Consider the following 57,671-nt stretch of genomic DNA (forward strand, 5'->3'; position numbering starts at 1 on the left):
CAAAACAAGGTGAAAAAAGGTTGATTTCTGTTGTCATGGGAACTAGCGAAGATACTATGAGATTTATAGAAACAAAAAAATTATTTTCATATGGATTTAATAAAATTAGCTCAATTTTTTGAATGAGTTGTATAAATCTTTAAATTATAATAAATGATTAATATGAAATTATATAGAAATGTAAAGGAAAGTCATTAGTTAGCTTCATCACAAAACGATGTAAATTATAAAATGGATCACTATTAGGAGTAGATAAAATGATTAGAAAATTAATAGGTCGCTTAGTAGGGGGAGCTGTTCTTCTCTTCCTATGCATATATATTTTTTTCCCTAGCATCACTGATATTGTAAAAGGTAAGGACGATATACAAAATAATGATGGATCTGTAACTATTGCATCCCCAGATACTGTAGATGTAATAGTTAATAAAAATAGAAAGCTTCCAAGTAATTATAGACCTGACGATTTAGTTGTACCTAATGTTAAGTTTGCATTTGATGGGATTCAAGAGAAAAGTCATTTACGAAAAGAAGCTGCTATCGCTTTGGAAAAATTATTTGCCTTAGCGAAGCAAGATGGAATAGTATTACATGCTATATCCGGATTTCGTTCTGAAGAATATCAACAAACTGTTTATAGACGAAATGTAGAGAGACAAGGTCAGATCCAAGCTGATAAAGTTTCTGCAAAGCCAGGTCATAGTGAACATCAAACAGGATTAACGATGGATGTTTCTGCGAATAGTGTCAATAATACACTAGAAACTCAATTCGCGAATACAGTTGAAGGAAAATGGCTTAAAAACAATGCTCATCGTGCTGGATTTATTATACGTTATTTAAAAGGAAAAGAGGACATTACAGGTTATTCATATGAACCATGGCATATTCGATATGTAGGTGACATTGCAACAGAAATATATGAGAAAGGTATCACTTTAGAAGAATATCAAAATGAAAAATAACCCATTACATTGCTAAAACTACATTAGGGGTTATAAAATGCATCATTTACTTCTGTACCTATATTTACTCAATTTGAATTATCAGGTAATAAAAACAGTGCAGTGAAATTTCTTCGTAAATTAACTCAAATAGTTTCCAAATTAAACGACTTTATTATTGGGAGAGATAAACCTAAAACTGAAAAGTACTGTTTAAACGAAAGGCTAAAGGATATACCTTTAGCCTTTTTATATTATATTAATCTATACCCGTTCCTATTTTAAATTTATAATTATTCAGAAACGCGGTCTCGTTTATACTGTCTATTTTAATTCCTATTGGAGAATGTGTAGCAGAGATTACTATGCATGTATTTGATCATTACATACAAACTGGCATCTAATTGTTGGAGGTCAGTTTTATATAGGACTACAATTATTAAAGGGAAACTTTTTATTGTAATTGCATGTATCTCGAGGGTTTAAATTAGAGATTGATACGGCAATGAATTTGTCATTAAGTAAATAAAAGGATTGGGTACAAAAGTTTGTTTTTGCCTTTCTATGTTCTTGTCTCGTACACTTTTAAGCTAGTGGACATACTTTACTAATAGAAAGGTTTAGGGGGTGAGGTTTTGGGTTCTCGATTTAATAATTGTAAAAAGAAGTGTACATGTAAAAAAGATGATTGTTGGGACGCTTTTGAAGAGTGTAAAAAAGAACAAGAAGAACAGAATAAAAAATGTGATTGTTGCTGTGTTCAAGGAATTAGAGACGAGCTTAAAAAATTAGTAAACAAAGCAGTGCGCATTACTACAACAGGAAATAATTATGAAGGAACTGTTTCTTCAGTCACTTGTGATGTTGTAAAGCTTGCTAATAGTGCTGGGGTAGTTACAGTAATTATATCTGTTTGTAAAATTGAAGCGATTGAACTATTGTTGACATAGGAAAAAAGCATAATTATGCTTTTTTTGTAAAGCCATTCTTATGAATGGCTTTATTTTAATTTCGTATAAAAGGAGAATATATTCTTTATATAGAAATATGTTTGAGTCTATAAAGAATGATATACGAAAGGAGAATGAGAGTGATTAAATTAGAGCCCTTTAAAAAATCCAATTTCAAACAATTAATAAATTGGATTGATTCCAATGAGTTTTTAATACAATGGTCAGGAAATGCATTTACATATCCTTTAGATGAACAGCAATTAGAGAAATATATAGAAAGTGCAAATACACTCGCATTCAAAATAATAGATGATGAGACTGAAGAAGTTATAGGTCATATTTCACTTGGACAAATAGACAATATAAATAAGTCTGCGAGGATTGGAAAAGTGTTAGTTGGTGATACGAAAATGAGAGGACGTTCTATAGGGAAATATATGATGAAAGCAGTACTTCATATTGCTTTTGAAGAATTGAAACTGCATAGAGTTACTCTTGGTGTTTATGATTTTAATACGTCAGCTATTTCATGTTATGAAAAAATAGGGTTTGTAAAAGAAGGTTTATTAAGAGATTCCAAAAAAGTAGGAGATACGTATTGGAATTTATGGGAAATGAGTATGTTAGAATATGAATGGAATAATAAATAACGTTAGAGATTTATAATCATATTATGTTAACAAAAGGGGTTTGGTGGGAATCGTGGATAAAAAAACAAAAATAATTTCAATTGCAGCTGTTTCAGGTGGAGGGAAAACTACAATTACAGAACGATTAACTGATGAATTGGCAAATTCCAAAGCTTTATACTTTGATAGCTATAAATTTAATGATTGTCCTTCAGATATTTGTAAATGGATTGATGATGGAGCGAATTATGACGAGTGGGTATTAACGCCATTAATTACTGATATTCAGTATCTACTACAAAATAGTAATTTAGACTATCTTATTATAGATTATCCTTTTGCATACTTAAATAGTGAAATGCGAAAATTTATTGATGTAACTATATTTATCGATACACCTTTAGATATTGCGATGGCTAGAAGAATTTTGCGAGATTTTAAGGAAGATACAATGAGTGAAATACATAATGATTTGAAACACTACATGACACATGCGAGAAAAGCTTATTTAGAGGCAATTCATACTGTTAAACCAAATTCAGATATTGTCTTGGATGGATCTTTATCTGTAAAGGAAATAATTGATCGTACACTAGAGGAACTTAATCGAAGAAAACTAATTATGAATGGTTAAATGTATAGAGGAATATGTACAAAAGGATGAGCCACATTATATTATAGATGCTGTTAAGTGGATAATAGGATTAGAGGAGAGATAAATGTGTACACTTTATTTCAATATAATTGGCAAGTAAGAGATGATTGGTTTAAGTGGTGTGAGCAACTTTCTGAGGTAGAATTACTTCGCAAACGTGTTGGTGGTGTTGGGAGTATTTTAGAAACACTATTTCATATTGTAGATGTTGAGTATAGCTGGATTTGTGATTTGAAAGGAAAGGAAGTAGATGAGCAGCAATTTAAGGATTATCAATCAATTCAAAAAGTGAAAGCGTTATCTGATTTGTATAACAAGGATTTAGCAGAATTTGTACAATCATGGACAAAAGACTTAGAGAATAAAATATTGAAAGTTTCATGGACGGATAAAGAGTATAGGTACGGTGAAGTGTTGCGCCACGTTATTGTACATGAAATTCATCATATAGGTCAGCTGTCAATATGGGCAAGAGAGTTAAACCTTCAGCCTGTTTCAGCGAATTTAATTGGAAGAGGATTATAGACTTAAAAACCGACTCGCGCTGCAAAGGCAAGTCGGTTTTTATATGTAAGAAGATTTCTTAGTTGAAATCCTCAGATTTTTTTTGACGTATATGTAAAAACATTAAAATTGTAATGATGAAAAAGATCATCATCGTTTGTATGATTAAATTTTTAAATTGTAGTAATATTGTCCAAGATGTAAGTGCATCTTTAAAAGCTTGGAGTGCAGAGTATGAGGAAGGATCAAAACCGTACTGTAGTAATTTTTTTGTTTCGATAAAAGCACTGTTTTCTTCATCGGCTTCTAATATTACTGAAATAAGTCGTGTATCCCCTAGTTTAGCTGTACCGACGAAACTATAATTACCGTTGGTCGGAAAACTAGTTTGTAAACCATCAACGCCATCAAGTTTAATGTTTTCATTAAGGGAATAAATCATTTTATTTGTGTTGAAAACTTGAAAATCTTTGAAGGTAAATTGGTAAGAGGTTTGTTTCGTAATATTCAGTACATCTGGAAAATCTTTTACTAATTGTGTTGCTAGTTTAGCTGCGTCTTCCGCTGTTGTAGTCGATTGTTTATTTGTATTGTTATCAACTCCAGTAGAGTTGATAAATGGAGATGGATGTGATAACTGTAGTTGTTTTGCTTTTTCATTCATTAACATTGTAAAGCTATCTTCATTTCCAGCAACATGTTCTGCTAGTGCGAGTGCAGAACGATTATTTCCTGTTAAAAGCAATGTATGCAGTAAATCGCGAACCGTCGTTTTATCCTTTGATGTTACTTGTATAGGACTCGTTTCCACTCGGAAAACTTCGTTACTTATTTTTACTGATTCATCTAACTGTATTTTGCCGTCATTCAGTTGTTCCAATACGATATATTCTGTCATTAATTTAGATAAAGTAGCTGATTGTATAGGAGTGTCTTCATTTTTTTTATAAATAACTTCGCCTGAATTAGTATCTATTAATATAGCTGATTTAGCTTGGATAATTGGACCATTTACATAAAGGTAAGAATATAAAACGATAAGTGCAGTAATGAGAAAAGATAATAATAAAACTGTTATTTTTTTTAGGAATTGCATAAGCGATCCTCCTACTATGACATCAATAATATTATTGTAAAAAGGAATGCTTAATTAGGAAGAAAGAAAAGGTAAAGAATTTCTAAAGAATTATAAAGAATTATTAAGTTTCGGATGTTTGTGGAAAATAAAAGGTTCAACTTCTTATTAGATAAGAGATTGAACCTGAAATTTTTGTTGTATTAACATTTATACGGGAGTAGTTTTACAGTGAAAGTTGTTTTTTTATCATCACTATATACTTCAATCGTTCCTTTATGCAGTTCGACAATACTTTTGGCAATTGCTAATCCAAGGCCAGATCCACCAGTGTTTGTTGAGCGTGATTTCTCAACGCGATAAAAGCGTTCAAAAATATGAGGTAAATCTGTACTAGGAATAGGTTGGCCGTAATTTGTTATATCGATTGTAATCATATTATTGCTTTCATAAGCAGTAAGGTCAATATAGCCACCATCGTTTCCATAAGCGATAGCGTTTATTATAAGATTTTCAAATACACGCACTAATTTGTCTCCATCAGCTAATACCATGAGTTTTTGAGACGGGAAAGAAGGCCGACATTCTATATTAGCTTCTTGAACCTGTATTCGGAATTGAACAGTTAATTGTCCAAGTAGCTCTACAATATCAATGGGAGCAGAATATAAACTTAACTCTTTATTTTGAACACGTGTATATTCAAACAAGTCATTCATTAATGCATTTAGACGTGTTACTTTATCGTAAATGACTTGTATATAATAACGCAATTCCACTTCATCTCTATAATTATCATGATGGATTAAATTCACATATCCAACTATAGATGTAAGGGGAGTACGTAAATCATGTGATACATTTGTAATTAGCTCGCTTTTTGCTTGTTCCGCCTGTCTTTCTTCATCAATCGAGACTTTTAATTGTTCAACAATTTCATTGACCCCAGTTGCTAACTCTTCTAGATAATTATGATTTGCGATGGAAACTTTATGATTGAAATTTCCACTTGCAATATAACGAATCTCTTCAATCATTTTTTCTATACAAGTTTTATAGTAAAGCTTTCTTTCATGACGATAAAAAATGTATAGATAGGATGAGAATATAGAGAATAGAAACAAATAAGATATAATCATCATCCAGAGAGATTCCATGAGTCCTTTATATTTTTCATAGCCGAAAATTCTAATGAATTCTTTACCGAGTTCGCTTAAAGTAAGTGAACTCTCAATTACACTCGTAATGAGGCGATATATAATTAATTCAGTAATTGGAGTAAGAATAATAGATAATAAGAGCCAAAAAATAATTTTCCATTTTGGAATATCTTTTAATATATCAAATGCTTCATTTCTCAATTTTATAGCCTACTCCCCAAACAGTATGAATAAACTTTTCTCCATTCATTACGGTTTCAAGTTTATCACGCAAATTACTAATATGGACCATTACAGTTTTATTTGAACCATAACCATCTTCATTCCAAACACGTTCAAATATTTCTTCGGAACTAAATACTCTTCCTGTATTGCTTGCAAGTAAATATAAAATATCAAATTCAATTGATGTAAGCTTAATATATTCATTGTTTACTTTAACAGTATGATTATGCTTATGGATTTCAGCCGTTCGTATACGAATAATACCATCTTCTTTCTTTTGAGTAGCTGTGTTTTGGAAAGAGGATCTTCGTAGCAAAGCTTTCACTCTAGCCACTAGTTCTAGTGGATTGAATGGCTTAATCATATAATCGTCTGCCCCTGTCATAAGTCCTAATATTTTATCCATATCTTCAGCTTTGGCACTAAGCATAAGAATAGGTAGAGTATTATTTTCACGCACTTCTTGGCAAACCTCTAATCCATTTCGTTTTGGCATCATAATATCCAAAATCATAAGATCTACTTCATATGTACATACCATTTGCAAGGCTTCATCGCCATCATAAGCTTTATAAATGTTATAACCCTCATTTCGCAAATAAACAGCAAGTAATTCAACAATTTCTTTATCATCATCAATAATTAATATATTTTTATTCATTTTATAATTCCTTTCCTTACAAATCATCAACATTACTATAATATCAAACATTTATATACTTTGTAGCAATGATTCCATATAAAATTTCATGTAACGTATTAAAAAGGAATTAAAACATTCATAACGAATTTAAAATAGAGGGATTATTTAAATTTCATATTATATTGAATAATAGTAATCAGGAGGAGATTAGCGTGTCATACAATGAAACATATTCATTTACTCCAACCGGAAAAATAGAACAGGATATACAAGCCTTTTTATTAAGATACATTAAAGAAAATTGTAGAGTGGAAAGGATATGATATGAAAATGCAATTAAAAGAATATATGAATCAAACATTTCCAGGTGTTACATTAGTACCGTACATATACTCTCAGTGGGAAAATCATCTGCATTTTGATTTTGGGAAAAATAAATGTCAATTTAAAGAGGGAACAAATGAATATAATATGGATTATTTTAATCAGTTATATCAGTACAATAAAGAAGTATTTCATGATATATTCTCGAAAAAAGATACAGTGTTTTTAGTAACAAATGTTTATCGATTTAAAAAGGGAAAAATGAAAAATCCGCAGAAAATAAATATATATAATCGATTTATTAAAAAGAGCGCTTTGAAGTTTCATATAAGACAAGAAACGCTACGATTTTTATTTGAAGATGAGGAATCAGATTTGTTTTGTACATATCAATTTTCATTAAAATGTCTTGCTGGCGATATTAAGCATGAGCCACTTATTCAAGCTGCTAATCATGAAGATTTTCCAGAGTTGTACCCACGTTTTGGGAGCAAGAAAGAAATTTCTTATCCTGATGTATTTCTCATAAATGCAACGAAAGATATTATCATGTTTATTTATGATGATAGAGGATGTGAAGTAATTGCGAAGAATAAAGAAATAATCCGAGGTTTATATGAGAAATACAAAGAGTGGATTCCAGATTATGAACGAGAAAGTATAGATGACTTATTTAAATGAGAATAGGGGAAGTGAAACGTGTAATGAAACGTATCGCAATTGTATCTGCATGGGAACCAGAACTTACGTATTTACATCAACATTATCCAAGTGTGCGCGTTGAAAAAAGAGCAGCTTGGGAATTTCATTTTCACACTATTAATGAGTTGGAAATTATATCAGTTGTAACTGGTGTCGGTAAAGTAAGTTGCGCTAGCTGTGTACAATTGTTAATAAGTGAGTTTCAGCCAGATGAATTATGTATGACTGGGATTTGCGGGAGTCTATCAAATAAGGTGAAAAATGGTCATATTGTAGTGGCACTCAATGCAATACAACACGATGTGACTGCTGCTGGTTCAGGTGAAGACGTTTTTAATTTATATGATGGTAGAACAGCACCTATTGAAACAACAAAATCACTTGTAAGAAAAATAAAAAAAATACGTTCTTATGATCCTGTGCATTTCGGTACGTTCTTATCTGGAGATCAGCGTATTCGTAGTTCGGAAATGAGATATTTACTGCATACTGTATACGGAGCATTGGCTGTTGATCAAGAAGTGGCAGCGTTTGCTTATGTGTGTCATATAAATAATAAACCTTTTTTATGTTTAAAAGCTACTTCAGATCAAGCGAATGATAAAACGAAAGAAGAACAAAAAATCTTTAAAATGTTAGCATGTGAAAGAGCATGTGAACATTTAATTGCTTTTTTACGTGTTTATGAGATTACTTTAGTAAATAATAGATAGAAGGACTTATGTAGGAAAATGTCCATTCATTTCAAATTAAGGGGTGAAATAATATTGCTTAAGTATTATGGTGAACTTTGCACAAAAGTATATGAAAGTGATAAATCAATTGCGGCCGGAAAAGAATTAGATTTCTATCTTTCTTTTGTAAAAGACAAAAACATGAAAATTTTAGAACCGATGTGTGGGAATGGTAGAATGCTAATTCCTTTTATGCAAAATGGTGTGGATATAGAAGGATTCGATGTTTCTGAAGATATGCTGAAAGTATGTAAAGAGAAGGCTAAGAAATTAAATTTAAACCCGGTTGTTTCACTAGAGAGAATAGAAGAATACCGTAGTGATAAAAAATACGATCTTATTATGATTCCTTTTGGTTCATTTTCACTTTTACCAGATAATTTAGTAGATATTAGTCTTCAAAATATGAAAAATAACTTAAAAGAAAATGGGAAATTCCTTCTTACAGTTGTATTAGGGGGAAACGAAACGGAAGAGATTCTAGACTGGATAGAAACAAATAGAAAAGAAATTAACAATGAATGCATTGTTGAAAATAGAAAAGTATCATATGATGACTCGCAAAGGCTTTTAAATATTAAACTAAAATATGAAGTCATCCAAAATGAGAAAATAGTAGAAACTGAGATTATGGATTTTCCTATAAGGCTATATTCTTTAAAAGAATTTGAAAATATACTTATTGCGAAGGGATTTAGTCAAATTGTAGTTCATGAAATAAAAGATGGATATGGTGAAGGGGATTCATTTCATGTGTTTGAGTGTAGTATATAACTAGTCATAGCGGAGGATTATACTTATATGATTCAATACAAAAGATGTAGTGACGTAAGTATAGATTTAGTGTATGAAGCTTTTAAGGATGGATTTTCAGATTACATTATTAAAATGGAGGTTTCAAAAGAAGATTTTATAAAAAGATTTTTTGGAGCAGAAGGGAATTCGCTAGAACATTCGTTTCTTGCTTTAGACGGTGACAAATCTGTTGGTTTAATACTTGGTGGAATTAAAGTATATGAAACTATAAACACAATGCGTTGTGGGACATTAGCTGTTCATCCAGAATATCGAGGAATTGGTGTAAGTCAAAAGTTATTTGAATTGCATAAAGAAGAGGCGATTCAAAATGGATGTAAGCAACTTTTTCTTGAAGTCATTGTAGGTAATGACCGAGCGATTAATTTTTATAATAAATTAGGTTATGAAAAAGTGTATGATCTTTCTTATTATAATTTAAATGATGTAACTGAAATAAGGAATAAAGATTATAAAGATATTGAAGTGAAACAATTAGAATACCCAACATTTAAAGTTGAAATTCAGAAATGGTTAAACTTCCATATAAATTGGCAAAATGATCTTGATTATATCGAAAAAACAAATAATACATTTTACGGCGCATATATTCATAATGATTTAAAAGGCTCTGTATGTGTGAATGAAAAAGGTAAAATTAGCTTTATTTTCGTAGACAAAGACTATAGAAATATTGGTGCTGGGACGAAACTATTGCGAACAGCAAGTGAAGAATTGAAATTATCAAATTTATCAATTGGGTTTCCAAACAATAGCTTACTGGAAGGCTTTTTAAAGAAATGTGGGTTTGCAAAGAATTCTTTAGCCCAATATGAAATGTATTTATTGCTATAAAAGCGGAAGGAATTATTCTTTCCGCTTTTTATTTGTGCTGTAAGCCTACGTTTAATAAGGAAGAAGACATACATGATAAGTGATTTTGAATACTATATAAGCTATTCATGACACCATTTACCTTAAAGGAAATTGTTTTTAAATATGTAATGGGAATATTATACAAAGTAAACAAATCAACGTTTTCTCATGTTGAATTTTTTCCGGGAAAATGTTGAAGGTTCGTCTATTTTAATAAACGTATGAAGAGAATATATAATAAATGAATCCATACTTAAATCACCACTCATACATTAAATTAGTAATTCATTCCTATAGAGATTTCTTTTATACATAAATTCGTGTAAAATAAAAACAGAACGTATATTCTATGTGAGAGTAGGAGGCAATAATTATGTTAGCTGAAATAGAGAAACAATCTGATGGTTATATTGTAAGATTTGAACGCCAATTTCCGTATACAATAGAGGACGTTTGGTCTGTTTTAACTGAAAACAGTAAGCTAAAAAAATGGATGTCTAATTTGCAGATTGAAAACCTTAAAACAGGTGGAATTATAAAGTTCGACATGATGGATGGTTCATTTTTAAATATTGATATTTTAGAATGTCAACTAAATTCAGTGCTTGAATTCACATGGGATAAAGATCGCGTCCGATTTGAAATACATAAAGCAGGAAATGGATCCCTTTTACTTCTTAATGAATTCATTCATGAATTAACAAATCATACGCCAAAAGATATAGCTGGTTGGCATATTTGTTTAGATCTTTTTTCTTCCGTGTTAGAAGGAGAAGAGAAAGAATTTCCGAAAGATGAGTGGCAACAATGGTTTGAAAAATATAAGGTTAAGATTCGTGAAGTGAAAGGGTAATTGCGTAATGGGTTATATTCATTATGTAATTATTATATTATAAAAATGATTTTTCAGGAAAATAAGAATAGAGGTTAATATGAAAGTAAATCAATTAATTGCAAATAACATAAATAAATTAGATGCTGTCATTCCGTTTAATAAATCACTTGGTATTGCTGGTTTATCTGGATCTGGAAAAACAACTCTTTGTCAAACAATCGGTGAAGAATCAAAGAAGCGTCTAGTTTCCTTATTACCAAAGGCTGAATATCAATATTTATTTCCTAATATTATGGAAACTAATTTTAGTGCTATTAAAATGGAAGAAATGCCTTTAGTACTTTTTCTAGGAAAATCATCAATTTCTTCTAATCCGCGCTCGACGATTGGTACTCATACAGGTGTCTTTAAAGAGATTCGTGAAAAACTTGCTGAAGTATTTAATCTTTCTCCTGAAGTTTTTTCGTTTAATAATCAGTTAGGTTGGTGTGCTGCTTGTAAAGGGCGTGGTACTACTAAAAATATTGAGTGTAAAAAATGTAAAGGAAAACGTTTTAGTGAAGAAGTTGAACAACATTCTATTGAATTATTTGCTAAACCACATACAATTTCGGATATTAACGATTTAAGTGTTGAATCAATTCTTTCATTGGCAAAAGAATTAAATATTAGTGAAGCAAAACAACACATATTACAAAATATTATTAATATGAACATTGGCTATTTAACATTAAATAGAATTATGGGTACGTTGTCAGGTGGAGAATTAACAAGGCTTTACCTTGCTGAATTCATGGCGGTAAGTGAAAATGCTGTCATTATTATTGATGAGATTTCTGTGGGGCTTGATCACGTAACCTTATTACAAATATTAGAAGAGATCAAAAAATTAGGGTGCAAAAATCAAATTTGGCTAATTGATCATTCAGATACAGTACTGGATACAACTGATGAGCAATTATTCTTTGGTCCTGGTAGCGGAAAATATGGTGGGAAAATTGTGAAAGAATCACCAAGGCCAAAACCAATACTGTCGGAACGGAATAACGAAATGCCAATAGAATACTATATATTCCATGAATTATATTGTCGAAATATCCAAATGACTGAGTTTCAAATTCCTAAAAATAGACTTGTAACTGTTACAGGGGAATCAGGATGTGGGAAATCTACACTTGTTAATGAATGTATCGCTAAAGATTTTCAAAAGCGATATCCAAAAGACAAACTTGTTATGGTAGGACAAGATCGCAATCAGTCGATTACAAGTCGATCAACCGTTGCAACTTTCCTTGATATTAAAAAGAAGCTAACAAAGTATAGTGAAGAAATTGATGATATTTTTGAACGTTCAATTGAGGATATTATTGATGACCTTCCAAATGAAGATATCGCATATAAGCGCTTGAGCTTACTAATCAAATTAGGACTAGGCTATTTAACATTAGAACGAAAAACACAAACATTATCAACGGGTGAGTTTCAATGTGTTCATTTAGTTTCTGAGTTATTTGCAAACACAAGAAACCCACATACATTATTTATTTTTGATGAGCCTTCAAAAGGTTTATCACAAAATATTTTAAATCAATTTATAGATAGTGTCAGAGGGATTTTGCAAGATGAATCAGTTTCAATCATAATGATTGAACATAATAGTTACATGCTAGAAAGCTCTGATTATATAGTTGATTTTGGGAAAAGACAGCTTGAATCTGTAGAACATCTTGATGTTATTAGTCATGATGATTATTATCGTCAAACACGTAGTGTGAATAGGGATGAGCAAATACATATTCCTTCAACGCTTAAGCGTAAAGAAGGAATTCACTATGTAAAAGAAAATCATATTAACTATTTTAAAAATGCCGAGAACATTTATAAGGGTGGTATTTTAAAAAGTTTATCATCAATGGCGCGATTAATTTATGGTGAATATGAATCTGATACAATTTCACCAGTTGTTGCGATTGATCTTGAAAGACATTTGTATAGTCAATATAGCTTTCTATATGAAATTGGTGGATTAATCAATCATATTGTAGCTGCTCATCCAACCAATAAAGATACGAGAAGTTTTGATTTTTATTCACAGGATAATCACTGTCCGTCTTGCTCTGGTCGCCTTCAAATTGAAGTTTTTGATAAAGAAATTACAATTCAAGATAAAAACGTTCCATTTTGGGATGGCCTATTCGATCAGGAAATTATGAAAGTATTAAAATTTTATCAATATGAAAAAATAGAATTTCTATTTGAAGAAATTAAAAATGAGCTTGGTCACGATTTGTCAAAGAGCTATAATGATATGTCAGAAGAAGAAAAGCATACGTTTTGGTATGGTTATTTTGAAAAAACATTTTATGATAAAAAAGGAAAGACACGTAGAACATGGGGAGGATTTAATACGATCATTGGCGGATATATCGTTATTTCAAAAGCAGCTATTAAAGAACAAATTAAAGAATCTAAAGAAATGATTGTATGTCCAATTTGTGAGGGGACGGTTTTAAATCATCATAAACCGCTTAAATTTGGTAATTCAGATATTCGCGAAATAATTAATCAGCCTATTGATGAAGTGTTGAACATAGTTGGTGATTTACCGGCACTTGTTAAATTGAAGTCTATTGTTGGTGGCGATATGAGATTGACAGAAGATGTTTCTTTATTGCCAAGAAAAGCACAAGTTGCACTAAAAATGTTTGAATTAGAACAGGCAAACTTTTCAAACTATGAAATGGTGTTACAAAATGTTTTACCATTTTGGGACGAAATAAAAGGAAATATAGAATCAATTAACGTCAACAATCAAGTAACTATTTGTGATTTCCCTAACGTTTACGAAACGAGAGAAGCCATTATAGATAAATATTTCACAAATGGTAAATATAAAAAACTAACATATGTGTATGAAGCATTTGCTTACAAAAAAATAGTTACCCAAATTAATAAAATTAAAAAAAGCAACCCATGCCCATTCTGTAAAGGAAAGAAAGTTATAACTGAAGATAATCTACATGATGGTGTGTTTAAATTAACAATTCCATGTGTAACTTGTAATGCAAGTGGTATTAATGATGAAGGACTTAAAGAAATTGTTGATGGCATAGATGTACAAACATGGTTAACTGGAAAAGTTACTGATGTTGTGGATGAAAGCTTATTAACAGAAGCTGTTTCGCAAATACCAATTTTTAGTCGCATTCGCGAATTGGATAAACGAGATATGATGGCGGTTTATGAATGTTTGGAGATAAATAATTAACCGGAAAAATTAGTATGGTTGGTTAATATAATTGATTATAAAAGCTAAATACGCAATTTTAATTATATAAAAATAACATATTTAATTGTTGTTTAAACGATTAAAAATAGTTGACTCTCACACAATGTCATTGTTTAAGATAAAGTTGAGCTTCGAAGTAGATGTAATTTATAGGAGGAAAACATGTTTAAAATAGGGGATTTTTCAAAACTATCTTCCATTAGTATACGTATGTTGAGGCACTACGATAAAGTTGAATTATTGCAGCCAGTAAAAGTTGATGAACAGAGTGGATATCGATACTATTCAGCAGCCCAATTAAAGAAAGTAAATCAAATTCAAATGTTAAAAGATATGGGATTTAATATCGCTACCATTAAAGAAATAATAGAATGCGATAATATAAATAGTGTAAAGGAACAATTTCAAAATCGTTGTGCTCAAATAAAGGATGAAATGGGTGACCTCCAAAAACAGTTACGTTTTCTCGAAGCTTCAATGAAAACGATGAGAGAGGATGTTGTTGAGATGAGCTATCATGTTTCAATAAAGGAAATTCCAGAAAGAAATGTAGGTAGTGTTAGAAAGGTTATTCCATCATATAATTGTGAAGGCGATTTATGGAGCATATTGATGCAAGAAATTCATATGAAAAATATTAGCATGGCTAATCCGAGTTATAGTATTGCTGTCTTCCATGATCAAGAATACAAGGAAAAAGATATAGATGTAGAAATACAGCTAAATATCTTAGGAACGCACGAAAATACAAAAGATGTTCATTTTAAAAAAATCGAAGCAATCAAAGTAGCATCTATAACAGTAAACGGAAGTTATGAACAAATGACAAATGTAAATGAAGCAGCCGCAAAATGGATTGAAGCGGAAGGATATGAATTAGCGGGTCCCATGTTTAATATTTATCACGTTAGCCCAGCTATTGAATCGGATCCTAATAAATGGGTTACTGAGGTTTGTTATCCAATTAAATAATGATAAAGAAGAAAGGCATTATTATGCCTTTTTTTCTTTATCATTAACTTATTCATAAATATCAAAATAGATTACTTCTTAATCACTTTCTAAATCAATAATAGCCTCCTTAATATAAGAAGGCATTAAATTTAAAAAAATTAATGCTATGTGTATCCGTCATCAGGAAATAATACATTACCTTGTAGTAAAACTATTTTGTATTAAATACAGAACGGTATGTGCTGTTTCGGTTAGTATGTGTGGTTGGAGAAGAGGACATTTAGAATGTACCAAATAGACTGTAAAATTATTATGTAAACCAATAATTCTATATGAAATTTTAATCTTAAATATTTTCATTTTATAATGTACACTTAAATAGTATTATACATATAATCTTCAAACAAAGGGGAAATAGTAAAGTGAATGAATTAGAGTATAAAAACTTTTATGATAAAGTAGGACGATTAAATGGGTGGGATTTTAGTAAATTAAAATGTAAAATAGTTGGAGAAACTTGGGACTTTTATGGAGAAGTGAAAGAAAGATGTAAACCATCAGACATGTTACTTGATGTTGGTACAGGTGGAGGAGAAAATGTACTTAACATAGCATCCTCAGCTAAATTACTAACTGGAATAGATAATTCAAATGGCATGATTGAAAAAGCACATTCCAACTTGAAAAAAGCAGGTGTACAAAACGTTGAGTTTCTCCAAATGGATTCTGAAGCTTTAACGTTTCCGCATGCTCATTTTGATATTGCTTCTAGTTGTCATGCACCATTTGTAGCATTTGAATTAGCAAAAGTAATGAAAAAAGGTGCTTTTTTCTTAACACAACAAGTTAGTGAGTATGATAAATTAAACCTTAAGGAAGCATTTGGCAGAGGACAATGTTTAGGCGAAAGGGATGGTACTTTAAAAGAAAAATATATGAGTGAACTTAATAGTGCCGGCTTTGAGCTCGTGCAAGTACGTGAATATGATGTTACCGATTATTACAGTACACCTGAAGATCTCATTTTCTTATTAAAACATACGCCTATTATTCCTAGATTTGGAGAAGAGAAAGAGGATTTTACTATTTTACAAAAATTTATTGATATGAATAGTTCTGAAAAAGGGATTCGTACGAATTCAAAAAGGTTTATGATAATTGCTGTTAAATCATAATGTATATGAACGTAAAAGCTGGTTTTCTTTAAAAGAAAATCAGCTTTTTTGTGAAGAAGAGAATGCAGGGAAATCTTGAGAATAATAGAAATATATATATAATGTATTAATCGAAAAATTTAAATATGGAGGATAATTGTTGTGAAACGTTACTTTATGAATCACGAAAAACTAAACGTGCATATTACTGAATGGGAGAATAATGACAAGCCTGTTATCTTTTGTTTACATGGATTAGGTAGTACGAGTTTAAGTTTTATAGAAATCGCAGAAGAATTAAAGGGGGAGTATAGATTTATCTCCATTGATGCACCAGGGCATGGTAAAACACCACCCTTTGAAAGAACGGAAGATTATGAGATGCAGAATTTAGCAAATTGGTTAAATGAAATAATAAATGAACTGGGAATTGAACATTTCTATTTTCTATCACATTCTTGGGGAAGTTTCGTCGCGTTATATTATTTATTAAATAATCCAGAAAAAGTATTAGGAAGTATTCTTATTGATGGAGGATATCAAACAAAAAGACTGCAAGAAGAAACATTTCAAGAGGAAATCGCTTTTTATGAAAAGGATTTTGATGAATATGTTTTTAATAATTGGGACGACTTCTTTAAAAGTGAAAAAGAAGCTTATACTAGGTGGTCTCCATTATTAGAGAGTGCAGTAAAGGATCTTGGTATAGAAATGGATAATAACGTATGCTGGCATGCGAGGGGGAGAACAGCTGGTAATATAATAAGAGGTATGCATAAAGATGAAACGATAGATATATATGAGAAACTACCATCTGATATCGTATTACTTCGAGCTACAGTTCCACAAATATGGGATGAATATAGAGATAAAACAGTAAATATTTTTAAAGAGAAAACTGACGGTGTAGTAAAATTAATCCCTGACACTACACACATGTTGCACTGGGATAAACCAGAAGTTGTTATTGAAGAAATAAAAAATAATTGGAGGTAACATATTCATACTAAAGTTGTAGTTTCTGCATGAAAAATCCATCCTTCCGTTTGATTTCATCTATTTATAAGTGTAATACAATACGAATAGATAGTATGAAATAGGGGGATTTACAATGATTACACACATTTCAGATATTAAACTACAAACTGTTTCTATAGAAGGAGTAAAACAAGTATACGGAGATATATTATCTTTTCCAATAAAAAAAGAAACAGCATCATTTATTCAATTTGAAGTAACACCATACACAACAATTAGTTTCCAGGAAGTATATGAACCAATTGTACCTGCGCATTTCGCTTTTGAGATTCCATATTCCAAATTTCATGAAACAGCAAAATGGCTTGAAAAGTCTGGGTTACTTATTGTGAAATGGGAAGATGGAAATACAATTGGTGAGGAGAACGATCTATTCAATTTATACTTTAAAGACGGAGATGGAAATCTTCTCGAAATTATCGCACATAGTTATGTTAAAGAAGATGTATTAGTACCGCATTCACCGTTAAATATTTTATACGTAAGGGAAATCGGTCTTCCCGTTAAAAGTGTACCTGTATTTACGGAATGGTTGAAATCAAATCTAGATATGAAAACGATGGAAGATGGGGATATTTTCAACTTTGTTATAGGTGGCACTGCATATATCGTCGTAACCTGGTGGCAGCGACCTTGGATTCCAATTGCGATGAAAGCTTTACCACCGAAAGTACACGTTTCTTTCGGAACATCAGATGAAGCATTTTTACAACGAATCCAAAATAATTTCAAGAAAAATAGTGTTCCGTTTGAATGTAAGCGTAATGAAGTATCATTTCTTCAGCAGGGATATTCATTTTCTGTGGTGTATACACCAGATTTTCATTCTAATATTCCAAGTAAATTAAACTTACCACTTTCNNGAAAGTGGTAAGTTTAATTTTTATGCCGTGATTTTGCAGTGAGTTTCTATCCAATCAATAAAGTCTTTTATGATCGATTCAGTTAATGTATGATTAACAGTTTCGTATGTAATAAATTTCACATTAGTAGGTGCATTAAAGGGTATCAAATGTGTATAAAAATCTTTTTGACCAGCTATCGAGAAATGTGATTATTTTCACCATGTGAAAATAATATAGGGGCATTTGTTTTAAAATCTTTACATTTAGGATCGTATAGCTTAAGTATATTCAATTCAATTTCTTCTAATCGAGTCCTCATATCCAGCTCTCTAAAAAACCTTTCTGATGTTACAAATGAACTTGAGCCATTTATGCTTATTAGTCCAGCATAATCTATGTTAGAAAAGAAAATACCACTTGCTATAAAATCACCTATTGAACTACCAAAAAGTATTATATTTTCTTTTTGTATTTTCAAATGATGAATTAACTCATTTGATTCATCAGTTTATCAGCATCTTTTTGTAACCGAATAGATTTATTACTGTTTCAGATCTATGTATTAATTCATACCCTAGCATTAGAAGGGGGTGATTGAAGGTATGGCGATTAATGATGAATCAATTTGTCAACAGTTTGCAAGAATTATCGGCGGCCAGAAAGGTTTCGCCGGTGGAAAATGCGTGGCAACAATAAATCGGGATGAAATACAAGCAACAATCTTGGGAAAATGTTTTAGAGTAACAACTTCTTTCTCATTCGAATCAAGAGATAATAAAACTGGACGGGCATTATGCCTAGGCCGGATAGCGCTCTTGCAAAAGGAAGTCACTGAATTTGTTGCGACAATTATTAAACAAGGAATAATAGTTTCGTCTATACACAATGAGTGGTTATGTGATGATCCAAATTTGATTTACGTTAATATCGAAGACGTTGATGATCCACTAAATTTCGCAAGAAATGTCAGAAGGGCGTTAAGAAACTAACGAATTTCTTTAATTAAATGAGCGATTATGTTAATTAGAATATTTTAAGATTGTTGAAGAGTATATTTGAAAAATAGGTTTAAGTTGATGATTTTATAAAATAAAAGAAGGCGTTCCATATTTGGAATACTTTTTTTTACGCCTAAGAAATATAGGATAGCTCTTTTAGAAGGTACCACTTTCTCATTGTTTATTCATAGGGAGATATCTAGGATGAGGAAACACCTTCTTAAACAAGGAACACAACTTTTATAATTGTAGCGCTGAATTAAATAAATAATTGAACATAGTCAAGGAGCAAGAAAACGCTCTATTTTTTACTTTCAGAGGCACTGCTCTATCTCCATCAGCTGAAAGATTTAATAGTGTTCCTAGAACAAATTTTTGTATTAGCTTGTAACAAATAAGCACATTTTTCGTTTTGGGGTTGATTTCTTTTCTTTTCTTTTCTTAGCTTGATCGCGATACCCTATGCCCATCAACTTGTTTTATGGTTTTCGTTTCTATTTACTTATATTTTCATTGTTACTGACCCCTACTTCATTAGAAGTTTGTTTATATCCAAGGTTGCCTCGTGTGAAAATAAGAATAAGTAAAGCGACAAAGCCCAATCCTATCCCCACAAATAAATCCGAATTCTTTAAAACAGGATTGGTGGAATAAGCTTGTACCAAGCTAAACGTATTTACACTCGCATGAACTAGCATGACAATAAATAAGTTACCGTGATGGCAGTTATAGACCCAAGCGAGAATGATTGAGATCGGCAAACACAGCAAAATGAAAATCGGTAAATGAATATATAGTATAGAAAGGTCAGAACCCGGTCCACCCCTTTGTGCAACTGTTAAGAAATGTGGAAGATGCCAAAAAGCCCACAAAACACTCAGTAGTAATGTTGCTTTTAACGGTCCAAACTTCGATTGTAATCGAGGCAAAGCGAAACCGCGCCATCCGATTTCCTCAGGTAAAGGTCCACCGAGAAAGAAAGTAGCCACAAAAGAGATGAGATAGGTTACAAAAAATTTAAAAGTAAGGTCATGGAAAGTAGGTATCCCTCCATTTAATATCACCATACCCAGAAACATTACAGCAGGGATAACGATGAGTGTAAACAAGTACCACTTCAAACCGACCTTAGTAGATATGATGCTTTTTCTAACTTTTTTCCACGACTCTTTGCCTTCAAGAGTTCGAAACATGATATATGCTGCTAACATAGGACCTACAAATGCATTGGCAACAAAGAAAATATCAAACGCTTTTGTTTTAGGGAAAATACCCCATTGGGATAAGATAAATGGAATTAATACAACCCACGAGAATAAATATGCCATTACAAAAAATGAAGTTAACGGATAGGATTCCAAATACCCTCTCAGACCTGTTGATGAGTTTTTTGATTTTGTTAAATACTTCAACATAATCACCTCTTCAATTATAAAGTACTGCGATATGTGTTAATTCTACATGTTTTCATAAAGAACCTTTTTGATGTAATAAAGTTAAGATTTTTGTAAGAAAGGAGCGATACGTTACCAAAGAAATGTAGAAATTTCTATAACAGTTTCTTTCATTTCTTTGTCTACCTTGAGTGCTATCCCATGCCCATCAAACTAATATTTTAAAGTGTCCCCAAAACGAAAAAAATGAGCCGGATTTTCTATTCTAAGAAAAATCCGACTCTTATTTTTAGACTTGTTATAAAGGACGAAGAAACACTAACGTTGTAGTATCTTTCATATTAAACCGGTACTCATCTAAAAAATTGATATGTTTCATCCTAGTAGTGAGGTATGTTTTAATAGTTCTTCGTTAAAACCACGTGTACTTTAAGATTTTAAATATAAATTCTAAAATTCCGATTGGTATATTAATTTCTACTAAAAATAACAATTATTTGAGCAGAAGGATTTCCTGAAATTCCAATGAATTTAATACATGGAGGTCAGGAGTATTACTTTATTTTTTAAGGAGGAATGAACTTGAACTTAGATGAACCGATAGCCAAGGGGAATACTGCGAAGATATATCTTTATGAAAATAAAATTATTAAATTATTTGAGGAATATCTTCCAAATACAGAATCTTTTAATGAGGCGAAAAAACAAAAATACGCTTATTCATGCGGACTACCAGTTCCAAATATATTTGAAATAACACAGGTACAAGATAGACAGGCTATTATTATGGAATACGTAAAAGGGGACAGTATTGGTGATCTCCTGCTTAATAATTTAAAAGAGGCAGAGCATTATATCAGTATTTGTGTTAATGAACAAAAAAAGATTCATGCTATAAGTGTGGATACAAATAAAATGGAATCAATGAGAGAAAGATTGGGGCGTCAAATTAAATCTGTACATAAATTGGATGAAAATCAGAAAGAAAATATATTGAATAAGTTATATTCCATCAAATTTGAATCTAGATTATGCCATGGAGATTTTCATCCATTTAATTTAATTTTGAGTAATGATAATGTGAAAATAATAGATTGGGTAGATGCTAGTTCTGGTGATATTCGTGCAGATGTATTTCGTACCTATTTATTGTACGCCCAGGCATCTATGGAATTAGCTGAAATGTATTTGCAAATATATTGTAGAAATACTAGCTTATCAAGAAATGAGATTTTTCAATGGGCTCCTATTATTATTGCGGCTAGATTAACTGAAAATGTACCAGTTAAAAACATTGAATTACTAAATGAATTGGCGATTCAGTATTGTGATTAATGAAAGAATCTCTCCATATTTTTTTAGAAGTTATATATGTACTAACAGTCTAAATGGATATTTAAACGCATTGGAATTAGCGTACGACTAATAAGATAGTAAAGAAGGAGTTCATTTTATGAAAACTGAATCTGAGAAATCTTCTCCTGCGCTACAACTTTCGAAACTACATAAGCGGTTTGGTAAATTTATTGCAGTTAATCATATTGATTTAACTGTTCCAAGGGGATCTTTCTACGGAGTAGTTGGGCCTAATGGAGCAGGAAAAACTACTTCGTTGTCAATGGCTGTCGGTTTGTTACGACCGGATGGCGGGAACATTAAAGTTTTTGGAATTGATGTTTGGAGTAATCCAGAAAAAGCTAAAACGCTGATTGGGGTATTACCAGACGGATTAGCTTTCCCAGAAAGACTTACTGGTCGTGAATTGCTAACATATATGGGATTGTTAAGAGGGATCAGTGCTAAGGAAGTTGCTCAACGAACAGAAGAACTACTTACAGTATTAGAGCTAAATAATGCTGAAGGAACTTTAATCATAAATTATTCTACTGGTATGCGTAAAAAAATCGGTCTCGCACTCGCGCTCCTTCATGCACCAAAACTACTCGTTCTCGATGAACCGTTTGAGGCGGTAGATCCTATTTCTGCAACTACTATTAAAAAGATTTTACAGAAATTCGTTAGTTCAGGTGGTTCTGTAATATTTTCTAGTCACGTCATGGCATTACTTGAACAACTTTGTGACCACGTTGCGATTATTTCGAAAGGGACAGTACTTTCGTCAGGAAAGATGGAAGATGTTTGTGGTAACGAAAAACTAGAGGACATTTTCGTTCGATTAATAGGTAGTCCTACTGTTAAAGGGGGAGAATTGTCTTGGTTAGTACTTTAATTCAAATGAAGTTATCAATACTTAAACATTCAATGAATGGTGGTAGGGCAGTTCTATTTATTATGGCAGGATTAGTTGGTTTATTGCTGGCAATTGGAACTATTCTACTTTTTTCTTTTTATCCTACGGAACAAACCATTTCAAAAAGTATCCTATACGTAACATTCGCTATTTGGACGGTAGGGTGGATTATTGGCCCGATGCTTACTGGGGGAGACGGAATATTACGTCCTGAATATTTTGTATTGCTTCCGCTCAGCCCTTATAAACTTGCTAGAGCACTACTCGTTGTAGCTTTTATAGGAGTAGGACCACTAGTTAGCTTTCTAGCTTTCATAGGATTATTAATTTACGCAGCCAGGATTAGCTATTTTGCAATTATAGTTGCAGTTCCGGCAATTATCTTACAGTTAATTTTTGTAGTGCTGTTATCAAAAGTAATAGTTAGTATTATGGGTGAGACAATGAAATCAAGAATCGGAATGGAAATTGGAGCGATGCTCATTGGTTTTCTTATTGCATTTCTAAATGTAGGCTGGTATGCACTTCCTGTAATCAGTGGGATAACACCAAGTGATACAACGTTATTTTACATGATTCCATTTAGTTGGACGATCCTTGCTGTAGAGTACGCTAGTCAATCTAATTGGTTATTATCTTGTATTTTCTTAAGTGCAATAGCAATATTTTGTGGGCTTCTTTTCTTTATATGGACTATATTATTGACTAGAAATAAAGTGAGAGATTCTAAAAAAATCCAAGGTGAGATTACTAATAAGCATTATAGAAGGGGTATTAAAATCTTTTTAGAAACTAAAATAGGAGCTGTTATAACTAAGGAGCTTAAAAGTTGGGGAAGAGATCCACAAAGAGGTCGTTTCCTGCGGATGGGCATATGGATAGGTGTATTTTATGGGATTTTAGTTACAATTGCTGATATACCATACTTAATGCCTTGGACAGGAGTGAGTATGATTGTATTTACAAGTATGTTCTCTTGTAATTTATATGGTTTTGATGGGAGCGCATTATGGTTAACATTGGTGACGCCAGGTGCAGAAAGGATAGATGTGCGTGGTCGTCAGTTAGCGTGGTTGATAGCTGTTGGTCCAGTTTCGATTTTAACAACGAGTATTTTTACTATTTCTAGCGGGCTTACTTTCGTTTATCCATGGGTATTTGCAATAATTCCGGCATTACTTGGCGGAGCAGCAGGCCTTATCGTATTGTTTTCTGTTTATAACTTAATCCCAATCACTGATTCTCACCGCCGTGGAAAAGGAACCATAATATCCGGTGACGATATGAATACGAGTAAGATGTTTATAACAACGTGGCTCATGATGGTGATGGTATTAGCAACAGCAATACCAGCTTTACTAGTTGCATGGCTTGGAACATCACTACATATACAGGTCTTACAATGGCTAGGTGTACCGATTGGGGTTTGTACGGGAGGGGTTTTAGCTTGGCTGTTTGGGCGTATTGCTTACACAAAACTTGAAAGAAATGGCCCCGAGTTGCTATTTGAAATGAAAAGTGGGATGAAAATAAAGAGTGATAATTACAAAAAGAAAGTTCAAAATAAAGCGATTGAATTACCTAAGAAAAAACTTGCTTTTGTTGTTCTTTTTGTATTTATGGGAATCTTTTTTTTAGTTCACCAAAGTATAGTACCGATAATCTTTGAAATATTGGGTGTGGATGAAAAAGTTCGTCTTTTCTTCCTTCCTCGTTATCTTCCACAAATCGCTCGTATTCCTGTAAGTATCATTTTTGCTCTATTAGGTATAACATTTTTGTATAAAGCAATTTTAACTAAGAAAAGGCACGTGAAAGAAACGCAACTAATAAAAGATGATATGTAAAACATCCCTAAAAAATCATTTTTTACATGATGTTGTTCAACTATTGTTAAACAGTAGTTAAACAACATCTGCTTTACATATTGATTAAGGAATGATTATTTTCAAGTTTCATTCTATAAAGATTCATTATCCGTACTTGTTCCTCAGTTAATTCTTCTCTATCCCAATACATATGCATTAAACTATATTCAAATATCTCCTTTAATTTTATGAACAATGGAAGCTTGTCTATTATTTCTTTAGGTAATTCATTTTCTTCTTGATACCCATCAAGTATTGCTTTTGTAATTGAATTCTCATAGTCAACAATATTCCCATTTCCTGCAAATGAGTACTCTATCGCGCTATAGATTGGAACTGCTAAATCGAATATGTAAAAATGTTTTTCGCAGTCTTGAAAATCAATCATTGTTAAGTTTGAAGCATTATCAACTAAAATGTTTTCTAACCATAAATCCCCATGGATCAGGCCATAGTTCGTAGATGTTTTGGGTAGGTTTTTAATGGTAGATAAAACATCACATGCAATTTCTCTAATAATAGTCTCTTCTTTAGGGATATATTTAAGGAAATTATATTCTTCATTTTCATACCAATCGTTAATATGTTTTACCGGTTCAATACTTTCAAATTTTTTAGATACACGATGCAATTTACCAATTTGTTGGCCAAGCTTTTTAAATACATTAGCATTCCATTCACTTCTTGGTAAATGTATACCAGGAGCAGCTTTATATAATACAGCGAAAAGTTCCTTGTCTAATGTTAATTTCTCTACTAAATTTCCCATTAAAGAAGGTATTACTGGAGGGGCTCCTAAGCCATTTTGATATAAAAAGTTCGTATATGTAACTTCTTCTAACTGTTCTTCATACGTTTTATAGTTTGTAATTCTAATGAAGTAAGTACCTTCTTCCGCGAGACATTGATACATTTCGTTCGTTATGGATTTAATGTTAATAAAATTTAATGGATATTGTTCATTTATTAAGTGGAGTATCTCTTTTTCTAACTCGTTCATTGTAACTTCCTTTCTAAGCATAAATTTTCAATTAGAAAACTAATCATCTCTTAATTTACAAAATTCGTGTTTTAATTTTTGAAATCCTTTAAAATTGATATAGTATCCAAAAATGTTTTTGGAATGAACCCAAGAGAATTTCAACTAAACAAAATGCCTATTCAATCATTTGTTAAACTCAATATCAATAAAGAAGGGGGAGTTTAAAATGAATATTTCTAAGAAATTTGAAATTGATCGATTACGTAGTGAGAAGAATGAGTTGTTTGATACAGATGTACTTAACATATTAAATGGTCAATTTATGTATGAAGAATTTAAAAATGAAAAATTAATGAGAGAGTCTGATTACGCCCCATTTAATGAAGCAATGTGTGTGAACCGAGTTACTACACGAGTTTTTGATGAAGAGTTTATTAAGACAAGAGCGACGGGGCATAATAGTTCAGTTGAGGATTATATAAAAAAGGTTATAGATCCATTAAATAATCTTTTTAATAATAAATATAAATATATTGTTTTGTGGTTTGGTGAGGATATGTTTTGCCAAATGAATCTATTGACGATCCTTTCTTATCTTGAGGAGTCAGGTTATAAGGGGAGAGTTGTTTTAAATAGTTTTAGAGATGATGAATTTAAAGTTAGTCAGACCGAAATTAAATTAGGTAAATATCACTCTGTATATAAAGAAGTGTTGGTGAATCATGAGAAACCAACTGTAGAGTTACTTCCATTGATGTATCAGGCAATAGATTTATATTTAGATATGTTAAAAGAGGATAATGCCGTAGTAAAATTCATTTCCCAAAATAAAGATTTATCAATTAGCGAATTATTAAATAAGTTGTTTAATCTTTTCCCAACAATAGGATATGGAGACTCTCAATACATCGAATTAATCAATAGAACAAAATAAAATACTATTTGAGTAAAAGAATACACCTAAAAAGTTAGGTGCATTCTTTTATTTATGTTCTTTCAAGTAAATCTAATTCTACCTCTACAAATGCCATTAATTCTTTAATGGTTTCACCAGAAAAATCAAAACGAATACCAGCTGTTTCATACACTTCTTTTATAGATTTTGAGCTTCCTAGTGATAATGCCTTTTTATAATTTTCTAGTGCTTGTTTAGGATCTTCTTTATATTGTTTATACATTTGCAGCGCACCAAGTTGGGCGATTGCATATTCGATGTAATAAAACGGCACTTCAAAAATATGTAGTACAGGTAACCAACTCGTTGCTATCCAACTTTCGTAACCATCAATATCTATGACGCTAGACTGATAAGTTTTTTGAAGTTGTAGGTATTTTTCATTTCTTTCTTCAGAAGTATGACTCGGATTTTCATAAAGCCAGTGTTGAAATTGATCTACGATAAGCATGTCAGGTAAATATGAAATAACATCTTTAAAGTAGTTGATTTTCGCTTGTTTTAAATCTTTTTTGTCTGTATAGAAAGTATCCCAGTAGTCAATTGAGAATAATTCCATTGTCATACTAGCTAGTTCAGCTGTTTCGGCGGGAATTTCTATATACTGTCGCAATTCTAATGGTTTTACGCACTCGTTATGAATGCTATGACCCATTTCATGTATGAAAGTGATACTATCATCTTGTGTATAGTTAAGGTTCATAAAAATAAAAGATAATTGAGAAGCAGGTAAGTACTCACAAAAACCACCAGCTGCTTTTCCTTTTCGGCTTATTAAATCCAAACAATCATGTTCATGCATTCGGTTTAATAGCGTTGTAAATTCAATATCTAGTTTGTTGAATATGCGAGTGCTTTTTTCAATTAAATCATTTTCATTTGTAATAGGTTTAAGTACTTTTTGATCAGGGGCTACAGCAGCTACATCCCATGGACGAAGCGTATCCACTTGTAGTTTCACTTTTTTCTCTTGTAATATTTTATCTTTAAGTGGCACAACATACTTACGTATTGATTCAGCTAGTTCATAGCAATCTTCCGCTGTATAATCAAAACGCTCGTATTTTTTGAACATATAATCACGATAATTTGCTAATTGAATGTTTTTTGCTTTTTGATGGCGAATTTCAATTAATCGATTTAATATGCTTTGGAGTTCTTTTTCAACAGATAAGAATTTTTCAGAAATAATTGTTTTTGCCTTTTTACGGATATCACGATTTGGATCTTGTAAGTAGGACTGGAGTTCAGTAGTTGTTTTTTCTTCGCCATCCCATAGTGCAGTCAAACTGCCTGTAATTTTGAAGTACGCGGTTACTAGTTTGTCTTCATTTACTTCTAAATCAATGTTCTTTTCACAAAATAATGTCTGTGCATTCTTTATTTTTTTATCTAGTAAGCTATATGCTTTTGGATCAAGTTCCATTCGAAAAGGTGATTCTAAATATTTATTATCAAATGAATTTTGATACCGTTTTAAAAGTGGCTTTGCAAATTGTTGGTCATGTTCAAAAGTATCTTTTATTTCTATATTATCTGTATTACATTGAAAGGCAATATAATGTGATCTTAATTGTTCTTCGATTTCCCAAATTAATGTAGATTGCTCTTTTAACCAATTTTCAAGATCTTGTTTTGAAGAAATCACTTTATTTAATAAAGTAGAAAGAGCTTTCTCTAATTCTAGTACATTACTAATATCAATCGTGTACAAGCGCTGCATTATATATCCCTCACTTTTTATTTATTCATGGAGATATTCTATTCATTAATTGTAATTCCTTTGTTAAACAGAAAAATTATGAAATTATGTTAAATTTCATAATTATAGAAGGGGTGTATATGTCAAAGTAAAAAGTTGTATCGTAAGTAATAATGAATGGAGGGAAGTAGAATGAGTATATAGTTATGGATATTGCTACAGCTACGATAGTTCTGCTATAAGAGGTGAGAAGGAAAGAATACTAGATTTAGAGATAGCCGATAGCGAAGACCCTAATGAAATAAAAAAGAGATTAATAAGGGATAGCAAATTCAAGGGATTATGTACTATAAAAAAGAAACAAGGAAGTTTCAAATGCAGAATATAGATAGGGGCTAGTTTTGGGACATATATTTAATGATGAGCGTAGAGAAAAATGGATATTAAGGTTTTGAAATTTGTGGTAATTGGTTCTGTTTAAATGATATGTTTGAACTACACCGTATTTATTGGAAGGTGATGAAATATATGGCAGTTTTATTAGTAGAAAATTTATATCAATTATCAATTCTTTTACTACTTTTATGCTCATTTTGTTTTTATAGATATTTAAAGAATACAAGGAGAGAGCGAAAACTTACAGGATTTGAACTTACAATGTATACTGTAACGCAACTTGCTTATTTTATTTGGGCGACAGCAACGATTCTAAAAATGTTATCAAAATAGTACTCTTATTATTACGGTTAAGGTTAGAAGTTAAAAAGAAAGGAATAGGGAGGTTGATAGTGTAGACATGCAGAAGGAGAACTTTACCTAGTAGGTAAATAAATATAGTCTGTATCTAAATCGACGACTATATCACTTATAATATCTTTATAAAAAATTTGAGGAATACATTCATAATTATTTCGAATACAAAATAGTTCAATGAAACCCTCGTAAGATAATTCCTCATTTTTCGCATCCAAGTACATACTTTTTAACTTTGCAATTGGGATATTACGGCCAATAACGTATTCATTAATTCCAAACCCATCAAATTCAATTATCATTTTATCACTGCTGGTTACTAACCAACATTATAGCTTTAATTTTGGATGAAACTTTTATATTGATTATTATACATAGTTTAAAATGCAAATTGAATTTATTTTATATAAAAAGAGAGGATATCAATGAAACAGTATAAATTAGTTTTAGAAGGACCTAACAAACTTAAATGGCAAACGGGTGAAGTTAGGCTCATACAGGATGATGAAATTATTGTTAAAACAATCGCAGGTGCAATTAGTATTGGAGCGGAATTACCGCAGTATAAAGAGTCGGATATTTCAGATATAACCCCTTTTTATCCGAAAGAAACAGGATATGAAAGTTACGGTGAAGTTATTCAAGTAGGTAATAAAGTAACAAATTTAAACGTAGGAGATAAAGTAGTTTCTTTTTATGGACATCAAACGATAGGGATAGTTAAGGGACATAAAGTAATTCGAGTACCTAGTTATATAAAACCTAAAGTCGCCTTATTATCCATTCTTTCATGTGATGCTGCTAAAGGGGTATTAAAGTTAAACATGCGACAGGATAAAAAAGTACTTATAACTGGAATGGGAGTTATGGGTTTACTCGCTTGTTATTTCTTAAAATATTATGTAGGTGTTGATCATGTGGATGTAGTTGAACCTATTAGAAATAGAAGAGAAATTGCACGGAAATTTGGTGCGAAAAATACTTTTAGCTTAGGAGAATATGTATCAGAAATATACGATTACGGATTTGAATGTTCTGCTACAATGAATGGGTTCGGCATCATACAAAAAGCTGTTAAGAGTAACGGTACCATTTGTATACTATCGGATGGTAATAAGGAAGAATTGAGTTTAATACCAGAGTTTTACGAAAAAGAATTAAAAATTATTGGTTCTAGTGACGGATATGATTATCAGAAACATGCAGATTGGTTTTTTAACGAAGTAAGACAAACACCATTTGTAGAGGAGATTTTTCAACATGAGATTCCTTATACTACACTTGAAAAATGTTTTAAGGAATTAAGTGAAGGGATAATAAATCCTTTAAAAGTATTCGTTTCATACGAATAGCACATAAACCTATTACTTATAAATCATCCTTTAATAGAGAACGCTACTAATATTCAACATTAAAGGATGAGCTATAATGAATATTCTTTTTGAAAGTATTATTTTAATTTTGACTGGAATTATTGTTTTGAAAATGACAGGAAGTAAATCTGTTAGCCAAATGACTCGAGCTGAAATTATTATCGTTGTTTCTATTGGACGTATTATTGTAGAACCTGTTTTGAGTAGAAAAGTGATGCCCTCTATTGTTGCTGCTGTTATATTTTCAAGTATTTTATTCCTCATTCATTTTTTAGAATTGAAATCGCAAAAAGTGGAACAATTTTTAAATGGAAGCAGCATCGTTATTGTAGAAAACGGAGTAATTATTAAGAATGGCTTATCGCAGGCAAAATTGTCAGAACAACAACTATATATGCAATTAAGAGAAAAAGGGATACATGATATAAAGAGTTTACAACAAGTGACTGCAGAAGCAAATGGGCGTATTGGATATCAGTTAAATATTAAGGCACAACCGGTAACTTTAGAAATGTTAGAAAAAATATTAGGGCAATATAATGTGAAAAAGTGACTTAAAATACGCTGAATGTTCAAATGATTATTTAATTAGATATACACTAAGTAATATGCTATATTCAATGGGGCTAGCATGATTATAGTAAATGTATAAGTGAAATGCTCCTCGCTTTAGAATCATATATATCTTTTTAGAAGGGGCTCTAGCATTTTGTTCACAAGGATTTTACGCACTCGTTGCAATTTGAAAAATGTATCAAAAATAAGGAGATAGAAAAATAATGGAGTTTTGGGAATCCAGTTTTATAGAAAAACAAACAATGTGGGGATTTGAACCTTCAGAATCTGCAATCATGGCAAAGGACTTTTTTCTTGAAGAAAATGTGAAAAATATATTAGTTCCAGGTATTGGATATGGTAGAAATGCAAAGGTATTTATTGATAGTGGAATGCATGTAACAGGTATTGAGATTTCAAAAACAGCAATTGATTTGGCGAAGGAAAATGGACTGGACATTAATATTTTTAATGGTTCAGTAACTGATATGCCTTTTGATAATAAAAGCTATGACGGTATATTTTGCTACGCGCTTCTTCATTTGTTAAATCAGGAAGAACGAGAGAAATTTATTAAAGATTGTTATAGTCAGTTAAAACCAGGTGGATATATGGTTTTTACAACTGTTTCTAAAAAAGCTCCTATGTTTGGAAAAGGTAAACAGTTAGATAAAGACTATTTTGAGATAATGGAAGGCGTTAAAATGTTTTTTTATGATCCTGAATCCATAAAACAAGAATTTGATCAGTATGGACTAGTAGAGGTTTTAGAAATTGACGAGCCGAATAAAAATGCGGACAATAAACCTTCCATTAATTGTTTATTTGTAAAATGTAAGAAAGAGAATTTATGACGATATTTTTATAGAATTAAAAACACACTAGGTCTTTAAAACATAGTGTGTTTTTATAATTAATTAACTTTTTTAATAAACCCTTTATAATGCCGTTTCACAAGCTGCGTTTCTAACGTCTTCATCGTTTCTAATGCTACACCGACGATGATCAGTAAGCTTGTACCACCAATTTGGGCAGAAGGTGGTAATGCAGCAACTTTTGTAAATACGAGCGGCAATATAGAAATTGCGCCTAAGAAAATTGCACCGATAAATGTTAGTCTGTATAAAATTTTAGTTACATATTGTTCTGTTGATTTACCAGGACGAATCCCCGGAACATAACCGTTTTGTTTTTTCAAATTCTCAGCCATCTGTTCAGGGTTTACTTGAATAAATGCGTAGAAATATGTAAAAGCAACGATAAGGCCAACATAAAGCGCCATTCCAATTGGATGTGCGAAATCAAAATTCGTAATTATCCATTTTGATACGCCTGAATCAGGGAAGAGCTGCGCAATTGTACGCGGCGTCATTAAAAATGCGGAAGCAAAGATAACCGGAATAACACCAGCACTATTTACTTTAAGAGGTAAATGAGTGTTTTGTGCTCCTTGATATGGATTGTTTCCTGATCCAGCTTTTGCATATTGAATCGGTATTTTACGAACCGCTTGTTGGATGTAAATAACACCTACAACTATCGCTAAAATTACGAGTCCAATTAAAACCATTTTTACGATATGCATAAATAACTGATCGCCTGCGTTTTGGAATTGTTGTAAATAAATTTGATTTGCAACATTTGGAATCGCTGCAACAAGTCCTGCGAAGATAATCATTGAGATACCATTACCGACGCCTTTAGCAGTGATTTGTTCACCTAACCAAAGTAAAAATGCAGTACCAGCAGTTAAAACTGTCGCAATAAATAAGTATGTAGTCCAGCTTTGATCTGTAATTAATTGTCCACCTGCTATATTATTAAAACCATAAGACATCCCAATGGATTGTATGAATGCGAGAATGATTGTAAAGTACCGAGTAAATTGAGCTGATTTCTTACGGCCCATTTCTCCTTGCTTTGCCCATTCCGAAAATTTAGGTATAACGTCCATTTGTAGTAATTGTACTATGATGGAAGCTGTAATATATGGTGTAATACCTACTGCAAAGATCGAGAAGTGTTGCAGTGCTCCTCCGCCAAATACGTTCAGCATACCTAAAACATTGGCTTGATCTTGTACTTTTAATACCTCTGCGTTAGTATGAGGAACTGGAATAAACGTGCCAATTCGAAAAACAATTAGCATCGCTAGTGTAAAAAGAATTTTGTTTCTAATCTCAGCTACTCTCATGAAATTTGAAATCGTACGAAACATTATGTCGCCTCCTATATTTTTATCAGTTCAAAACTGATTATTATACCCTAATGAAGTAACCACAAACCTCCTTCCGCATTAAATTCATTTGACAAATGGATTTTCATACATTTTGTAGTTTTCACGGATATAAAAATATAAGGTGTTAAATAAGCGACCTATAAACTTTTCGTAATCATTCAATACCCATAATATATCGAATAAATTAACAAATGTACATACATACGCATAAAAAATGAATGAATAGGGTGTTTTTTTTACATGTAATTCATGTTAGAAGGACGTTAAGAAACAACTCTTATTACCTTCCGTAGTTAATTAGCAGTGAAATGCAGCTAAAATGTGCCTTAAATCAATTTCTCCCAATCTTTAAAAGATAATTTATCGGTTATATGTTTTAATTCATTAGGCACTATAATATGACACATTAGCTCTAAGCTATTACCATCTGGGTCCAAAAAATAAACAGATGCATTACCTTGATGTGGCCTGACAAATGGTTCAATAGATTTATTACTTCCAAACGGAACAGCCTTAATGTGAAGTGATTGTAACCAATTCAACGATTCTTTTAAATCCTCATAGGATACTCGAAAAGCAATATGCCGTAAAGAGGGATGATATTTCGTTTCAAATTCAGAGCCCTCCCATAACCCTAACCAACTTTTACCTTCGTCAATCCAAAAGAAAGCGGTTGATTCATCGCTCCAAGCTAATTTCAATCCTAGTTTTTCATAAAATTCAATAGAGTTTTGTAAATTACTAACTGGTAAATGTGCTTCATATATTCCTTTTATCAATTTAAATCCTCCTTCATTCTTTCGTTTTCTTATCATTAAGATATCAATTTAAACAGAATTTAAAATCGAATAAAAGTATGAAAGCACATACTACTTTAGTAGTAGTAAGCGATCATATTTCAATTAAGATTTATGTAATTAGAGAATTTGTTTTATTTATGAAGGAATAAATATTAAAGAAGGCTAAATAAAAGGAGTAGATAATTATGGAGGGAGCTGATGTAAATGAAAGTTTTTATAAAAACTTTGTTACCGTTCGAAGTGGCATTTATAAGACGGACTGGTAGTTACTTTGAACCACAAGATCATTGGGCAAAGCTACTAAATTGGGCAAATGAAAATAAACTTTATCCACCAGAGCAATCATTTATCGGAATTTCACTAGATAATCCTGAACTTGTTGAAAGTCACAGGTGCCGACATGACGCTTGCGTAACTGTACTTGAAAACTTTGACAAAGATCAACATCAAGAGGTGCAATTTAAAAGATTAGAGGGAGGTTTATACGCTCTATACCATTTTTATGACAAGCCATACCATTTGAATATAGCATATCAATACGTATATGGAGAGTGGATAACAAATAGTGAGTATGATGCAGATTATGATAGAGATAATCTGGAGTTTTGCATGAATAATGTATCAAAAGACCTAGAAGGAAAGTTAAAGGTGGACTTATATGTACCAATAAAAAATACACAAGAATAATTGAGTAAAAATAGGTGATGAAACTTAGATTACGTTTAATTTCATTGACCGTATAGAAAGGATAAAAATATAAATTAATAACATAAAATAAACTTTACAGTGGTCATGTTTGTTTGCTTGAAGTACCTAATAAATAACCTGAATCCTTCATAATACGCGAAATATTGTTGATTTATATAATGTATGAAAGGTTGTGAAATCATTTGAAAGATTATAAAGCAATGTTATTTGACTTAGATGATACTTTACTTGATAGGGATAAGGCAGTAGATAAATTGTTTTTAAATGTTTTAGAAAAGTGTTATGGGGATGTTAGTGATACAGCTAAAAACAACATGTTAAAGAAATTCAAAGAGTACGATAAAAGAGACTATGGCATTAGTGACAAAACAATAGTTTTGGAATCATTATTTGATGAATTTCCGCCGAAATATAGATTGCAGCGCAATTACATTCAAGATTTTTGGAATAATAATTTTCCTAAATGTTTTTCTATAAACCAAAATACTATAAATATCTTAGATACTATAAAGATGCATGTCAAAGTTGCCATTATTACAAACGGCTCAACTCAGAGACAAAAAGCTAAAATCATTAACACGAATTTAAATAGGTATTTTGATACAATTATTATTTCTGAAGAAGCAGGATGTAGTAAACCTGACAAACGCATATTTGAATTAACATTAAATAAGCTTAATGTACAACCAGAAGATGTACTATTTGTTGGAGATGACTTAGAAAAGGATATTGCTGGTTGTCAAAATGCAAATATAAAGGGTATATGGTTTAACCCTCATATGTTCAAGAATAATACCGAAATAAAGCCATATGCTGAGATTAATACTTTTGATAGTTTGTTAAGTTATGTTACTCCACAATATTTTTATAACAAGTAAAAGCAATTTGGATATATATATTTTCAAAATATCAAAAAAGAGAGATCACTATTAATTTCATTGACCGTATAAAAAATATAAAAACTATATTTATAAAAAAAGAGGCCGTTTCAATAGCTGTCGTTGGAGATTTTTCTATATACACTAGTAAAAGCTTAAAAGACTTTATTTATGAATGTAATAAAGGAAATGATATTTTTTACTTAGCAACTGAACAACTAGCAATAGAAAAATTAAGTATATTGAAGTAATAATCATATTTCACTAAAACACCCCTTTTTTCATGTCGCTTATTACTACATGTCATCTATACGAAATATAAGAACTAACGTTTGTGATAAACTAAAAGATGGATAAAGGGGGAATTTAATTGAACAATTTTAATGATACAATCCAAAATTTAAATAATATAGTGTATATACCTAATAATTTAATGATCACTAATCTTAAAGAAGAAAAACAAAACTCAGAGTATGCAGGGATGTTATTTCACCTAAATAACAAACCGATACGTTTTAGAGTATCAAAAATTACTCCGAATAAAATTGGGCAATTTGTTTCTTTTTGGGAGAAAGATGAAAACATGCAAAATCAAGCATTTTCTTATGATTCTGCTCCTGACTTACTAGTTATCACTTGTATGGACGATAATAGACTAGGACAATTTATTTTCCCTAAAGAAATTCTTCTTAAAGAAAAAATATTGAAAACCCAAAGTCAAAAAGGAAAGATGGCTATGAGAATTTATCCAATTTGGGATACCCCTGTTAGCAATCAAGCTAAAAAGAGCCAAATGTGGCAACTTCAATATTTTGTTGATTTAAGTGATAGTAACAATTTACCCATAGATAAACTATTACATTTATATTCATAGCTTTTTACTCCTAAAAGAAGAAATCGTTGCGTATACCAGATTAATGAAGAGGCATTTGTGTTTGAGGAATCGAATGCAATACTTTTAGCATTTGTACATACAATACCGTTTGAAAATTTAGATGTAATAGCAAGTAATACAAATACAATTTCTCTGGAAAACTAATCGTGAAATTACAGAAGATCAATATAGAGAGCTTTTATATACTTTATTTACTATTAAATTATGAATAAACAAATAGCCGTTTCTTATTCAGAAGCGGCTATTTTAATTATTTTTGGTTTAAAAGGTTCGCGTCTAATATGTTTTGGAAACTGTGGTATATTTAATGTTTTTAACGTTTCCTCAGCCTCTTCATATGTATGCAAAACTCGAATTACATATGGCATAAAACCACTCCTTATAGTAAAGAATTATGTTCTTTTGCAACAGTATAATACGAATTAAAGTTTGATTTTCTCAATAGATATAATACACTAGAACAGTATAAAAAAGTACATACAATGAATATTAGATGTAAAGGAAGATTATTATGTCAGTAATTGATAAATTGAAACTAAATAAGTATACAAATATGGTTGTTATTAATGAGCCAAGCGATTATGAAGTTTTTACAGGTAAAGAAACTACATTTTCAAAAGAACACGATGCTATTTTTATTTTTGTAGAAACACTTGATGAAATGGTGAAACAAACGAATTTTATTATTAATAATGAAGAATTACTAATTGAAAAAGGTTACGTATTCTTCGCATATCCGAAAAAAGGTAATTCTCGTTACAGTACGTTTATTCACCGTGATGAGATGTTTCCAGCATTAAACGTTGGAGATGATGGATATGTGGGGGAAAGCGAAATTAAATTTGCGCGAATGGTAAGTATGGATGACGTCTTTACTGTTGTAGGTTTAAAACGTGAAAAGAAAAAAGCGAAGAAAACGCCTGCTGCAAGTCAATGTGTTGCCGATTATGCAGATCGAATTCAAGATATTGAAGCATTGTTAGCCAATCATCCAAATGAACTTAAGTTTTATCAAAGTTTAACACCAGGATATAAAAAAGATTGGGCACGTAATGTTTTTTCTGTAAAACAAGAAAAAACACGTGAAAAACGTCTTGAGAAAATGATTGAAATTCTTTCACAAGGCTATAAAACAATTGAATTATTCCGTAAGAAGAAAAAATAACGGTTCGGAAAGTCACAATGATGCAACAATTAATTGCGATGAGTACATTGAAAAAAGTATTCCTTCCAGTATACTAAGGAATGTTCTTATATTTATATAATTAGCAAAAGAGAAAAGGTGTTTGAAATGAAATCGTATATTGTAGTTGGATCTGGGATTTTAGGAGCGTCTACTGCTTATCATCTTGCTAAGGCCGGTGCGAACGTTACTATTGTTGATCGCCAACAATTAGGACAAGCAACTGATGCAGCAGCAGGTATTGTATGTCCATGGCTTTCACAGCGTCGTAATAAAGCGTGGTATAAAATCGTTAAAGGCGGTGCGCGTTACTATTCTTCGTTAATTCAGCAATTAGAAGAAGACGGTGAAACGGATACAGGATATAGCCGTGTAGGTGCAATTAGTTTACATACTGACGAGAAAAAGTTAGATCAAATGGAAGAGCGAGCGTATAAACGCCGTGAAGATGCCCCGGAGATTGGTGAAATCACTCGCTTATCAGCTGAAGAAACGAAAAAATTATTCCCAGCATTATCGGAAGAATATAGTTCTGTTCATATTAGCGGAGCTGCACGAGTAAATGGCAGATTATTACGCAATGCATTAATAAGTGCTGCGAAAAAACATGGTGCAAATTTCATAAAAGGTGATGCAGCATTAGTCCGTGAAGGAAATCATATTACTGGAGTTAAAGTAAATGATGAAACAATTTTAGCAGACAAGGTTATTGTAACTGCAGGCGCATGGGCGAACGAAATCTTGAATCCATTAGGAATTAATTTCTTAGTTACGTTCCAAAAAGGACAAATTGTTCATTTACAAATGGCAAATACAGCAACAGAAAATATGCCAGTTGTTATGCCGCCAAACGATCAATATATTTTAACGTTTGACGATGGCCATGTCGTTATTGGTGCAACACATGAAAATGATACTGGTTTCGATCACCGTGTAACGGCAGGAGGATTAAATGAAGTACTCCATAAAGCATTGACAGTTGCGCCTGGTTTAGAAGATGGTACAATGCTTGAAACGAGAGTTGGATTCAGACCATTTACACCAGGATTCTTACCTGTTATCGGACCTTTACCTAACTTTGAAGGCATTCTCGTTGCGAACGGATTAGGAGCTTCAGGTTTAACAGCTGGTCCGTACTTAGGATCAGAACTGGCTAAACTAGCACTCGGACAACCAATTGAATTAGATTTAAATGATTACGATGTTGCTGGGGCAATAGAATAGCAAAAAAAGATTAGGATTTGCTCCTAATCTTTTTTATTTATAGAAAATTTTTGGTTAGTTATTATTATTAATTCCAAAACGGGACATTATTATAGATACTATAGAGATAATATTCATAGACAAATGTAAGGCATCCCTTCTTATTTTCACTTAAACATTTCCCTTTTTATAAAACAAAAGCAGCCTAACTAGAAAATATGTACAGCGTTTCAAATCAATATTTACCCGTTAGTCCTCCTTTTTTAAATAGAAATACCACTGATAAAACAATGATTACAGCTTTTAAGCTGCCCCAATATGGATAAACAGTATGATCTGTTAGATTAGCATATTGAAAAATATTTTCTAAGCCGAAAATCCCTATAATGACTGCCACAAGAAATGCAGCTTTTCCTATAGTCGTATTACGACAGAGGGTAAATAAGTATACAGTACATATAAGTGGCAAGATGATCTGTAATAAGAGTGTCATAATAGGTCCCCCTAGTTTATTTATAATTCTATTATATGCAAATTTATAATAAAAAGGAATGTGGCTTATTTGATACTAATAGACCTCCTCTAAACATATTCTTCTATAAAAAGAATAAAAAGGGGTGTACAGTAAATTGACAAAAGTTAAGGCTAATTTACGATCCATTGTTCATAAAGTAAATTTACCAACAGTATTGAAAACAACTATACTACCAGGTGAATCGACTGAAAGATTATTTATTGCAACCCAATTAGGAGAGATTTTTTACATAGGAGACGGAGTAATAAAAATGTTTTTAGATATTCGTCCGCGAATTATCAAATTAGGTACATCTGAAGAAGGTGTTTCTAGTAGTGGTTATGATGAACGGGGATTGCTAGGACTAGCATTTCATCCACAATTTCAATATAACGGCTTATTTTATCTTCATTATTCAGTAGCTGGAACTCAAGGACCAGGTGCGCTTTCTGAACAATTTAAACCGAATCCTTGTGATCCTAAAACTTTAAACTTAAAGTGGGTAAATAGAGATACTCAATATGATCATATCGATACTGTTGAGGAATGGATTTTACAATCACATGGTCAACCTCAAAAACGAAGAACATTACTCAATATAAGAAGGCCATTTTTTAATCATAACGGCGTTAATAGTTTAAACTTTTCACCAGAGACTGGAAAACTTGTTTTTACAAATGGAGATGGTGGATCAGGTTATGATCCATTTAATTTAAGCCAAGATGATTTAGAAATAGCGGGAAAAATTATTGAAATTGATGTGGCTAAAAATACAGTAATTAATAATCCTCCAGTTGTTACGCGCTTTAATGAGCTTCCTTTATCTATTCAAGAGACACTTACAGTAATTGCAAAAGGGGTTCGTAATATAACCGGTATTACATTCCAAAGGTTTTATAATCAATATTACAAATACGTCGGAAATGTTGGACAGGATATAGTAGAGTCTATTTTCTCGTTTGTTCATTATAAACCCATACCGGTTACCGAACTTGTGCAAACATATGTAATGAGATCTACTCCCGATAAAGTAGAACTTATTAATTTTGGTTGGCGAGGATGGGAAGGAAATTTTCCTACTTCTTTTATAAGACACTGTGCTGAGAATCCTACTTTGGATGAGAGAATAATGGCTTATTATGATGAAACAATTCAAACATCGGTGAGGCGTATTCAACCTCTAATTAGTTATTTTCATAAAGATACCAGGCCTGATAAGTTTGGAGGAACTTCAATTACTGGAGTTCAGCCATATATGGGAACTGCAATCCCAAATTTAACTGGTAGCATCGTGTTTACCGATCTTGTAAAGAAAGAAGAATCCCAATCTCCAGTAAAAGGCGTTTTAGCATATACTAGGGCAAGTGTAGATGGTAAACATAATGACTTTAACATTATTGAAACCAATTATGATTTTGGGTCTCAATCAGCTTATTATGTTAGCCTAGGATCAAATCTAGATCATACTAGATTATATTTAGGAGTTTATGGTTCTATGAAAGTAAGCGATTTTAACCAAGGTACTATTTTTGAAATTGTTCCTTGATTTCTAATGATAAAATTCGGTGACTTTCGTATGTGGTATATGTTAACTTCAGTTCAACGATATTATATGAACTTTAAGTGTAAAAAATAAAGAATTCATTTATCTTCAACATGCACAACCTGTTGTCCCCCTAAAAAACTTCTATTTATAAACGACTAGCAGAAAGAAACACATAAACAATAAGTGTATGAATAATATAGAAAGTGATGAATTAGGTATCTTTAGGGGGTATTTTGATGAATCGGTTTGTACGTTATTGGAACCAACTGATGATAGCGCATGATGCGAATTTTGTTCGTAAAATAAAGGTTAGTCCTGCAAGCAGTTTAGTTATTACTGCTTTATTGGGGGCGTTTGCTACTATTTTTCAATCTGCGGGGAACTTAATTCCTGGTATAGGATTATTTATTAGTCCTTTCGCGACGATACCGATTTTTCTGGCTATTTGTTATTCTATTCGTGTGGGAGTACTCTCTTATATACTTACCATTCTCCTATTATTCGTTATTCAACCAGGTGAACTAATTGTCTTTCCCTTTACTACAGGATTATTAGGTATAGCGTTAGGGGTATCCTTTTTACAATTTAAGAAGAGGATTTGGATTGTTTCCTTTTCAGCGGTATGTTTACTTATTGGGATTATGATTGTTCTCGATATCTTTCGCTTTCCAGTACTTGGTCCAACTGTTCATACAACTATAGAAATAAAAGTTATTGTAATGATATTTACACTGAGTTTTCTATATTGCTGGATCTTTGCAGAGCTGTGTAGATTAATATTAAATAGAGTATATAAAGTATGGCCTTAACAATTGCATAAAAATTTTCTGAACAAATACATTTTCAAAGATTGGAGATTTAAATCATGTATAGCGTTGAGATTAGAAGACCGAATTCGGATGATTTAGAGGAACTATACTTGTTTTTCCGTACCGTTATTACAGATACATATAAAGAGGAAGGATTATCACAATTATTAGATGACTTAGAAAATGAAATTAACATCAAAAAGCAATATTTGAAAACTGATTTTGATAGTAATGGGGAAAAATGTTACTTTTTATTAGCAATGGATACAAGTAACGATAAAATCATTGGAACAATTGAAATTGGTCCAGCAAGTACATTGATTAATAGTTGTACGGGCGGTGTACTTAAGGATCTATATGAAATAGGAACTGTATTTGTACTTCCGGAATATCAACGAAAGGGTATAGGGAATTTATTACTAAATACAATGTTTTTAACATTACATAATAGAGGAATAACGGAATTTTGCTTAGATAGTGGATACAAAAAAGCGCAAAGTATATGGACGAAGAAGTTTGGAGAGCCTAGTTATGTACTGAAGGATTATTGGGGGAAATCCAGTGATCATATGATTTGGGAGAAGAGTTTACATGATACACCTATAATATTTGAATTATAAAATGAAATATGCCTCTGAACATAGCTTTTCTTACTTATGTATGCTATTATTTATCTTTATAACAAAAGAGGACGTGAATGAACTTGATTAAAATTAATATTCCTGAAGCTGATGTTTCAATTACTGAACGTAAACAAGTTATTAAAGGAGACGAGCCAATCATTACCCCAATTAATGGTTTTATCGATTTCCACTTGTTCCCTAGAGATAAAGGCGGCATTTTTATGTTTTACAATATTAATGACGAACTGCTTTTCGTAGGTAAAGCTCGTAAAATTAGACAACGTATTAAAAAGCATTTTGAAGACAATGTTTCGCCAATCAAAAACCATCGTGATGAAGTATACCGCATTGATGCATGTATCGTAGAAGATCCGACAGAAAGAGAAATTTACGAAACATATATCATTAATGAATACCAAGCGAAATATAACGTTGATAAAGTATTCTACAAATAATAATCTGCATGAAATAAAAAACAATCCTAGCAAATACGCTGGGATTGTTTTTTATTTAGATTCATTCTTCATATTTTTCTCCTTTTTTTAAATGATTAGCAGCAATAAAACAGACTACACCTATACATATAAGTACAATTCCAATCGTTTTATGTTTTCCCTCAAAGAAAGGAATGTCTGAAATAACATTTGTCATACATAATCCTAAAAATACAAGGACAGGTCCCACCCAAAGCAATACATTCCCAAATTTTGTGTGCTTCCACATATTAACCCACCTCGATTCTCTTTACATATATATCCATAAAATAAAAGTAAATTCATAGAGAAATATAGTTTTTTTCATATCGAAAATTTAACCTTCATATATTGGTACAAGCAAACGCGAAAGGAGACCTTCATGAATTGGTTAGAAGCTTTTATTTTAGGCATAATTCAAGGTTTAACAGAGTTTTTACCAATAAGTAGTACAGGACATCTTTATTTAGGGAGACATTTGTTTCATTTAGATGAAGCAGGATTATTTTTAGATACGATGCTACATATTGGAACTTTGCTTGCAGTGTTTATTTATTACAAAAAAGAATTTATATACTTAATTAAAAATCCATTTTCAAAGCTGATGTTATTACTTATCGTAGGGACGATACCTGCTGTTGTGATCGGATTATTATTTAAAGACTTCTTTGAAGACATTTCAAAAACAGGTATAACGATTGGTTGGGAATTCTTAGTGACCGGATTCTTTCTTTACATGGCAGATAAACAAAGAAATGGTCGTAAAAAAATGGATGACATTACATATAAAGATGCATTAATTATTGGTTCATTTCAGGCGGCAGCTATTTTTCCAGCAATCTCACGTTCTGGCATGACAATCGTCGCTGCGTTATGGAGAAAGCTAGATCGTGAAACAGCGGCCTACTTTTCTTTCTTACTATCAACACCAGCCATTGTTGGAGCGATCATCTTGCAATTTGTAGATGTTTTTCAAGGGAAAGCAGAATCTATTTCTAGTACATCTTTAATTGTTGGAACGTTATCAGCGGCGTTTTTTGGCTACATAGCCGTTTCATGGATGATTCAATATTTAAAACGTCATTCTTTAAAAGTATTCGCGTATTACGTATGGGGATTAGGCATATTAATTTTAACGTTGCAATTTACTCATGTGTTTTAATTTAGTAACTATTCGTTTAGATCCTGTTTCATTCATATAAGGCAGGGTCTCTTTTTAGTAAGGGGGAAAATATGTTTAATAAGGCTATCGTTATTGGCGGAAGTATAGCAGGAAAACTCGCAGCAAAAGCATTATCAATTTCTTTTAATGAAGTAATCATTTTAGAAGCCGGTGAAAAATGGGATGGAAAAGTGACGAGAAAAAGAGTTCCACAAAGTAATCATCCTCATGTGTTATTAAAAGGTGGAGAAAATGCAATTGAGGAATTGTTTCCTAATTTCGCTAATGAACTAATTGAAGCAGGTAGTATCGTAAATAACTTTACTCGTGATTTAAAATGGCACCAATTTGGTTTATGGAAACAGCCATTCATAGGAGAAGTTCATATGATTCAACAAAGTAGGCTTTTGCTTGAATGGCATATTCAAAAACGAATTGATCAAATTTCAAATATTACTATTACATATGAAACATTGGTTGAAGGGTTATTAGTAGATGGAAAGCTTAATAAAGTGTGTGGAGTAAAAGTTAAATATTTAGAGACAGGCATGCAAGAAGAAGTTCATGCAGATATTGTAGTTGATGCGAGTGGATTTGGTTCAAAAAGTATAGAGTGGCTACAAGAATACGAAATTGAAGTGCAAGAAGAGAAAGTTCGTATTGATTTATTTTACGTAACGAAAATGTTCCAACTTAAAGAAAATGAGAAGCTAGACTGTTGTAATATGCTAATGTCTCCAAGTTTTCCTGAAAATCCTTATGGTGTCCTTATTCAAACGATTGAAGATAATCGTTATTTTGTTACTTTCAGTGGGTATGCAAATGAGAAGGCACCACAAACGGATGATGAGTTTTATGATTTTGCTGAAAATCTATCAATTCCTAATGTAACAGATTTTCTAAATAAATCTGAAGGGATTACTGATATAAAGACATACAAAATTCCTTATCAAGTACGTCGACGATTTGATTTAGTTAATAACTTACCAGAAGGGTTGTTAGTAGTTGGAGATGCACATTGTCGTTTTGACCCCGTTTTCGGTCAAGGTGTTTCAGTTGCTGCTATGGAAGCTCACCAGTTGCAATTACTACTACAAGATAGAAAAAAACTCGATAAAACATTTACACAACAGTTTTATAAGAAGGCGGCGAACATTATACAAACCCCATGGGAAATGACAACAACGGAAATATCACGTCACCCTCAGCTAAAGAGAGAACTAACTATGAAACAAAATTTTCAGCTTTGGTATACGAAACAAATATATCGACTATCCGCAAGTGATTCTGACATTTATATTCGATTAGTACGAGTGATGAATTTAATTCGTAGTCCATTTCATCTATTCCATCCGAAAGTGCTACTTGCTGTATTACTTAATCGAAAGAAATAGCAGGAAAATAATTGATTAAAAAAGAATGTATAACATTTAGTAAATCAAGAAGGAGTAAGTGCTATGAAAATATACATAGAACAATTAAAGAAACGTGATGCTGAGGATTTATTTACGTTTGAACTTACAAATAAATCTTTTTTTGAAACAATGGTACCAAATCGTGGTTCAAAATATTATGATTTTGAATATTTTCAAATACTATTAAACGATTTATTAATAGAACAAGCAGATGGAAATTCTTATTTTTATTTAATTCGTAATGAAGAAAAAGAAATTGTAGGACGAATAAATTTAGTAGATATAGATACGGAAACTAAAATCAGTTCGTTAGGTTATCGAGTTGGAGAAAGTTTTATTAAAAAAGGAGTTGCAACAGCAGCTGTAAGATTAATTTTAGACGTAGCAAAAAATAATGAAATTAATGAGGTTCATGCTAAAACAACCACTAATAATCTCGCATCACAACTTGTACTAGAAAAAAGCGGATTTTCTTATAAAAACGAAGCAGATACAAATTCTGTAGAATTAAACGGGGAACATGTAAATTTCGTACATTATATTTGGAGAAATACTTCGTGTTCAAAATAATAAGGGGGAGACATATTCATGAATGATTTACGTTATCCAATTGGCCAATTTACATACAAACGTCCTATAACTGAAGAAATGATTGATACATGGATTCAAGAAATAGAAGATTTACCTAAAGAACTAACAAAGGCAATTAAAGATTTAGATCAGAAGCAGTTAGATACACCATATCGCGTTGGTGGATGGACGGTTCGTCAAGTTGTTCATCACGTTGTTGATAGCCATATGAATAGCTACATACGCTTTAAATTAGCACTAACAGAAAAGAACCCAACTATTAAACCGTATAAAGAAGAAAAGTGGGCAGAATTGCCTGATTCTAAATTACCAGTAGATGTTTCACTAGTAATGTTAGATTCTTTACATAAAAGATGGGTTAACCTTTTATATTCTTTAGAACTAAAAGATTTAGAAAAGACATTTAATCATCCTGAAACTGGTGAAACAAAACTTGCTGTTGCAATTGGACTATATGCATGGCATGGTCGTCATCATACAGCTCATATTACTTCGTTAAGAAAGCGTCTAAGTTGGTAATATGGAGATTACATTAGAGAAGGCGACAGAAATTGATGCAGAAGTTATATTTCAAATGCAAATAGAATCATTTAGCCCCTTATTAAATAAATATAAGGACTATGAAACAAGTCCAGCAAGTGAATCTATCGAAAAAACTATTTCAAGAATTAATAATACCGATGGTGGCTACTATAAAATAATAGTAGATTTGGATCTTGTTGGGGCAATTTGTATATCACATAAAGAAGAGAAATCTAGATTTTGGATTAGTCCCATGTTTATTCTTCCAAACTATCAAGGAAGAGGCATTGCTCAAAAGATTCTTATTTTAATCGAGAAGATGTTTCCAGAAGCAAAGATTTGGGAGCTTGCTACAATTTTAGAGGAACAACGAAATTGTTTTCTATACGAAAAGATGGGTTATAAAAGAATAGAAATTATAAAGAAATTAAATGATAAAACTACACTTATTTATTACAAAAAAGAAAGGTAAAGCACTTGGAATATGCTTTACCTTTTTATGTTATTTTAGATTAAATATACAATATAAATGTATATTCTTCCAAAATACTCGGGTTAGTAATTTTAAATATGAATAAAAATTCAAAAATGACTATTTTGTTGTATATGTTACTAACGCTTTTTGAATGCTTATAATACTATCATCACCTTTAAATTCTTTCGTAATTGGCGTGCTCAAACTAGATACCCATATTTTAAGTTCAGCATCTAAATCAAAATGCCCGGCTGTTTCAATACTAAATTGTGTAATACTTTTATAAGGGATAGAATGGTATTCTGTTTTTTTACCAGTTACTCCTTGTTTGTCTACTAAAATAAGACGGCGATTTGTAAAGACAATTAAATCTCGAATTAATTTATAAGCATGCTCAACTTTTTCATCATCTAGCATAATCTTTTCTAAATCACGTTCAACGCTTTCTGTACTCGCATTTGATGCATTTCCTAAAATACCACTAAATAAACCCATTTGAATTCCTCCTTTAATATGTGTGGAATGAGTTACTTACATTGTACCATGTTACTTACTAAGAAATTATGACATTGCTTTAGTAGTTTCTGGTTAATGTTGCAATTATTTTATACAACCTCATCCTAATATCTTATGCTAATATGTAAGTAAGAAAAATGAAGCAGAGGGATATAACATGAAGAATATCGGTTTAGTATTAGAAGGCGGAGGAATGAAAGGTTTATATACTGCAGGAGTACTCGAATATTTCATGGAAAAGGACTTATTCTTTCCGTATGTAGTCGGTGTATCCGCTGGAGCCTGTATGGGAGCAACATATTTGTCACGCCAACAAGGGAGAAATAAGAAAGTAAATACAGAGCTAGTATCAGATCACAGATATATATCTTATCGAAACTTAATTCGAAAACGTGAATTATTTGGAATGGATTTTTTATTTGATGAAGTACCTAACAAAATTGTCCCGTTTGATTTTCAAACTTTCCTAAATTCTAATGAACAATTTGTAATCGGAACGACTGATTGTAATTCAGGAAAGGCTGTTTATTATAATAAAAGGGAACATGGAAATGATATTTTAAAAATCATTCGAGCATCAAGCTCTGTACCGTTTATAGCACCTGCTGTGGAATATGATAACCGGAAATTGTTAGATGGAGGAATAATAGATCCTATACCAGTTTTAAAAGCACAACATGATGGTTATGAAAAGAATGTCGTTATCATGACAAAACCAGAAGGATACGAAAAGCAGCGGAATAAATTTTCTGGACTGGCTAAATTCTTGTATAGAAGATATCCGAAAATCGCAGAACATTTAGTAGAGCATTATCGCTTTTATAACGAAACCGTATCTTATATGAATCAAAAAGAACAAAAAGATAATTTTTATGTCATTCAGCCAAGTGTACAACTTCCTACAAGCGGTATAGAGAGAAATAAAGAAAAACTCGTTAATCTATATAATCTTGGGTATAAGGATGCTCAACATCATTATGAAAACATTTTAAGCTGGATGGAGAAATAAAGGGGTGGGAAGTTGATATTAGGAAAAGAAGTTATTTTCAATGAATTGATGAAAATGCATAGTCCTCTGCATAAGCCATTTCCTTATCGTGATACGCGAAAATTACAGCGAGACTTTAAAAACGAATTTACAGAAGATGACGTCATTAATGCTGATTTAAATTATTATTGGATGCATACAGCAGGAACTTTAAGTTCTGTACTAAAAAGAAACGAAGAGAATATTTCGTTTGAGCAAATAAAGTGGCTGAGAAAATCATTTTTTGAATGGTTTCCGCAATATCGTTTTCTAGAAACAGCAATTGTGAATTACCCCATTTTGTATAGAGATTTCATGAATTATGAGAAGGCTCGGAAATTATTAATGTATTACCTTACTGAATAAAAGCGAAAACGTACAGGATACATTACTTGTACGTTTTTTGTGTTCATAAAATATACAATAATAACAACTTGTTTATATAGGAATTCTTATTATGAAAAAGAAGTACATATAGAGTATTACAAAGGAGGGAAGAGGAGTGCGTTCAATAATTAGTCCTAAGTTAGAGGAACTTATTAATCAATTGAAGAATGGAAAAGAGAAAGTTTTAAATACTTTTTTACGTGAATTAAGGTCAAGTCATACGCCATTAATCGAACAATGCCCTGTAGATAATCAGTTTAAGCTTATAACGTATATATGGTTAGGAGATCAACAAACTGAAAATGTTTATGTATTCGGTAGCTTTCCTGGTTGGGATCTGACTGTAAATCAATTACAACGGTTGCTACATACAGATATTTGGTTTAAAACGTTTAGAACGGATAAGGCATTTATTTCAACTTACTATTTTTCAGTTAACGATTATTTTGAAAATGACTGGATAAAACGCAGTGAGCAGTACCAACTAGACCGATTTAACGGAAATACATTTGGAGATAGTGATCATGTAGCATCTGTATTAAAAATGAATATGGAAGTGCAGTATGATAGTCGATTCGCTTTAAACCATTATCCATCTGGAGAGGTTGAGACTTATTCATTCTATAGTTCAATTTTAAATAATACACGTAAAATCCATATTTATACACCTCATAATTATTCTCATAGTTCCCATCCTCATGAACTTCTCATTGCATTTGATGGGCATTCGTTTATTCAGAACCTTTCAATCGAAAAAACACTCAATTATTTAATTTATAAAAAAGAAATTCCGCCTTGTATTGCTATAGCTATAGATCCTGTTGATCGGCTAGAAGAGCTAACCTATAACGATAAAATGAATACATTTCTAACAGCAGAATTACTTCCGTGGATTCAAGCTAAGTATCACGTATATCAAGAAGCGTGGCATACAACAATTGCTGGTTTCAGTCTTGGTGGCTTAGCAGCTTTTTATGCAGCGCTTCAAAATCCACATATTTTCGGGAATGTGTTGTCAATGTCTGGATCCGTACATTGGAAAAAGGATGGTTTTGAAAAAGAATTTCCTTGGATTGAGTATCAGATTCTATCTAATAATTTAAACGCATCTCATCTTAAATTTTATATAGCAGCAGGAGAACTTGAAAACGAACCTCTTTTAACAGTTAATAGACGCTTGTATGGAGCTTTAAAAGAAAAGGGATACCAAATTACTTATGAAGAGTTTCAAGGTGGTCATGACAGTGTTTGGTGGCGTGAAAAGTTGTTTGATGGATTAAGAGCATTAAAACATACAAAAACAACGCTGTAAAATGTAAGGAGGATTGAATCTATGAATCAAGAAGAACTAGATAAAAAATTAAAAAAACAAGAGATTTTAGTGAAAGATGAGAAAGTTTGGTCCTATACGTATGAGGATCATATTAGTTCAATCGTTAAACAAGCAGAGAAGAAAGGAGCTTTTGATAATTTACCTGGTAAAGGGAAACCTCTTAATCTTGATAAAGAACTTTCATACAATCCTGAAAAGCAACTTTATAGAACATTAAAGAATAATCATATTTTACCTATGTGGATTGAGCTTTCAAAAGAAATTGATGATTTAAAAGAAAGACTAAAAGAAACTACAAATTCTGCAGAAACAGTAAATTTAATTCAAATTATAAATAAAAAGGTTGCAAAACATAATTTACTTTGTCCACCAAGTGCGCAAAAAACGAAGGTTAAAACGGATTTTTAACAATTTTCAATCGAGCTATCTTTTGCTATATAATTAAGTAAGGCATTTTCATTTCATTACTAAAGGGAGGCAAATATGGTGAAGAATACGTATCAACTTCAAATTCCGAAAGAACTAGAACAGTATCGTAGTATTTTAGAAGAAAGCGTAAAACCGTATATTAAAGTGTCTGGTACTCAAGCAGAGACAACTCTTTTTGAAAGTAAGTTTGGTGGATATCCGTATTTACCTATAAATCAAGAGCATCCTAAAGACTCAAATAACCAACCAATGATGCTACTTGCGCAGTTAAACTTTGAAGAAATTCCTCATATTGAGCATATGCCTCAACATGGAATGTTACAATTTTTCGTAAGTGCTGATGATGAGCTTTTTGGAGCAGATTTTGATCATCCAACAAGCCAAAAAGACTTTCGAATTATTTATCATTCTACAATTACAGAAGATTTAACTACGGTTATTACAGATTTTAGTTATTTAAACACTTTAGATGCAGAGGATTTTATCATACCTGAAGCAGCAAAACTAAAGTTTGAATTGGATTATCAACCAGTAACATCAAGAGATTATCGATTTGAAAATATTTTTAACGATAACATTGATTGGGAAGAAATTGTTGATAAAGAAAACAATACAGAATTAGGCGAACTATATGATGATTTATACGAAGATCAAGGGCATAAAATTGGTGGATATCCATTTTTCACACAGACAGATCCAAGAGAATGGGAAGAAAAATACCAACAGCATGATGTATTATTGCTGCAAATCGATACAGACGATTCACTAAATATTATGTGGGGAGATTCTGGTGTGGCTAATTTCTTTATAAGCAAGGAAGATTTATTAAATCTAGATTTTTCCAATGTCATTTACAATTGGGATTGCTATTAATTATATAAATTAAATACAAGCAAAGTAAAAAATCTTCCTGAAGATAAGGGAGATTTTTTTATGATTTAAATAGGCGTTATGTTAACTAAGAGGAAAAATGATGAGTACAATAAAAGTCAAGCGTAAATAAAAGAAATACCAACAAAAATATAAAGTTGTAAAACGTATGTAAATAGCAACAAATCTATACAGTAAAACATAATTTATAATTTATGTTTTGTATTGAAAAAATTATTTCGTATAAAGAATTTTATTAGCGCCAAAAAAATTTGATTCGTTAAATGACAATCAATAATTGAAAAAGATTTGCTGTGATTCGTTTATAGCAAATCAAACGATAAAAACGGTATAAATTCATTTAGATAAGATTTTATGTGAATCTCATTAAAAATCTCTGTTTCGTCTCATTAAGTATAGTTTACTTGGTTTTTGATACCGTTAATCACTCTTTTTATATGACTGCCTATAATATATATTATGTTAACTGATTAAAAATAATAAACTTATTAAAAGTTAGTTTAGGTTATTTGGCTCCCCTTTTTCTTTGGATTGATACTGTGTAATGGATTGGCTGGTTATTAGTTTTTTTTCAGTTGTTTTATAAGTTTAGTTATAACAATGTGTCTGGATACAAATTATATTTAAGACAATAAAAATGCACTTCGTTTAATGTGTTCATTTTAAACGAAGTGCATGGATATGATTAAGAATACGTTTTTAAAATCATTTTGCTACAGCGATCGCTTCGATTTCAATTAATAAGTTATCATTAATTAATTTTCTAACTTCTACAGCTGAACTTGCTGGTGGATTTTCAGTATCGATGTATTGATCTCGAATATCTCTAACAATAGCCATTTGAGAAATATCCGTTAAGAAAAATGTTAATTTTACTACATCATTAAAATTTAAGTCTGAAGTTTCTAATGCGATTTTAATATTTTCAAATACTTGTCGTGTTTGTGTAGCTAAATCACCAATTCCAACTATTTGACCGTCAGTATTAAGTGCTACTTGTCCTGATATGTAAATTGTTCGTTTTACATTACTAACTTCGACTACATGTGAGTATCCAAAAGTTGCTGGCATCGTTTTTGGATTGATAAATTTCTTTTGCAAGATTCTTCTCTCCTTTAATATCGTTTTTTCTTCATATTAAACTTTAATTTGGGTGATTATCTATTTACTAATGATAGCTCATATATTCACCTGCTACATATCTAAAATTATATAAGTCGCTTATGTTGATAGTTCGTTTAATTAAGTGTTTAACGTATTTAATAGATTATGTACGTTTGATTTTCTTGAACGCTTCTTATAATTTCTCCTTGTTTTATTAATTCTTCAGTCACTTTTGTATAGAAAAAATGATACTACCAGATAAAAAACTCTTCATAAGTTATTTCTTTTGAGTATCTGCTGCTTGCAAAGTATTCTTTTAAAGGTTTCTCGTTTTCTTTAAATAATAAGACCAATTCTTCACTAATCGTGTTCGCTATTTCGTTAAGTATAGATAAGTCAGCTGGTTTAAAAACTGGGATAACAGATTGTGAATCTTGATATAAGCCTAATTTTTCGTAAAATCCATTTAATTTTATGTCTACTTGTCTATCTACTGCTACAAAATTTTTAACTAATTGCTTTTTCGTATAATTTATATCTGTAATTGCATCGTGAAAACATTCTTCAAACGTTTCTTTATTCGCAGTTATTAAATTCAAAGTTGTATATCGAGTGTTTCCATAAAGTCCAATTTGATATTCTCCTAAATCCAAATACGTATTACCATACATCCCAAAGGCCTCTTTATCTGTTTGTTCGTGTTCTTGAATCGCATAATAATATCTTTTATTGTTTCTCAAAGGCCGTTCTGTTTTTAAATAGTTTTCTTCAATGTTATTTATTTGTCCGAAGTCTAATAACACACCACTATAAAGTAAAAGACTATACGATTCTTTTGATAAATGATTAAATGTCTTGATTCTTTTGGAAAGTGCTTCAATTTGATTTGAATAATTTTCAACGATTTTAAGTGTTGGTTTAATTAGAGGCTCACATAGGTTATAAAGTTTTTCTCCTTCAGTAACTGTTATAACCATACACGTTGGATAGTAACTCTCTCCTATCTTTTTCAATAAACCTTCTAGTTCTAATGCATGTATTTGTTTTTCAAATTCTTCGTTCGTCCAAGTTAGCTTCGTTTTTATAGTATTTGACTCAATTCCAAGATGGAGCATTACAAGTAAATATTGAAGATTTGTTCCACTTATTTTTATAGATGGAGAATTGTCTCCAGTTGAAATCATTTTAGCCTCATAAGCTGTTTGTAGTATTTTCTCTGGAGTATAATTATCGAGCATTTTAAAATCCCTCCTTTTTTAGTAATTTAATTGTAAAATCTATGTATTTACTATGTTATATAAATAAAAATAAGAATACTTTAATGATTTCAAATTAAAAACCTTAGTATGGCTATGTTAATACCTATACTAAGGTTATCTAGAGTTTTATATTTAGTTATTACTAGTTGGATTTGTCAAATTAATTTGTTCATACTCTGTTTTAAATTGATTATCATTTTTTAACCAACGTTTAAAAGTTTGTTCGCTTATTTCTAAATTAGAACAAGCTGTAGCATTACATTTATTTTTCATATATTCTTTAAGGAAATTTTGTTTTCTTTGTTTAACGGCAGTTTGAGTTTGTTTTAGTTTTCGATCTTGTAATTGATCTAAACTTAGACTCTCTTTCTGAAATACTTCATATTTTCTATGCAAATAAATATCTTTGTCTTTATAAATCCAATTTGAAAGTAATTGTATTGATTTTCTTCCGGTTAAAATGACGCGATAATGTTTATTTTGATTTAGTAAATCAGTTGGTAAATTGTGATTTTGTAGTATTTGATTTAAAGAATTCATAAAATTATAGGATCCACCTACAAAACTAACTGTATAAGTTTCATAATTGACGTAACCATCCCCATCAAAATACCCACGAACAAAGTGATGTAAATATTCTTCTGGTACAAAGGGAAATTCGATGTTAAATGATTTACATGGCATGATTCCGTGTATGTTCATAAGATTGTCTTTTATTGTTTTACAATTAATGTTTAGCATATATACGCCTGTTTTTTTGTTTTGATAAAGCGGCTGGTTTGAGTTTAGTTCTCTTTTTATATCTTCTAAAATGTAACTTTCTTTTTGTGAAATACTGACACATTGATTTTCTTTTGGTATAACGCCGTCAGCTGCTATAAAACCTAAAATATAAGCCATGTTATTTGACCATGTTTGAAAATAATCTTCTTTTAACTCGTACTTTCTCTTCCAACTACCTATAGCCCGCCTTGGAACGTTATTGTCTGTTAAAACCATACGAATATACCTTGCAGATACATTAGCAAGCATCGCGATTTCTGAGGTACTCTTCCCTTCTGCATACAGATGAATGATTTCAGATTTTGATAGTTTACACTTGGACTTCTTTTTTCCTTCTATTTTCATTTATGAACTCTCCTTCCTTTGATTTATTAAAGGTGTATCTACTTCTATAACATATAACGAAACGTATGTTCTTTGTGGGTTCTAAAAAGGAATTTACTTAATAAAAACAATTTACAATTGCTTAACAATAACCTGCTTCTATATGGCGATTAGTCTTTATATACAAATAATGAATTTGAAGAATTTACGAAATGTATAGCATTTCAGATGCAAGGTAAAATGATTTAGTTTACACTACAAATAGCTACAATAACAACATACGTATATTGTTAAACGTAAAAAGGAGAACTAATGAAAAAGAAATATATAAATCAAATTCATACTGATATGAGTTTTAAACCAAAAGATATTATAAGTTTAATGACTGATTACTATAAAATGAAATCAAAGCTGCGTCCTTTAAAGAATTTACCTATTGTTTTGTCGAATGAAGATAATGAATCTTTAGAAAGTGTTACGTGGTTTGGGCACTCTGCTTCGCTTTTAAAAATAGAAGGTAAAAAACTGTTATTAGATCCTATGCTTGGAGATGCCTCTTCCCCATTTCCTGTCTTTAATAGTAAACGTTATAGTGGTGCGTTTTCTTTAGAACGTGAAGACCTTCAAGAAATTGATGCGATTATCATTTCTCATAATCACTATGACCATTTAAATTATAAAAGTATTATGCAGTTAAAAGATCGTGCAAAGCACTTTTATGTTCCGATTGGAGTTGCTCGTTATCTTATTAAGTGGGGTGTTTCACCTAGTAAAATTAGTGAGCATAATTGGTGGGATGAAATTACGTTTGATACTATAAAGTTAGTTTGTGCCCCTGCAAGACATTTTTCTGGACGAAGCATGACAGATAGAGATCGTTCGTTATGGTGTTCATGGCTTATTCTTGGTCAAGAGACAAAAATCTTCTTTAGTGGTGATAGTGGATATGCGCCTCACTTTAAGGAGATTGGTGATAAATACGGTCCATTTGATCTTACGTTAATGGAATGTGGGCAATATGATACGAGATGGTCTGCTATTCATATGCTGCCAGAAGAGACAGTACAAGCTCATATTGACGTTAAAGGAGAATTACTACTTCCGATTCATTGGGGTGCTTTTACATTAGCATTACATGAATGGAGTGATCCTATTGAACGTGTTACGGAAGAAGCAAAACGTTTAGGAGTTAATATTGCAACGCCACAAATTGGTGAATCTATTACGTTAAAATCTACAGATTATCCCTCAGCAGCTTGGTGGCGTGAAGTTTAATTATAAATGTAAAAAAGAGCGGAATTTCTTATAAGGAATTCGCTCTTTTTTCAGTATTTAAGTTTATTTTATTTGTTTAAACATTGATTATTTTCTGGTGCAACTGGTTCAGAAACATTGACAGGTTTACCTATTGATGGAGATTTTTTCTCTTTTGGAACACTTTCTGATGTTACATCTTTTTTGATTGCATCTACTGGAATTGCATTTTCCATTTTTTCTTTTGTCCAATATCCTGTAGGATCTTCGGAGTTAGTTGTATTTTGAAAGGTATAAGGAATACTAGGAGCAGTTTTTGATTGAGTTTCTGAATTTTCTTCATTGGAGATTGCTGAGATTAAGTTGAATTGTAGGGAAATCACAAAAAGTATTGCGATTATACATCCTAAAATTTTTTTCTTTCTCATAAATACCTCCTTTTTCTTTTTGATTGATAACGATTATCTTTTCTATGCTAACTGACTTATTTTAAAAATACAATAAGTCTTATATATTTATTGTATTTATCGGGATGGCCAGACTAGCTAATTCTTTATTTTCATATTTTACTAATTTATGATTTGATAAAATACAAGAGTGCTCTAATATTAACTCATTATGAAGTACTTCAGGTAATAATTTAGGTAACATTTCTCCTACACCATAATTATAGTCGCTTAATATCCAGGACACACTTTTCCAGTCTAAAATCCCTTCGGATACTTTTTTGGTGTGTCATATGTAAATCATACATGCCACCAGAGTACGAAGAATCTTCCCACTTAATTATTCCTTTAAATTGAATTTGATTTTGCTTAACATCTATATGGGTCTCTTCTTTTATTTCACGAATCGCATTTTCTAAAGGTGTTTCTCTTGCTTCAATCTTCCCTCCTACCCCGTTCCATAATCCTTTTACAGGGGCATATTCTCTATTTAACATAAGTATTTCTTCGTTTCTTTTAATAAAACATAAAGTGTACTTGTACATAATGTAGTTCTTTCCTTCGTTCCTAATAAGCTCTCACTGGTGAAATAAGATGTACTGCTGTAGATTGCTCTCCTGCTTCAATCAATATCGGTCTCATAGAACCACCAAAACTTAAAGTAACTGTTTCTTCTTTTATTGCCCTTAAAGCATCAACCATAAATCGCCCATCGAA

General features: G+C 31.5%; 62 protein-coding genes and 7 pseudogenes (2 of these 69 only partly in view). 49 read left to right on the plus strand and 20 right to left on the minus strand.

Going from position 1 to position 57,671, the window contains the following annotated elements; genetic code table 11:
* The 7 genes and pseudogenes from COI75_RS23950 to COI75_RS23975 form a co-directional block, all read left to right on the plus strand.
* Positions 1 to 122: the final stretch of a D-alanyl-D-alanine carboxypeptidase family protein gene (locus COI75_RS23950; protein ID WP_098380542.1), read on the plus strand. It extends 751 nt beyond the left edge of the window; the window shows 122 of its 873 coding nt (coding positions 752-873); the start codon falls outside the window, past its left edge; it ends in the stop codon at positions 120 to 122.
* 135 nt (positions 123 to 257) lie between these two features.
* Positions 258 to 965 (plus strand): M15 family metallopeptidase, encoded by a 708-nt coding sequence (locus COI75_RS23955; protein ID WP_000619743.1) that lies wholly within the window; start codon positions 258 to 260, stop codon positions 963 to 965.
* Between the two features lie 614 nt (positions 966 to 1,579).
* The gene (gene exsK / locus COI75_RS23960; protein ID WP_000535564.1) at positions 1,580 to 1,894 is read left to right on the plus strand and encodes an exosporium protein ExsK; all 315 of its coding nucleotides are present in this window, start codon (positions 1,580 to 1,582) and stop codon (positions 1,892 to 1,894) included.
* 116 nt (positions 1,895 to 2,010) lie between these two features.
* A complete protein-coding gene (locus tag COI75_RS23965; protein ID WP_033657947.1) occupies positions 2,011 to 2,547 on the plus strand; it encodes a GNAT family N-acetyltransferase in 537 nt (178 codons plus the stop codon).
* Positions 2,548 to 2,599: 52 nt separating this feature from the next.
* A complete protein-coding gene (locus COI75_RS23970; RefSeq protein ID WP_002095630.1) occupies positions 2,600 to 3,160 on the plus strand; it encodes a hypothetical protein in 561 nt (186 codons plus the stop codon).
* Positions 3,161 to 3,173: 13 nt separating this feature from the next.
* Positions 3,174 to 3,245: pseudogene (locus COI75_RS27485) on the plus strand (alpha/beta hydrolase); the annotation flags it as partial.
* Between the two features lie 2 nt (positions 3,246 to 3,247).
* A complete protein-coding gene (locus tag COI75_RS23975) occupies positions 3,248 to 3,706 on the plus strand; it encodes a DinB family protein (protein ID WP_000288265.1) in 459 nt (152 codons plus the stop codon).
* Between the two features lie 58 nt (positions 3,707 to 3,764).
* Here COI75_RS23975 and COI75_RS23980 read toward each other — a convergent pair whose 3' ends face one another.
* The 3 genes from COI75_RS23980 to COI75_RS23990 all read right to left on the minus strand — a co-directional run bounded on the left by COI75_RS23980 (position 3,765) and on the right by COI75_RS23990 (position 6,806).
* A complete protein-coding gene (locus tag COI75_RS23980; RefSeq protein WP_001160091.1) occupies positions 3,765 to 4,781 on the minus strand; it encodes a D-alanyl-D-alanine carboxypeptidase family protein in 1,017 nt (338 codons plus the stop codon).
* 182 nt (positions 4,782 to 4,963) lie between these two features.
* Complete coding sequence (locus tag COI75_RS23985; protein WP_001243285.1) at positions 4,964 to 6,121, minus strand: sensor histidine kinase; 1,158 nt, start codon at positions 6,119 to 6,121, stop codon at positions 4,964 to 4,966.
* On the minus strand, positions 6,111 to 6,806 hold the full coding sequence (locus COI75_RS23990) for a response regulator transcription factor (RefSeq protein ID WP_001038820.1): 696 nt from the start codon (positions 6,804 to 6,806) through the stop codon (positions 6,111 to 6,113). Before COI75_RS23990 ends, COI75_RS23985 begins: the two co-directional genes overlap by 11 nt.
* A 312-nt stretch (positions 6,807 to 7,118) precedes the next feature.
* On the opposite strand from COI75_RS23990, the gene COI75_RS26685 reads away from it, so the two are divergent.
* The 10 genes from COI75_RS26685 to COI75_RS24040 all read left to right on the plus strand — a co-directional run bounded on the left by COI75_RS26685 (position 7,119) and on the right by COI75_RS24040 (position 18,363).
* The gene (locus tag COI75_RS26685) at positions 7,119 to 7,793 is read left to right on the plus strand and encodes a DUF3885 domain-containing protein (RefSeq protein WP_141535154.1); all 675 of its coding nucleotides are present in this window, start codon (positions 7,119 to 7,121) and stop codon (positions 7,791 to 7,793) included.
* The gene (gene mtnN, locus COI75_RS24000; RefSeq protein ID WP_001219230.1) at positions 7,790 to 8,527 is read left to right on the plus strand and encodes a 5'-methylthioadenosine/S-adenosylhomocysteine nucleosidase; all 738 of its coding nucleotides are present in this window, start codon (positions 7,790 to 7,792) and stop codon (positions 8,525 to 8,527) included. The genes COI75_RS26685 and mtnN overlap by 4 nt, the downstream gene beginning before the upstream one ends.
* A 54-nt stretch (positions 8,528 to 8,581) precedes the next feature.
* Positions 8,582 to 9,322, plus strand: a complete 741-nt coding sequence (locus COI75_RS24005; protein WP_000922558.1) for a class I SAM-dependent methyltransferase — start codon at positions 8,582 to 8,584, stop codon at positions 9,320 to 9,322.
* A 27-nt stretch (positions 9,323 to 9,349) separates the two neighbouring features.
* A complete protein-coding gene (locus COI75_RS24010) occupies positions 9,350 to 10,198 on the plus strand; it encodes a GNAT family N-acetyltransferase (RefSeq protein ID WP_000617042.1) in 849 nt (282 codons plus the stop codon).
* A 394-nt stretch (positions 10,199 to 10,592) separates the two neighbouring features.
* Positions 10,593 to 11,072, plus strand: a complete 480-nt coding sequence (locus COI75_RS24015) for an SRPBCC family protein (RefSeq protein WP_000879005.1) — start codon at positions 10,593 to 10,595, stop codon at positions 11,070 to 11,072.
* Between the two features lie 79 nt (positions 11,073 to 11,151).
* Positions 11,152 to 14,322 carry an ATP-binding cassette domain-containing protein gene (locus tag COI75_RS24020; protein ID WP_000867764.1) on the plus strand — a complete coding sequence of 1,057 codons (3,171 nt, stop codon included), beginning with the start codon at positions 11,152 to 11,154 and terminating at the stop codon, positions 14,320 to 14,322.
* 183 nt (positions 14,323 to 14,505) lie between these two features.
* Entirely contained in the window at positions 14,506 to 15,315 is an 810-nt protein-coding gene (locus COI75_RS24025; RefSeq protein WP_000472649.1) for a MerR family transcriptional regulator, read from the plus strand.
* A 404-nt stretch (positions 15,316 to 15,719) separates the two neighbouring features.
* Positions 15,720 to 16,472: a class I SAM-dependent methyltransferase gene (locus tag COI75_RS24030; RefSeq protein ID WP_001003849.1), complete on the plus strand. Its 753-nt coding sequence runs from the start codon at positions 15,720 to 15,722 to the stop codon at positions 16,470 to 16,472.
* 141 nt (positions 16,473 to 16,613) lie between these two features.
* Positions 16,614 to 17,447 carry an alpha/beta fold hydrolase gene (locus tag COI75_RS24035; RefSeq protein WP_000833071.1) on the plus strand — a complete coding sequence of 278 codons (834 nt, stop codon included), beginning with the start codon at positions 16,614 to 16,616 and terminating at the stop codon, positions 17,445 to 17,447.
* Between the two features lie 115 nt (positions 17,448 to 17,562).
* The gene (locus COI75_RS24040; RefSeq protein ID WP_098448665.1) at positions 17,563 to 18,363 is read left to right on the plus strand and encodes a VOC family protein; all 801 of its coding nucleotides are present in this window, start codon (positions 17,563 to 17,565) and stop codon (positions 18,361 to 18,363) included.
* Positions 18,364 to 18,527: 164 nt separating this feature from the next.
* On the opposite strand, the gene COI75_RS24045 is transcribed toward COI75_RS24040, so the two are convergent.
* Positions 18,528 to 18,812 carry a hypothetical protein gene (locus COI75_RS24045; RefSeq protein ID WP_000701588.1) on the minus strand — a complete coding sequence of 95 codons (285 nt, stop codon included), beginning with the start codon at positions 18,810 to 18,812 and terminating at the stop codon, positions 18,528 to 18,530.
* Between the two features lie 124 nt (positions 18,813 to 18,936).
* Here COI75_RS24045 and COI75_RS24050 point away from each other — a divergent pair, with 124 nt between their 5' ends.
* Entirely contained in the window at positions 18,937 to 19,323 is a 387-nt protein-coding gene (locus tag COI75_RS24050; RefSeq protein WP_000996664.1) for a DUF1259 domain-containing protein, read from the plus strand.
* 503 nt (positions 19,324 to 19,826) lie between these two features.
* Here the strand turns inward: COI75_RS24050 and COI75_RS24055 are convergent.
* Positions 19,827 to 20,747: a CPBP family intramembrane glutamic endopeptidase gene (locus tag COI75_RS24055; RefSeq protein ID WP_000922413.1), complete on the minus strand. Its 921-nt coding sequence runs from the start codon at positions 20,745 to 20,747 to the stop codon at positions 19,827 to 19,829.
* Positions 20,748 to 21,308: 561 nt separating this feature from the next.
* Between COI75_RS24055 and COI75_RS24060 the strand changes: the two genes are divergently transcribed.
* The 3 genes from COI75_RS24060 to COI75_RS24070 all read left to right on the plus strand — a co-directional run bounded on the left by COI75_RS24060 (position 21,309) and on the right by COI75_RS24070 (position 24,824).
* Positions 21,309 to 22,061, plus strand: coding sequence for an aminoglycoside phosphotransferase family protein (locus COI75_RS24060; protein WP_001046868.1), 753 nt, complete (start codon positions 21,309 to 21,311; stop codon positions 22,059 to 22,061).
* Between the two features lie 118 nt (positions 22,062 to 22,179).
* Positions 22,180 to 22,956, plus strand: coding sequence for an ABC transporter ATP-binding protein (locus COI75_RS24065; protein WP_098388034.1), 777 nt, complete (start codon positions 22,180 to 22,182; stop codon positions 22,954 to 22,956).
* A complete protein-coding gene (locus tag COI75_RS24070; RefSeq protein ID WP_097807513.1) occupies positions 22,941 to 24,824 on the plus strand; it encodes a hypothetical protein in 1,884 nt (627 codons plus the stop codon). The genes COI75_RS24065 and COI75_RS24070 overlap by 16 nt, the downstream gene beginning before the upstream one ends.
* Positions 24,825 to 24,897: 73 nt before the next feature.
* Here the strand turns inward: COI75_RS24070 and COI75_RS24075 are convergent, their stop codons facing one another.
* Entirely contained in the window at positions 24,898 to 25,866 is a 969-nt protein-coding gene (locus tag COI75_RS24075; protein WP_141535149.1) for a phosphotransferase enzyme family protein, read from the minus strand.
* Between the two features lie 102 nt (positions 25,867 to 25,968).
* Here COI75_RS24075 and COI75_RS24080 point away from each other — a divergent pair.
* A pseudogene (locus COI75_RS24080) lies at positions 25,969 to 26,761 on the plus strand (AraC family transcriptional regulator).
* A 52-nt stretch (positions 26,762 to 26,813) separates the two neighbouring features.
* On the opposite strand, the gene COI75_RS24085 reads toward COI75_RS24080, so the two are convergent.
* Positions 26,814 to 28,505, minus strand: a complete 1,692-nt coding sequence (locus COI75_RS24085; RefSeq protein ID WP_001189418.1) for a M3 family oligoendopeptidase — start codon at positions 28,503 to 28,505, stop codon at positions 26,814 to 26,816.
* A 199-nt stretch (positions 28,506 to 28,704) separates the two neighbouring features.
* Between COI75_RS24085 and COI75_RS27835 the strand changes: the two are divergent.
* Positions 28,705 to 28,873: pseudogene (locus COI75_RS27835) on the plus strand (DUF4030 domain-containing protein); the annotation flags it as partial.
* Positions 28,874 to 29,012: 139 nt separating this feature from the next.
* Complete coding sequence (locus COI75_RS24095) at positions 29,013 to 29,213, plus strand: hypothetical protein (protein ID WP_000279691.1); 201 nt, start codon at positions 29,013 to 29,015, stop codon at positions 29,211 to 29,213.
* An 83-nt stretch (positions 29,214 to 29,296) separates the two neighbouring features.
* Here COI75_RS24095 and COI75_RS24100 read toward each other — a convergent pair whose 3' ends face one another.
* On the minus strand, positions 29,297 to 29,539 hold the full coding sequence (locus COI75_RS24100; protein WP_000582698.1) for a hypothetical protein: 243 nt from the start codon (positions 29,537 to 29,539) through the stop codon (positions 29,297 to 29,299).
* Between the two features lie 123 nt (positions 29,540 to 29,662).
* Between COI75_RS24100 and COI75_RS24105 the strand changes: the two genes are divergently transcribed.
* From COI75_RS24105 to COI75_RS24115, 3 genes are all read left to right on the plus strand, one after another.
* Positions 29,663 to 30,589, plus strand: a complete 927-nt coding sequence (locus COI75_RS24105) for a zinc-dependent alcohol dehydrogenase (RefSeq protein ID WP_000816194.1) — start codon at positions 29,663 to 29,665, stop codon at positions 30,587 to 30,589.
* Between the two features lie 76 nt (positions 30,590 to 30,665).
* Positions 30,666 to 31,163, plus strand: a complete 498-nt coding sequence (locus COI75_RS24110; protein ID WP_001022990.1) for a DUF421 domain-containing protein — start codon at positions 30,666 to 30,668, stop codon at positions 31,161 to 31,163.
* A gap of 226 nt (positions 31,164 to 31,389) precedes the next feature.
* On the plus strand, positions 31,390 to 32,019 hold the full coding sequence (locus tag COI75_RS24115) for a class I SAM-dependent methyltransferase (protein WP_000397577.1): 630 nt from the start codon (positions 31,390 to 31,392) through the stop codon (positions 32,017 to 32,019).
* A gap of 59 nt (positions 32,020 to 32,078) precedes the next feature.
* Here the strand turns inward: COI75_RS24115 and secY are convergent, their stop codons facing one another.
* Complete coding sequence (gene secY / locus COI75_RS24120; RefSeq protein ID WP_000490107.1) at positions 32,079 to 33,383, minus strand: preprotein translocase subunit SecY; 1,305 nt, start codon at positions 33,381 to 33,383, stop codon at positions 32,079 to 32,081.
* Between the two features lie 347 nt (positions 33,384 to 33,730).
* Positions 33,731 to 34,183 carry a VOC family protein gene (locus COI75_RS24125; RefSeq protein ID WP_000589635.1) on the minus strand — a complete coding sequence of 151 codons (453 nt, stop codon included), beginning with the start codon at positions 34,181 to 34,183 and terminating at the stop codon, positions 33,731 to 33,733.
* A gap of 225 nt (positions 34,184 to 34,408) precedes the next feature.
* On the opposite strand from COI75_RS24125, the gene COI75_RS24130 reads away from it, so the two are divergent.
* The 5 genes and pseudogenes from COI75_RS24130 to COI75_RS24150 form a co-directional block, all read left to right on the plus strand.
* The gene (locus tag COI75_RS24130; protein WP_000862358.1) at positions 34,409 to 34,891 is read left to right on the plus strand and encodes an AraC family transcriptional regulator; all 483 of its coding nucleotides are present in this window, start codon (positions 34,409 to 34,411) and stop codon (positions 34,889 to 34,891) included.
* 221 nt (positions 34,892 to 35,112) lie between these two features.
* Complete coding sequence (locus COI75_RS24135) at positions 35,113 to 35,790, plus strand: HAD family hydrolase (RefSeq protein ID WP_033658008.1); 678 nt, start codon at positions 35,113 to 35,115, stop codon at positions 35,788 to 35,790.
* 107 nt (positions 35,791 to 35,897) lie between these two features.
* Positions 35,898 to 36,041, plus strand: a pseudogene (locus COI75_RS24140) (DUF4180 domain-containing protein); the annotation flags it as partial.
* A gap of 119 nt (positions 36,042 to 36,160) precedes the next feature.
* On the plus strand, positions 36,161 to 36,664 hold the full coding sequence (locus tag COI75_RS24145) for a MepB family protein (protein WP_001058766.1): 504 nt from the start codon (positions 36,161 to 36,163) through the stop codon (positions 36,662 to 36,664).
* Positions 36,665 to 36,703: 39 nt separating this feature from the next.
* Positions 36,704 to 36,826 (plus strand): annotated as a pseudogene (locus COI75_RS24150) (arylamine N-acetyltransferase family protein); the annotation flags it as partial.
* An 86-nt stretch (positions 36,827 to 36,912) separates the two neighbouring features.
* Here the strand turns inward: COI75_RS24150 and COI75_RS27085 are convergent.
* On the minus strand, positions 36,913 to 37,053 hold the full coding sequence (locus COI75_RS27085; RefSeq protein WP_001147165.1) for a hypothetical protein: 141 nt from the start codon (positions 37,051 to 37,053) through the stop codon (positions 36,913 to 36,915).
* A 143-nt stretch (positions 37,054 to 37,196) separates the two neighbouring features.
* Between COI75_RS27085 and COI75_RS24155 the strand changes: the two genes are divergently transcribed.
* Both COI75_RS24155 and COI75_RS24160 read left to right on the plus strand, forming a co-directional pair.
* Positions 37,197 to 37,850 carry a YdeI/OmpD-associated family protein gene (locus COI75_RS24155; RefSeq protein WP_000110854.1) on the plus strand — a complete coding sequence of 218 codons (654 nt, stop codon included), beginning with the start codon at positions 37,197 to 37,199 and terminating at the stop codon, positions 37,848 to 37,850.
* 126 nt (positions 37,851 to 37,976) lie between these two features.
* Positions 37,977 to 39,092 carry an NAD(P)/FAD-dependent oxidoreductase gene (locus COI75_RS24160; protein WP_000844379.1) on the plus strand — a complete coding sequence of 372 codons (1,116 nt, stop codon included), beginning with the start codon at positions 37,977 to 37,979 and terminating at the stop codon, positions 39,090 to 39,092.
* A gap of 214 nt (positions 39,093 to 39,306) precedes the next feature.
* Here COI75_RS24160 and COI75_RS24165 read toward each other — a convergent pair whose 3' ends face one another.
* A complete protein-coding gene (locus tag COI75_RS24165) occupies positions 39,307 to 39,564 on the minus strand; it encodes a hypothetical protein (protein ID WP_000173552.1) in 258 nt (85 codons plus the stop codon).
* 136 nt (positions 39,565 to 39,700) lie between these two features.
* Between COI75_RS24165 and COI75_RS24170 the strand changes: the two genes are divergently transcribed.
* From COI75_RS24170 to COI75_RS24185, 4 genes are all read left to right on the plus strand, one after another.
* Positions 39,701 to 41,131, plus strand: a complete 1,431-nt coding sequence (locus COI75_RS24170) for a PQQ-dependent sugar dehydrogenase (RefSeq protein ID WP_000169859.1) — start codon at positions 39,701 to 39,703, stop codon at positions 41,129 to 41,131.
* A gap of 236 nt (positions 41,132 to 41,367) precedes the next feature.
* Positions 41,368 to 41,940, plus strand: coding sequence for a hypothetical protein (locus COI75_RS24175; RefSeq protein WP_001079222.1), 573 nt, complete (start codon positions 41,368 to 41,370; stop codon positions 41,938 to 41,940).
* Positions 41,941 to 41,996: 56 nt separating this feature from the next.
* Complete coding sequence (locus tag COI75_RS24180; RefSeq protein ID WP_000287576.1) at positions 41,997 to 42,560, plus strand: GNAT family N-acetyltransferase; 564 nt, start codon at positions 41,997 to 41,999, stop codon at positions 42,558 to 42,560.
* Positions 42,561 to 42,637: 77 nt separating this feature from the next.
* Positions 42,638 to 43,018: a nucleotide excision repair endonuclease gene (locus tag COI75_RS24185; protein WP_001048942.1), complete on the plus strand. Its 381-nt coding sequence runs from the start codon at positions 42,638 to 42,640 to the stop codon at positions 43,016 to 43,018.
* 61 nt (positions 43,019 to 43,079) lie between these two features.
* Here the strand turns inward: COI75_RS24185 and COI75_RS24190 are convergent, their stop codons facing one another.
* A complete protein-coding gene (locus tag COI75_RS24190; protein ID WP_000265479.1) occupies positions 43,080 to 43,286 on the minus strand; it encodes a hypothetical protein in 207 nt (68 codons plus the stop codon).
* Between the two features lie 132 nt (positions 43,287 to 43,418).
* Here COI75_RS24190 and COI75_RS24195 point away from each other — a divergent pair, with 132 nt between their 5' ends.
* From COI75_RS24195 to COI75_RS24215, 5 genes are all read left to right on the plus strand, one after another.
* Positions 43,419 to 44,198 (plus strand): undecaprenyl-diphosphate phosphatase, encoded by a 780-nt coding sequence (locus tag COI75_RS24195; RefSeq protein WP_001104255.1) that lies wholly within the window; start codon positions 43,419 to 43,421, stop codon positions 44,196 to 44,198.
* Between the two features lie 71 nt (positions 44,199 to 44,269).
* On the plus strand, positions 44,270 to 45,592 hold the full coding sequence (locus tag COI75_RS24200) for an FAD-dependent oxidoreductase (RefSeq protein ID WP_000482026.1): 1,323 nt from the start codon (positions 44,270 to 44,272) through the stop codon (positions 45,590 to 45,592).
* A gap of 63 nt (positions 45,593 to 45,655) precedes the next feature.
* On the plus strand, positions 45,656 to 46,183 hold the full coding sequence (locus COI75_RS24205; RefSeq protein WP_000708343.1) for a GNAT family N-acetyltransferase: 528 nt from the start codon (positions 45,656 to 45,658) through the stop codon (positions 46,181 to 46,183).
* Between the two features lie 18 nt (positions 46,184 to 46,201).
* On the plus strand, positions 46,202 to 46,723 hold the full coding sequence (locus COI75_RS24210; protein WP_000999063.1) for a YfiT family bacillithiol transferase: 522 nt from the start codon (positions 46,202 to 46,204) through the stop codon (positions 46,721 to 46,723).
* Between the two features lie 55 nt (positions 46,724 to 46,778).
* Complete coding sequence (locus tag COI75_RS24215) at positions 46,779 to 47,198, plus strand: GNAT family N-acetyltransferase (protein ID WP_232288633.1); 420 nt, start codon at positions 46,779 to 46,781, stop codon at positions 47,196 to 47,198.
* Between the two features lie 120 nt (positions 47,199 to 47,318).
* Here COI75_RS24215 and COI75_RS24220 read toward each other — a convergent pair whose 3' ends face one another.
* On the minus strand, positions 47,319 to 47,696 hold the full coding sequence (locus COI75_RS24220; RefSeq protein WP_000522469.1) for a PH domain-containing protein: 378 nt from the start codon (positions 47,694 to 47,696) through the stop codon (positions 47,319 to 47,321).
* Positions 47,697 to 47,874: 178 nt separating this feature from the next.
* Here COI75_RS24220 and COI75_RS24225 point away from each other — a divergent pair, with 178 nt between their 5' ends.
* From COI75_RS24225 to COI75_RS24245, 5 genes are all read left to right on the plus strand, one after another.
* Positions 47,875 to 48,726 carry a patatin-like phospholipase family protein gene (locus COI75_RS24225; RefSeq protein ID WP_000789255.1) on the plus strand — a complete coding sequence of 284 codons (852 nt, stop codon included), beginning with the start codon at positions 47,875 to 47,877 and terminating at the stop codon, positions 48,724 to 48,726.
* Positions 48,727 to 48,738: 12 nt separating this feature from the next.
* A complete protein-coding gene (locus COI75_RS24230; protein ID WP_000600382.1) occupies positions 48,739 to 49,110 on the plus strand; it encodes a YxiJ-like family protein in 372 nt (123 codons plus the stop codon).
* 136 nt (positions 49,111 to 49,246) lie between these two features.
* Entirely contained in the window at positions 49,247 to 50,443 is a 1,197-nt protein-coding gene (locus COI75_RS24235; protein WP_001256594.1) for an alpha/beta hydrolase, read from the plus strand.
* A 21-nt stretch (positions 50,444 to 50,464) separates the two neighbouring features.
* Positions 50,465 to 50,872 (plus strand): J-domain-containing protein, encoded by a 408-nt coding sequence (locus tag COI75_RS24240; RefSeq protein WP_001070923.1) that lies wholly within the window; start codon positions 50,465 to 50,467, stop codon positions 50,870 to 50,872.
* A 78-nt stretch (positions 50,873 to 50,950) separates the two neighbouring features.
* Entirely contained in the window at positions 50,951 to 51,766 is an 816-nt protein-coding gene (locus COI75_RS24245; RefSeq protein WP_033657158.1) for a YwqG family protein, read from the plus strand.
* 723 nt (positions 51,767 to 52,489) lie between these two features.
* On the opposite strand, the gene COI75_RS24250 is transcribed toward COI75_RS24245, so the two are convergent.
* The 3 genes and pseudogenes from COI75_RS24250 to COI75_RS24260 form a co-directional block, all read right to left on the minus strand.
* Positions 52,490 to 52,885 (minus strand): RidA family protein, encoded by a 396-nt coding sequence (locus COI75_RS24250; protein ID WP_001169718.1) that lies wholly within the window; start codon positions 52,883 to 52,885, stop codon positions 52,490 to 52,492.
* 158 nt (positions 52,886 to 53,043) lie between these two features.
* A pseudogene (locus COI75_RS24255) lies at positions 53,044 to 54,126 on the minus strand (hypothetical protein).
* 153 nt (positions 54,127 to 54,279) lie between these two features.
* The gene (locus COI75_RS24260; RefSeq protein WP_097807514.1) at positions 54,280 to 55,275 is read right to left on the minus strand and encodes an LAGLIDADG family homing endonuclease; all 996 of its coding nucleotides are present in this window, start codon (positions 55,273 to 55,275) and stop codon (positions 54,280 to 54,282) included.
* Positions 55,276 to 55,566: 291 nt separating this feature from the next.
* Between COI75_RS24260 and COI75_RS24265 the strand changes: the two genes are divergently transcribed.
* Positions 55,567 to 56,529 carry an MBL fold metallo-hydrolase gene (locus COI75_RS24265; RefSeq protein ID WP_000731428.1) on the plus strand — a complete coding sequence of 321 codons (963 nt, stop codon included), beginning with the start codon at positions 55,567 to 55,569 and terminating at the stop codon, positions 56,527 to 56,529.
* 68 nt (positions 56,530 to 56,597) lie between these two features.
* On the opposite strand, the gene COI75_RS24270 is transcribed toward COI75_RS24265, so the two are convergent.
* The 3 genes and pseudogenes from COI75_RS24270 to dnaN all read right to left on the minus strand — a co-directional run.
* On the minus strand, positions 56,598 to 56,936 hold the full coding sequence (locus tag COI75_RS24270) for a hypothetical protein (RefSeq protein ID WP_001227669.1): 339 nt from the start codon (positions 56,934 to 56,936) through the stop codon (positions 56,598 to 56,600).
* A gap of 79 nt (positions 56,937 to 57,015) precedes the next feature.
* A pseudogene (locus COI75_RS24275) lies at positions 57,016 to 57,499 on the minus strand (NUDIX hydrolase).
* A 22-nt stretch (positions 57,500 to 57,521) separates the two neighbouring features.
* Positions 57,522 to 57,671, minus strand: the 3' end of a protein-coding gene (gene dnaN / locus COI75_RS24280; protein ID WP_000394461.1) for a DNA polymerase III subunit beta. 981 nt of this gene lie beyond the right edge of the window; 150 of the gene's 1,131 nt are visible here — the last part of the coding sequence; its start codon lies off the right edge, out of view; the stop codon is at positions 57,522 to 57,524.

It is taken from the genome of Bacillus cereus (assembly GCF_002564555.1).
GTDB classification, from domain to species: Bacteria; Bacillota; Bacilli; order Bacillales; family Bacillaceae_G; genus Bacillus_A; species Bacillus_A cereus_K.

Coding starts and splice junctions, on each gene's coding strand:
- COI75_RS24015 (WP_000879005.1), top strand. CDS start 10,593: ATGTTAGCTGAAATAGAGAAACAATCTGATGGTTATATTGTAAGATTT.
- COI75_RS24020 (WP_000867764.1), top strand. CDS start 11,152: ATGAAAGTAAATCAATTAATTGCAAATAACATAAATAAATTAGATGCT.
- COI75_RS24130 (WP_000862358.1), top strand. CDS start 34,409: ATGAAAGTTTTTATAAAAACTTTGTTACCGTTCGAAGTGGCATTTATA.
- COI75_RS24180 (WP_000287576.1), top strand. CDS start 41,997: ATGTATAGCGTTGAGATTAGAAGACCGAATTCGGATGATTTAGAGGAA.
- COI75_RS24105 (WP_000816194.1), top strand. CDS start 29,663: ATGAAACAGTATAAATTAGTTTTAGAAGGACCTAACAAACTTAAATGG.
- COI75_RS24225 (WP_000789255.1), top strand. CDS start 47,875: ATGAAGAATATCGGTTTAGTATTAGAAGGCGGAGGAATGAAAGGTTTA.
- COI75_RS26685 (WP_141535154.1), top strand. CDS start 7,119: ATGCAATTAAAAGAATATATGAATCAAACATTTCCAGGTGTTACATTA.
- secY (WP_000490107.1), bottom strand. CDS start 33,383: ATGTTTCGTACGATTTCAAATTTCATGAGAGTAGCTGAGATTAGAAAC.
- COI75_RS24100 (WP_000582698.1), bottom strand. CDS start 29,539: ATGATAATTGAATTTGATGGGTTTGGAATTAATGAATACGTTATTGGC.
- COI75_RS24260 (WP_097807514.1), bottom strand. CDS start 55,275: ATGAAAATAGAAGGAAAAAAGAAGTCCAAGTGTAAACTATCAAAATCT.
- COI75_RS23965 (WP_033657947.1), top strand. CDS start 2,011: ATGATATACGAAAGGAGAATGAGAGTGATTAAATTAGAGCCCTTTAAA.
- COI75_RS23990 (WP_001038820.1), bottom strand. CDS start 6,806: ATGAATAAAAATATATTAATTATTGATGATGATAAAGAAATTGTTGAA.
- COI75_RS24160 (WP_000844379.1), top strand. CDS start 37,977: ATGAAATCGTATATTGTAGTTGGATCTGGGATTTTAGGAGCGTCTACT.
- COI75_RS23980 (WP_001160091.1), bottom strand. CDS start 4,781: ATGCAATTCCTAAAAAAAATAACAGTTTTATTATTATCTTTTCTCATT.
- COI75_RS24190 (WP_000265479.1), bottom strand. CDS start 43,286: ATGTGGAAGCACACAAAATTTGGGAATGTATTGCTTTGGGTGGGACCT.
- COI75_RS24055 (WP_000922413.1), bottom strand. CDS start 20,747: ATGTTGAAGTATTTAACAAAATCAAAAAACTCATCAACAGGTCTGAGA.
- COI75_RS24195 (WP_001104255.1), top strand. CDS start 43,419: ATGAATTGGTTAGAAGCTTTTATTTTAGGCATAATTCAAGGTTTAACA.
- COI75_RS24085 (WP_001189418.1), bottom strand. CDS start 28,505: ATGCAGCGCTTGTACACGATTGATATTAGTAATGTACTAGAATTAGAG.
- COI75_RS24175 (WP_001079222.1), top strand. CDS start 41,368: ATGAATCGGTTTGTACGTTATTGGAACCAACTGATGATAGCGCATGAT.
- COI75_RS24025 (WP_000472649.1), top strand. CDS start 14,506: ATGTTTAAAATAGGGGATTTTTCAAAACTATCTTCCATTAGTATACGT.
- COI75_RS24065 (WP_098388034.1), top strand. CDS start 22,180: ATGAAAACTGAATCTGAGAAATCTTCTCCTGCGCTACAACTTTCGAAA.
- COI75_RS24220 (WP_000522469.1), bottom strand. CDS start 47,696: ATGGGTTTATTTAGTGGTATTTTAGGAAATGCATCAAATGCGAGTACA.
- COI75_RS24165 (WP_000173552.1), bottom strand. CDS start 39,564: ATGACACTCTTATTACAGATCATCTTGCCACTTATATGTACTGTATAC.
- COI75_RS27085 (WP_001147165.1), bottom strand. CDS start 37,053: ATGCCATATGTAATTCGAGTTTTGCATACATATGAAGAGGCTGAGGAA.
- COI75_RS24010 (WP_000617042.1), top strand. CDS start 9,350: ATGATTCAATACAAAAGATGTAGTGACGTAAGTATAGATTTAGTGTAT.
- COI75_RS24110 (WP_001022990.1), top strand. CDS start 30,666: ATGAATATTCTTTTTGAAAGTATTATTTTAATTTTGACTGGAATTATT.
- COI75_RS24240 (WP_001070923.1), top strand. CDS start 50,465: ATGAATCAAGAAGAACTAGATAAAAAATTAAAAAAACAAGAGATTTTA.
- mtnN (WP_001219230.1), top strand. CDS start 7,790: ATGAGAATAGGGGAAGTGAAACGTGTAATGAAACGTATCGCAATTGTA.
- COI75_RS24050 (WP_000996664.1), top strand. CDS start 18,937: ATGGCGATTAATGATGAATCAATTTGTCAACAGTTTGCAAGAATTATC.
- COI75_RS24115 (WP_000397577.1), top strand. CDS start 31,390: ATGGAGTTTTGGGAATCCAGTTTTATAGAAAAACAAACAATGTGGGGA.
- COI75_RS24200 (WP_000482026.1), top strand. CDS start 44,270: ATGTTTAATAAGGCTATCGTTATTGGCGGAAGTATAGCAGGAAAACTC.
- COI75_RS24185 (WP_001048942.1), top strand. CDS start 42,638: ATGAACTTGATTAAAATTAATATTCCTGAAGCTGATGTTTCAATTACT.
- COI75_RS24270 (WP_001227669.1), bottom strand. CDS start 56,936: ATGAGAAAGAAAAAAATTTTAGGATGTATAATCGCAATACTTTTTGTG.
- COI75_RS24205 (WP_000708343.1), top strand. CDS start 45,656: ATGAAAATATACATAGAACAATTAAAGAAACGTGATGCTGAGGATTTA.
- COI75_RS24155 (WP_000110854.1), top strand. CDS start 37,197: ATGTCAGTAATTGATAAATTGAAACTAAATAAGTATACAAATATGGTT.
- COI75_RS24135 (WP_033658008.1), top strand. CDS start 35,113: ATGTTATTTGACTTAGATGATACTTTACTTGATAGGGATAAGGCAGTA.
- COI75_RS24215 (WP_232288633.1), top strand. CDS start 46,779: ATGCAAATAGAATCATTTAGCCCCTTATTAAATAAATATAAGGACTAT.
- COI75_RS23955 (WP_000619743.1), top strand. CDS start 258: ATGATTAGAAAATTAATAGGTCGCTTAGTAGGGGGAGCTGTTCTTCTC.
- COI75_RS24075 (WP_141535149.1), bottom strand. CDS start 25,866: ATGCTTAGAAAGGAAGTTACAATGAACGAGTTAGAAAAAGAGATACTC.
- COI75_RS24095 (WP_000279691.1), top strand. CDS start 29,013: ATGGCAGTTTTATTAGTAGAAAATTTATATCAATTATCAATTCTTTTA.
- COI75_RS24265 (WP_000731428.1), top strand. CDS start 55,567: ATGAAAAAGAAATATATAAATCAAATTCATACTGATATGAGTTTTAAA.
- COI75_RS24210 (WP_000999063.1), top strand. CDS start 46,202: ATGAATGATTTACGTTATCCAATTGGCCAATTTACATACAAACGTCCT.